This window comes from Flavobacterium sp. ALJ2, from assembly GCF_015594725.1.
In the GTDB taxonomy this organism is placed as follows: domain Bacteria; phylum Bacteroidota; class Bacteroidia; order Flavobacteriales; family Flavobacteriaceae; genus Flavobacterium.
Map to the genome: position 1 here is coordinate 1 of NZ_JADNRC010000021.1, position 48,540 is coordinate 48,540.

Annotated in this window: 36 protein-coding genes and 1 pseudogene; 12 read left to right on the top strand and 25 right to left on the bottom strand. The window is 32.8% G+C overall.

Going from position 1 to position 48,540, the window contains the following annotated elements; all coding sequences use genetic code 11:
- Positions 1-87 precede the first annotated feature (87 nt).
- Together IUY40_RS17800 and IUY40_RS17805 are read right to left on the bottom strand one after the other, a co-directional pair.
- Entirely contained in the window at positions 88-3,387 is a 3,300-nt protein-coding gene (locus tag IUY40_RS17800) for a T9SS type A sorting domain-containing protein (RefSeq protein WP_195738214.1), read from the bottom strand.
- 4 nt (positions 3,388-3,391) lie between these two features.
- Complete coding sequence (locus tag IUY40_RS17805; RefSeq protein ID WP_195738215.1) at positions 3,392-5,458, bottom strand: fibronectin type III; 2,067 nt, start codon at positions 5,456-5,458, stop codon at positions 3,392-3,394.
- A gap of 481 nt (positions 5,459-5,939) precedes the next feature.
- Between IUY40_RS17805 and IUY40_RS17810 the strand changes: the two genes are divergently transcribed.
- Positions 5,940-6,116 (top strand): histone H1, encoded by a 177-nt coding sequence (locus IUY40_RS17810; RefSeq protein ID WP_195738216.1) that lies wholly within the window; start codon positions 5,940-5,942, stop codon positions 6,114-6,116.
- Positions 6,117-6,194: 78 nt separating this feature from the next.
- On the opposite strand, the gene IUY40_RS17815 is transcribed toward IUY40_RS17810, so the two are convergent.
- The 4 genes from IUY40_RS17815 to gcvT all read right to left on the bottom strand — a co-directional run bounded on the left by IUY40_RS17815 (position 6,195) and on the right by gcvT (position 11,548).
- Positions 6,195-6,977: a hypothetical protein gene (locus IUY40_RS17815; RefSeq protein WP_195738217.1), complete on the bottom strand. Its 783-nt coding sequence runs from the start codon at positions 6,975-6,977 to the stop codon at positions 6,195-6,197.
- A gap of 282 nt (positions 6,978-7,259) precedes the next feature.
- On the bottom strand, positions 7,260-7,973 hold the full coding sequence (locus tag IUY40_RS17820) for a YebC/PmpR family DNA-binding transcriptional regulator (protein WP_195738218.1): 714 nt from the start codon (positions 7,971-7,973) through the stop codon (positions 7,260-7,262).
- Between the two features lie 271 nt (positions 7,974-8,244).
- On the bottom strand, positions 8,245-10,275 hold the full coding sequence (locus IUY40_RS17825) for a S41 family peptidase (RefSeq protein WP_195738219.1): 2,031 nt from the start codon (positions 10,273-10,275) through the stop codon (positions 8,245-8,247).
- Positions 10,276-10,465: 190 nt separating this feature from the next.
- Positions 10,466-11,548, bottom strand: a complete 1,083-nt coding sequence (gene gcvT / locus IUY40_RS17830; RefSeq protein WP_195738220.1) for a glycine cleavage system aminomethyltransferase GcvT — start codon at positions 11,546-11,548, stop codon at positions 10,466-10,468.
- A 236-nt stretch (positions 11,549-11,784) separates the two neighbouring features.
- Here gcvT and IUY40_RS17835 point away from each other — a divergent pair, with 236 nt between their 5' ends.
- From IUY40_RS17835 to IUY40_RS17845, 3 genes are all read left to right on the top strand, one after another.
- The gene (locus IUY40_RS17835) at positions 11,785-12,630 is read left to right on the top strand and encodes an NAD(P)H-hydrate dehydratase (protein WP_195738221.1); all 846 of its coding nucleotides are present in this window, start codon (positions 11,785-11,787) and stop codon (positions 12,628-12,630) included.
- A 759-nt stretch (positions 12,631-13,389) separates the two neighbouring features.
- Positions 13,390-14,172, top strand: coding sequence for a HipA family kinase (locus IUY40_RS17840; RefSeq protein WP_195738222.1), 783 nt, complete (start codon positions 13,390-13,392; stop codon positions 14,170-14,172).
- A complete protein-coding gene (locus tag IUY40_RS17845; protein WP_195738223.1) occupies positions 14,162-14,545 on the top strand; it encodes a DUF3037 domain-containing protein in 384 nt (127 codons plus the stop codon). Before IUY40_RS17840 ends, IUY40_RS17845 begins: the two co-directional genes overlap by 11 nt.
- Before the next feature lie 196 nt (positions 14,546-14,741).
- Here IUY40_RS17845 and IUY40_RS17850 read toward each other — a convergent pair whose 3' ends face one another.
- The 3 genes from IUY40_RS17850 to IUY40_RS17860 all read right to left on the bottom strand — a co-directional run bounded on the left by IUY40_RS17850 (position 14,742) and on the right by IUY40_RS17860 (position 16,650).
- Complete coding sequence (locus IUY40_RS17850; protein ID WP_195738224.1) at positions 14,742-15,290, bottom strand: HutD family protein; 549 nt, start codon at positions 15,288-15,290, stop codon at positions 14,742-14,744.
- Between the two features lie 160 nt (positions 15,291-15,450).
- Positions 15,451-15,957, bottom strand: a complete 507-nt coding sequence (locus tag IUY40_RS17855; RefSeq protein ID WP_195738225.1) for a GNAT family N-acetyltransferase — start codon at positions 15,955-15,957, stop codon at positions 15,451-15,453.
- Between the two features lie 183 nt (positions 15,958-16,140).
- Positions 16,141-16,650, bottom strand: coding sequence for a hypothetical protein (locus IUY40_RS17860; protein ID WP_195738226.1), 510 nt, complete (start codon positions 16,648-16,650; stop codon positions 16,141-16,143).
- Between the two features lie 290 nt (positions 16,651-16,940).
- On the opposite strand from IUY40_RS17860, the gene IUY40_RS17865 reads away from it, so the two are divergent.
- Positions 16,941-17,624 (top strand): hypothetical protein, encoded by a 684-nt coding sequence (locus tag IUY40_RS17865; protein ID WP_195738227.1) that lies wholly within the window; start codon positions 16,941-16,943, stop codon positions 17,622-17,624.
- Positions 17,625-17,703: 79 nt separating this feature from the next.
- Here the strand turns inward: IUY40_RS17865 and thrC are convergent, their stop codons facing one another.
- From thrC to thrA, 3 genes are all read right to left on the bottom strand, one after another.
- Complete coding sequence (thrC, locus tag IUY40_RS17870) at positions 17,704-18,993, bottom strand: threonine synthase (protein ID WP_195738228.1); 1,290 nt, start codon at positions 18,991-18,993, stop codon at positions 17,704-17,706.
- 331 nt (positions 18,994-19,324) lie between these two features.
- Positions 19,325-20,245, bottom strand: coding sequence for a homoserine kinase (locus tag IUY40_RS17875; protein WP_195738229.1), 921 nt, complete (start codon positions 20,243-20,245; stop codon positions 19,325-19,327).
- Between the two features lie 74 nt (positions 20,246-20,319).
- A complete protein-coding gene (gene thrA, locus IUY40_RS17880) occupies positions 20,320-22,767 on the bottom strand; it encodes a bifunctional aspartate kinase/homoserine dehydrogenase I (protein WP_195738230.1) in 2,448 nt (815 codons plus the stop codon).
- 689 nt (positions 22,768-23,456) lie between these two features.
- Here thrA and hutH point away from each other — a divergent pair.
- From hutH to IUY40_RS17900, 4 genes are all read left to right on the top strand, one after another.
- Entirely contained in the window at positions 23,457-24,971 is a 1,515-nt protein-coding gene (gene hutH / locus IUY40_RS17885) for a histidine ammonia-lyase (RefSeq protein WP_195738231.1), read from the top strand.
- A gap of 48 nt (positions 24,972-25,019) precedes the next feature.
- The gene (locus IUY40_RS17890) at positions 25,020-25,664 is read left to right on the top strand and encodes a DUF47 family protein (RefSeq protein WP_195738232.1); all 645 of its coding nucleotides are present in this window, start codon (positions 25,020-25,022) and stop codon (positions 25,662-25,664) included.
- A gap of 34 nt (positions 25,665-25,698) precedes the next feature.
- Positions 25,699-27,039 carry an inorganic phosphate transporter gene (locus IUY40_RS17895; protein WP_195738233.1) on the top strand — a complete coding sequence of 447 codons (1,341 nt, stop codon included), beginning with the start codon at positions 25,699-25,701 and terminating at the stop codon, positions 27,037-27,039.
- A gap of 173 nt (positions 27,040-27,212) precedes the next feature.
- Positions 27,213-28,589, top strand: coding sequence for an SMI1/KNR4 family protein (locus IUY40_RS17900; RefSeq protein WP_195738234.1), 1,377 nt, complete (start codon positions 27,213-27,215; stop codon positions 28,587-28,589).
- 55 nt (positions 28,590-28,644) lie between these two features.
- Here the strand turns inward: IUY40_RS17900 and IUY40_RS17905 are convergent, their stop codons facing one another.
- The 9 genes from IUY40_RS17905 to IUY40_RS17945 all read right to left on the bottom strand — a co-directional run bounded on the left by IUY40_RS17905 (position 28,645) and on the right by IUY40_RS17945 (position 38,651).
- Positions 28,645-30,597 carry a hypothetical protein gene (locus tag IUY40_RS17905; protein ID WP_195738235.1) on the bottom strand — a complete coding sequence of 651 codons (1,953 nt, stop codon included), beginning with the start codon at positions 30,595-30,597 and terminating at the stop codon, positions 28,645-28,647.
- Positions 30,587-31,105, bottom strand: a complete 519-nt coding sequence (locus IUY40_RS17910) for an ABC-three component system middle component 5 (protein ID WP_195738236.1) — start codon at positions 31,103-31,105, stop codon at positions 30,587-30,589. The genes IUY40_RS17905 and IUY40_RS17910 overlap by 11 nt, the downstream gene beginning before the upstream one ends.
- The gene (locus tag IUY40_RS17915; protein WP_195738237.1) at positions 31,092-31,661 is read right to left on the bottom strand and encodes an ABC-three component system protein; all 570 of its coding nucleotides are present in this window, start codon (positions 31,659-31,661) and stop codon (positions 31,092-31,094) included. Before IUY40_RS17915 ends, IUY40_RS17910 begins: the two co-directional genes overlap by 14 nt.
- A 1-nt stretch (position 31,662) precedes the next feature.
- A complete protein-coding gene (locus IUY40_RS17920; RefSeq protein ID WP_195738238.1) occupies positions 31,663-32,010 on the bottom strand; it encodes a hypothetical protein in 348 nt (115 codons plus the stop codon).
- Between the two features lie 181 nt (positions 32,011-32,191).
- Entirely contained in the window at positions 32,192-32,815 is a 624-nt protein-coding gene (locus tag IUY40_RS17925) for a DUF2971 domain-containing protein (RefSeq protein ID WP_195738239.1), read from the bottom strand.
- Positions 32,816-33,119: 304 nt separating this feature from the next.
- Positions 33,120-33,545, bottom strand: coding sequence for a helix-turn-helix domain-containing protein (locus IUY40_RS17930; protein WP_195738240.1), 426 nt, complete (start codon positions 33,543-33,545; stop codon positions 33,120-33,122).
- Between the two features lie 271 nt (positions 33,546-33,816).
- A complete protein-coding gene (locus IUY40_RS17935; protein ID WP_195738241.1) occupies positions 33,817-34,329 on the bottom strand; it encodes a YetF domain-containing protein in 513 nt (170 codons plus the stop codon).
- Between the two features lie 274 nt (positions 34,330-34,603).
- Entirely contained in the window at positions 34,604-35,974 is a 1,371-nt protein-coding gene (rimK, locus tag IUY40_RS17940) for a 30S ribosomal protein S6--L-glutamate ligase (RefSeq protein ID WP_195738242.1), read from the bottom strand.
- 130 nt (positions 35,975-36,104) lie between these two features.
- Positions 36,105-38,651, bottom strand: coding sequence for an ATP-dependent Clp protease ATP-binding subunit (locus IUY40_RS17945; protein ID WP_195738243.1), 2,547 nt, complete (start codon positions 38,649-38,651; stop codon positions 36,105-36,107).
- Positions 38,652-38,909: 258 nt separating this feature from the next.
- Between IUY40_RS17945 and gyrA the strand changes: the two genes are divergently transcribed.
- Positions 38,910-41,555 (top strand): DNA gyrase subunit A, encoded by a 2,646-nt coding sequence (gyrA, locus tag IUY40_RS17950; protein WP_195738244.1) that lies wholly within the window; start codon positions 38,910-38,912, stop codon positions 41,553-41,555.
- Between the two features lie 45 nt (positions 41,556-41,600).
- The gene (locus tag IUY40_RS17955) at positions 41,601-42,869 is read left to right on the top strand and encodes a tetratricopeptide repeat protein (RefSeq protein WP_195738245.1); all 1,269 of its coding nucleotides are present in this window, start codon (positions 41,601-41,603) and stop codon (positions 42,867-42,869) included.
- Positions 42,870-43,000: 131 nt separating this feature from the next.
- Here the strand turns inward: IUY40_RS17955 and IUY40_RS17960 are convergent, their stop codons facing one another.
- The 4 genes and pseudogenes from IUY40_RS17960 to IUY40_RS17975 all read right to left on the bottom strand — a co-directional run.
- A complete protein-coding gene (locus IUY40_RS17960; protein WP_195738246.1) occupies positions 43,001-43,639 on the bottom strand; it encodes an endonuclease III in 639 nt (212 codons plus the stop codon).
- Positions 43,640-43,641: 2 nt separating this feature from the next.
- Positions 43,642-44,034, bottom strand: coding sequence for a peptide-methionine (R)-S-oxide reductase MsrB (msrB, locus tag IUY40_RS17965; RefSeq protein ID WP_195738247.1), 393 nt, complete (start codon positions 44,032-44,034; stop codon positions 43,642-43,644).
- A gap of 43 nt (positions 44,035-44,077) precedes the next feature.
- Positions 44,078-44,944 (bottom strand): alpha/beta hydrolase, encoded by an 867-nt coding sequence (locus IUY40_RS17970; protein WP_195738248.1) that lies wholly within the window; start codon positions 44,942-44,944, stop codon positions 44,078-44,080.
- 148 nt (positions 44,945-45,092) lie between these two features.
- Positions 45,093-45,861 (bottom strand): annotated as a pseudogene (locus IUY40_RS17975) (transposase); the annotation flags it as partial.
- Positions 45,862-46,042: 181 nt separating this feature from the next.
- Here IUY40_RS17975 and IUY40_RS17980 point away from each other — a divergent pair.
- Positions 46,043-48,540, top strand: a 2,498-nt coding sequence (locus tag IUY40_RS17980) for a Calx-beta domain-containing protein (protein WP_229335643.1), incomplete at its 3' end; no start/stop codon positions are given.

Below are 48,540 nucleotides of genomic sequence, written 5' to 3' on the forward strand. Positions count from 1 at the left end.
GGCGTAAGCCCCCGAACCAAATCCGCCTAGCCCCCAAAGCGGGAACAATATGAAAAGCAGAATGTTTTTATAAAGGTTTTTCATTTTTTAATAGATGATGATTTTTTTAACAAGGGTTTGCTGCTCTGTTTCTAACGCCAAAATGTATATTCCTGCTGGAAGATTTGTATTAAAATCGACTTGATAATTTTTCTTACCTGAATCTTTTTTATTGATCGTGGTAAAGTGTCCGGCAGCAGAGAATAATCTTAAATTGACTGCACTGATGTTTTCTAAATTGATGATTGCTTGAAAATTACCGTCATTTGGGTTTGGTGTTACGATAAAATCTATTATAAATTTTGGCGTACTTCCGGCATTAGGTAATGTGCTTCTTTTCTCGGCTGTGATGTTTTTATTGTACACCGCAAAACATTCGCCTTGTGTTTGTTGTAATCCTATGGTATAAACGCCTGTTTCTTTAAATTTTACGGTCACGTGTTTATCTTGCTTGTCTACTACCGTTACATCGTTTGGTAGTATCCATTGCGTACTTTCGCCAAAGGGTTTACTGGTATTCACTAGTATTACTTCTTCGTCTATATAGGCTTGTGAGCTTAATAAATATTCTGAATTAATGACTACTTCATTTGTTTTTATTTCTATTTCGTCTTCGCCTATACAGCCTAAAGAAGAGGTTACTTTTACTAGGTACGTTCCAGCCTCATTCAAAGTTACTTTTGGCTCGCTTGAGGTAAATCCATTTGTCGAGGTCCAGTTGTATTGTGCGTTATTGTCGGCTATTGAAGCGTCTAAATCTAAAACCTGATCGTTACATAAGGTTCTGTCTTTTCCTAGATTGATTACAATAGGGTCAGGGTTTTTTAATTCAAAAGTTCTAATGGTAATACAACTATTGGCATCAGTAAGGGTTAAGGTATAGGTTCCTGCCGCTAGCGTGCTTAAGTTTTGGGTAGTTTCTCCTGTGTTCCAAAGGTATTGGTACGGGGTAACTCCGCCTGTTGGGGCAAGAGTTATTGAACCATCATTTGCCTCAAAACAAATTGGATTCGTGATGGTTTCGTTTACTTCGACTCCGTTGGGTTGCTGAATTAGTATGCTTCCTTGTACGCTACAGCCTTTGGTATCGGTTATTTTTACAAAATAGTTGTTTGTGGTAAGTTCAGTAATGGTTTGCGTGGTTTCACCGTTGCTCCACTCATAGGTATAAGGAGGTGTTCCGCCTGTTACATGGGCAGTTGCCAAGCCGTTGTTGCCTTGGGTACACAAAATGTCTTCTTTGGTAAAGGTTAATTCTAATTTTGGAGGTTCTGCCATAAATCGGGTTACGTCTATTTCTTTGGTCAAGATGTTATTAACATACGTTCCTAATCTAATTCCGTTGGCATCTTCGACATTTAAGGCATAATTTCCATCAGATAAATTCTTTGCTGTTGCATCCTCATCGTTCAAAGTAATCCAATTGCCATTGGCTATTTGCTTTTTCCAAAAATACTTATATGGTAATCCGTTGTTTTCAAAACCATTAAAGGGAACTCCACCTGTTACATGTGCTGTTAAAATTCCGTCTTGCGATTCGTCTCTTTGTCCATCAATAGGATTTTGGTCCGTTTCATCGCCAAATTCGTTACTTACATTACATGAAATGGTTTGTTTTACCTCAAAAATTACGACAATTGGATCTGGCTGGGTGAGTTCGATACTGATAACGGGTATTATGGTACAACCCAAATTGTCTGTGGTTACACTATAATTAGCGTCTCTTATTTGTAAGGTATAGGTGTCGGCAGGAATATCTTGCAAGGTAATGGCATATACACCCGATACAAATTCTGTAGTCGTTTTGTCGTTGCTTATAACCTCATTATTACTATTTCTCCATTTGTACTCATAAGAATTTCCTTCTATAGGTGTTCCGCCTGTTATCGAGGCTATGATTTTTCCGTTAGAACCACCATGAAAAGTTGGTTCTTGTATTGAACTGTGCGACAACGATACTGGTGTAGCTGGCTGTGTAATGACTTTGGGTAGTACTTTTGCTTCACCTAATTCGATATTTCCGTCGACTATTTTTTGCACACGGGCTATACAACCATTCATGTCTTTGACGATGATGTTGTAAGTGTTTGGTGCCAAATTGATAATGGTATGCAGTGCTTGATTAGAGAACGGCACCCAAGTTGTTCCATCGTCTAGCGAATAGTAATCATTGCCTGCTACATCGCGTGTACCGCCAGTTAGGCTTATAGTTATAGTTCCATCTTGACCACCATAACAATTTACATTTGTAGATGATAAAGAAAAATCTACGGGGGATGGAGCGCCTATTTTAAACTGATAAGGAACTCCTCCTAATTCTGTATAAGGTGAATGGGTTGGACTGCCATTATAAAACCCATTTATGGTGATATGATAGTCGCCTCTAGATAGCTTTTCAATAGTGTAGCTATTATCTGAATTTAAAACAATCTCATGATAATTTACTGGAGCTCCTCCTTCAATTGGTTTTGCTAAAGTTACATTTAAAGTCTCTCCTGAAAACAAAGCTCTATCGAATTGTATTTTTACTTTTCCATCTGCACTTTCTGAATCATAACAACTAACATTTGTTGTAGTTGTTGAAGGGAGTATTTTAGGTATATCAATTCTGATAATATAATAAACAGACTCTGAGGTGGTCCCACAAGCTTTTTGTCTAAAATGAATTTGCTGTCCGTGGTAATTAACAGCATTAGCACCTAAAATTGCTGTAGCGTTGGTTGTAATGCTTGATTGACCTTGAAATTGGGGTAAATCTATCCAATCTGGGGAATTTACATCACTATTCGGAATTGATTTTAATGAATATTGCCAATTGTATTCTGAACGCAAAAAACCTGTATTCGATTTTATAGTAATATTACTACTGGTTGGTAAATCATTGTCTACACCAGGGTTTATAACTACAAGTTTAGGAATATTAGTTATGATCAATTCATCATCCCACCATCTTACGATATCAGTATAATTATTTAGACATGAAAAAAATTGTGTACTTTCTCTTTCATCGCCATTAAAAGAACCATTACCTCCACAACCACCAATTTTTCTTTTCCAGTTTCTTGAAGAAGAAACCTGTACTTTAACGGGTTTTCTGGTTGCCAATACTTTAATTATTTTTTCATATGCTGTATATCGATCAGAGGGTATTCCACCTATGTCTTCATTAATAACTGTTATAGTACCGTCATTATAAATTAAGTTGACCTTAACATCATTTCGGCAACTACTACTATAATTTCCAGAGCCGGGTTTTATGTTTAATACAGTTTTTACCTCATAATTGCCAATCTGAGCAAATCCAAATCCTGAAATCAACAAAAAAACAAATAAGTAAATCTTCTTCATACGCTTAATAAACAACGGTTAAAACTTCTTCTTTTACGGGATTGTTACTCTCTAAATTTGGTATTAAATGATACTCGTATTGGGTATTAATTTTTAAGGTTTTGTCTTCTATGGTTAGTATATCTCCGTTGAGTTGTTTCCACAAAGTAGGCGGTGTTCCTTTTATACTTTTGTAAATACTCAAACCTGTAATTTTACCTTTGCTTTTTGTATAATCCCAAGTAAGGGTGACTTTTTTACTTGCTCTATCGGGTACAGCTTCTGAGTAGGTAATTACTTTTAAGGGTGTAAAATCTAATACTTGAACTGTAATAGTAGCGTTTTCTATTGACGACCAAAGATTATTTTTGTCTCTTGCCAGAATAGCATATTGATAGATTTTTTTGTTTTCGACTCTATCGTCTGTAAATTCCTCAATGGTGTCGTTTATTTGTTTGATTTCTTGCCATTTGTTTTGTCCTTTTTCTCTTCTTCTAAGGCTGTAACCCACGACGTCTTCGCTATAACTGCGAATCCATTTTAGGTGTACTTTGCCATCATTGTTGTCATAATCTTTGAAAATAGGAGCCGCTGGCGGAATTTTATCGGGTTTGTCTAAAACTAATATTTCTGATGGATCTGATATATTATAGCGCATGTCTTCGGCAGCAATTCTATAATAGACTTTGCTGTTGGTCATTTTTAAACTCACGCTGTCTTGGTATTCATTCCCAACGTATGATTTATGGTAAATATCTACAAATTCTTCGCCCTTTGCATTGGCTTTCAAAATTCGGTAACCGCGTAAATCTTTTTCCTGATTTGGTTTCCATTTTAATCGAACCACTCCAAGACTATCAATTACACCTTCAAGCCCGATTGGCTTTGCTGGTGGAATAGAATCGACGGGCTGTACCAACATACTTTGCGAGGTCATGCGTTGGTTATTTTTACCAACTGTAGTTATCGTAAAATAATTGGAAGGATATAAATTGTCTTTGTAATTGAGTTTACGGTCACTTGCTGGAATAATTTTGGTAACGGTTTTATAGGGACCTCTATCATTTTCGGCCAGATTGATTTCGTAACCTTGTATAAAATCTTCCGATTCTTTTGGGTATTCCCATTCTAGATTGACGTCGTTGGAATTGAAGATGTTATAATTCGATAATCTTGCGGCTGTTACTACTCCCGAAAGTCCTTTTGCGGTAATAGGTTTTGTTATTTCTCCTTTTTCGCCAAATGAAGTTATACCGTATAATCTATAGTGATACATTTTATCGTTTACACTAAGCGTATCAATATAATACATGGTTTTAGATGGATGTTCGTCTTTATCATTCAGGTTAACTAAAGGTGTAGTTGCTATTGGATTAAAATTGATTCCGTCTTCTGATTTTTCGACCATAAACGAGGTGTAAATTCTTTTAAAGGTTTCGTAATCCCAGGAAAGCAGTACTTTTTTATCATCCGGAATCGCAATAAAATCTGTTGGTGCGGGCAAAATACTAAAGTCTTTTAAACCGATCATGTAAGAGGATTCTTTAACTTTTGGGCTTTCAAAAACACTTACCTGATAAGCATAGACTTCATTGGCTTTAACGTTGGTATCTACAAATCCCCAACCCGCTTTTACTGCACCGGTAAAACTCATATCGGCTGCATATAAAGCAAAAGTATAGCGTTGATCCAGTTCATCAGCCATACTTACTATTTTAGCAAGTTCCCCTTCTTTGGCACTAGTTACTTCAAAACTTTCTCCGTAGATAGACTGTGCAATTATAGCTGCATTATTGTCTTTTTGTGCTAAGTCAAGCCATGAATCCAAAGGTTCAGGAAGAAGTGGTTTTGGTGTAAGTACCATTTTTTCGGGTTTACGTAAAATATTCCCATCTCGAAGTATTGTAGTTCTGGTAATTACAAACCCTTTTTTGTTTGCTTTTTGCCATTCTATTGGGGAATTAATAGCCCAACGGATCAAAATCTTATCTTTTTGAGCCCTGGCATTGACCATCACAGTAGCTTGTTTGTTTTGGCTATAACCTAACGAACACAACATAATTAGTGAAAAAAGTAATTTTATCTTCAACATTCTATGAATTTATTTAAAAAGCTACAAAACTAGCTTTTTAATATTTAATTAATACTATTTTTAGGTTAAAAAACTCTATTTAAGGGGGGGGGGTTAGCTAAGTTGATTATTTAATTGACTTTTCGATTCTAAAATTTCAATAAATTGGATTTCTGTTTATGTAAAAATAATCACATGAATGTATGCAACTTTTTAGCTCTTTGTAATATCCGATTTTAGTGATTTTTTTATCTAGTTTCTCGTAATCTAAATTTTGAGTAATAATAGAGATGCGTAATGATTAATTTTATGATTATTTTGTTTAATTCACGATTATATAATTTCATTATTTATTTTAATAATGTCTGTTATGATGTAATAAGTGGTTTTATATTCGAAAGAAGCATTTTGTTCATTGATTCTTTTTGTAATTTATTCATAAAATTTTTCCTTTTATTAAAGAAACCATTAGTTTTGCGACTTTAATTTAATATAAAATATTATGAGAGATTTAATAGAAAAAATCAACACAGAAATCGAAACGTTTAAAACTGAAGCTGAATCATTAATCGAGAAAGGGATTAAAGCTGCTGGGCCAAGAGCTCGTAAATCAACTTTAGAAATTGAAAAACTTTTGAAAGAGTTTAGAAAAGTTTCTGTAGAGGAATCTAAAAAATAGTTTTAAAAAATAAAAAGCTGACTGAAAAGTAATTTTCGGTCAGCTTCTTTTATAAGGTTGTGTTAAATATCTTTTAGGTTAATAAGTGTATTCAAAAGTTTTGTCACTGCTTTCTTGCTTTATTAAAAAGTCATTGTCATTATAAGTATTCATAAAAGTTGTTATTCTTGTGGTAACTCCTTTTTCCATTTCTACTGTTTTAGTTAAATTGTTATTTGTAGTGATGGCATCTTCATGAAAAATTCCTGATTCTAGTAACAAAGTATATCCTAAAATATTTTTAAAAGGATTGTTTTTTGTGTCGTATTCAACTGAATTGACCTTGTCTTTAAATGCAACTTGAATGTAATTACCTTTAGTATCTGGAGTAAGTACAGTTGATATCAGTATTGTTTCTTTTTGCGTAGTAGGATTAATTGAAACTGTAACGGTTGAAATTGTTCCATCTGTATTATAAGTATAGCTTTTCCTTATACTGTCAGAGTACTCTGACGTTCCAGTTTTAAGATATGATTTTAATTTATTGTTTTCATATGTGAAAGTCGTAGTTGATTTTAGTACCCCATTGTTATAATATTCTGCTTTGGTAATTACATTTCCGGTGTATATAAATGTTGTTTTATTACCCCTATCATAATCAAGGCTTACAATTTTATTTCCATCGTAAGTATAAGTGGCAGTCCTGTTTTTTTCTGGTTCAGATTCAGAAGTGTATTTCTCGGTTTGAGGTAAAATTAAAACAGTATCCTCAGTATCCTCAACATTTTCGACATTTTCAATAATTGGATTGTCATAATCAGAACATGAACAAGAAGCTAGTACTAAACTTATAGCACTAAACAAGCATAAAATTTTTTTCATAAGGATTATAATTTAATAATTTGCAAAAATATAATAAAAATCTCATGATAAAACACTTAGTATTCTATTTATGTAATTGTTAGATTTCAATATATGATTTGCGTATAAAAAGCTACTTTTTAAGGAAAAGATTAAAAAAAAGTAACTGCTATAGCTGTGTATTTGGGGAAGTTATTTTATGAAGAATAATTTATCCAGATGAACTTTTCAATTTTAGCGGATCATTATAGCAAAAAAACTCCAGATTGCTCTGGAGTTTAGTTTATAATATAAAGAAAAAAGTTAATGTTCTTTCATGGTATGATATACATTCATTACGTCATCATCTTCCTCAATTTTTTCGATAAGTTTTTCTACATCGGCAATTTGAGCTTCAGTAAGTTCTTTTGACATTTGTGGAATACGCTCAAATCCAGAAGATAAAATTTCAATACCTCTGTTCTCAAGTTCTTTTTGTAGTGCACCAAAGCTTCCAAAAGGAGCATAGATTAAGATGCCATCTTCATCTTCAAAAACCTCTTCAGCACCAAAATCAATTAGCTCTAATTCCAATTCCTCAGGATCAAGATCACCTTTAGGAATTCGGAAATTACAAGTATGGTCAAACATAAAATCAACAGAACCTTGTGTGCCCATAGTTCCGTTGCATTTATTAAAATAGCTACGAATGTTGGCTACTGTACGATTATTATTATCTGATGCAGTTTCTATTAATATAGCAATTCCGTGAGGAGCATAACCTTCAAATAAAATTTCTTTATAGTTGGCAGTATCTTTATTGCTGGCATTTTTTATTGCACGCTCAACGTTATCTTTCGGCATGTTAGCAGCTTTTGCATTTTGTATAACAGCTCTAAGTCTAGAATTGGCATCTGGATTAGGGCCACCTTCTTTAACAGCCATTACAATATCTTTACCAATTCGGGTAAATGTTTTGGCCATTGCTGACCAACGCTTCATTTTTCGACCTTTTCTAAATTCAAACGCTCTTCCCATTGCTGATTTTTTATTTTGAGTTGCAAAAATACAGTTATTAGTTATTTTATAAAAACAAACACTATGTTTTTTTTGGTGAAATGTAAATCAATGACAGTAAACTGTAAATTGAGATTATATACTACATACTAAGTAGTTTATAGACTCAGAAACTAGCACCAGTTTATAGGTCAGTAGTCAGTACGTAATTTCAGTAAAAAAGAAAGTATACTTCCAAAATCTAATCACAAAGTTTAAACTGAGACTGAATACTGCAAACTGAGACTGATCATTACCTAGCAGCATTAAAACCATTAATAATATTTACAGCTTCATTTAAGTAAGGATTAGTTTTAAGATTATCAATTTGATATTGATTCATGTTTTTTTCAGTAGGATGAATCCCTAAAAGAAATCGGTTTACTGTCGAGTTGTATATATCTAGCGGGTCATTTTTAGCGTTATAAGAATTAATTTCTTCCCACAAACCATTTCTTGTTTTTTTCTGCTTAAAGACCGCATCCAAAGTCATCGGAATCTCAGTTCGAGGAGTGTTAACCAGTTGATCTATTTTCTGGTTTATTGTAATTATATTATTAAAATAATCACTAGCAGCCACTCTGATACTACTATCATTGGCAAGACTGTTTATTAAACTTCTTTTTACGTAAGGTCTAAATTTTAGGACAGGAATAATAGAATCATTTTTGATAGCAGTTGGAAAGTTTTTTTCTTTTGCGATAATATTTTCATAAAATTCAGGAAGAATTACATCAGGAGTTATGCCTATATATTGATGACTTTTTCCTGTTATTCGATAAAATTTATTAATTGTTATTTTTATGAAATCTGTATTTTTATTTTCATCCAATGATTGTATGGTTTGCATAGTTGCTTTTCCTAATGTATTGCTTCCTAATAGTAAAGCGCGATTGTAATCTTGCATAATCGATGCAAAAAACTCACTTGCTGATGCCGTGTTACCATTAACCAGAACAACAACGATTCCTTTGTAAAGCATCCCTTTGTAAGGATCATTAATAACCGACTGTTCATTTTTATTATCTACAACAATCGAGATAGGGCCACTATCGATAAACATTCCGGCTAGTTTTATAGCCTCTTCCATAGATCCTCCACCATTATCGATTAAGTCAATAACGAGTCCTTTAATGTTGTCTTTCTGTAACTTAATAATTTCTTTCGCAGTATCATCCGCACAGCCTTTCCCGCTATTGCCTTCTAAATCGGCATAAAAACTAGGAATTTTTATATAACCAATCTTACTTTTCTTGCCTATTATAAAACTAAAAACAGAGTTTTCTTCATCTTTCATGATTTGTTTTTCGATATTAACATCAAAACTTTTTCCTGAATTTCTTTTAAGAGTAAACGTGATGCTTTTGTTCGATTCGGATAAAAGCATGGTCGAAATAGATTCAAGAGTAGCACACGAAACTTTTAATATTTCTTTTTGGTTAGATATAGAGATAATTTGATCTCCTTTTTTTATTTGACCTGTTTGAAATGCAGGTCCATTTGGATCTAATTTAGTAACAATAATTTCGTTTTTCTCATTCAGATTAACACTTAGTCCCAATGATAAGTGCTCTTTAGATAAAGAAGCAACAAAACTAGATTTAGAGTCATTGCTAAAATAGGCTGTATGAGGATCAAAGTACGTACAGAAATAATCATATAGTTTTTCTTGAGGTTTTTTTTCCGTTTGCAAAAGTGTATTAACTCGGCATATTTCATTATCAAAAACGGCCCTTTTATGAGTAGCTTCAAGAGATTTAAAATTTGCTTTAAGTGAATCCATATTAGAGCTTACCTCCGCTATTTCATCCAGGATTTGGTAGCGCATTTTTTTGCGCCATATTTTCTCAACTTCATTTTCCTTCATATATACAGGAAAAGATTTTTTATAAAACCGAATGGTGTCTTTTACAGAATAATCGATAGGCTCAATTAGTATTTTTTCTAAAGCGATTTTATTACGCATAAGCCCATTTCGGTATTTAGAAATAATATCATTCAAGAAAGTACAATCTTTTTTTAAAATAAGATCGTCAATATTCAAACGATATTTTTTAGCAAGAGCATCATATTCTGATTTCAGAAAGATATTTCTAGAAGGGTCAAGGTCATCAATCAAGTTATCAAAAACAAAAACCGATAGACTATCATCTACCGGTTTAGGTTGAATATGTTCGCTTTGAATAAGCACATTTATTTTAGTTACTATTTCGCATGTAGAATCACTATTTTGACCCAAAAGAGAGAAACTAGCAAGCAGAAAAACCAATGAAATCTTTTTCATAAATAGAGTATCAACATTTAAACTAAAATTACGCTAATTTTTTTGATAAAACCCGTATAGTCTCACTAAAATATTGATATCGAAACAGAATATAACTACAGATTTAATTGATTGCAAAGATAAAACGAAGCTAATCATTTTAGGCTGTGCTACATAAGCAGGATTTCAGTATCGTGTTTTAAAAAATAAATTATTTTTTGTAGAAAGGTAATTTCACCACTTTAGCAGGAACATCATTTTTTCTAATTCTAATAAAGATATTGCTGTCTACAGTACTGTTTGCAATAGTAACGTATCCTAAACCAATACCAATGCTCATAGATGGAGACATAGTTCCAGAAGTTACAATTCCAATTACATTTCCAGAAGCATCTACAATTTCATAACCCTGTCTTGGTACAGCACGTTCCTGCATTTCAAAACCAACAAGCTTTTTGGTAACACCAGCTTCTTTTTGTTTTTTTAGATTTTCAGAGTTCGTAAAATCCTTAGTAAATTTTGTAATCCAACCCAGTCCAGCCTCAAGAGGAGAAATAGTATCATCAATATCATTTCCGTATAAGCAGAAGCCCATTTCTAGACGCAACGTATCACGAGCTGCCAGTCCGATTGGTTTAATACCAAAAGAGGCACCAGCTTCAAACACTTTATTCCAGATATGTTCAACCTCATCATTTTTGCAATAAACCTCAAAACCACCAGAACCTGTATATCCAGTAGCTGAAATAATTACATTTTCAACTCCAGCAAAAGAACCAACTTCAAAATGGTAATATGGAATAGCCGATAAAGCTACAGAGGTTAAACTTTGCATTGCTTCAACAGCTTTAGGACCTTGAATGGCTAACAAAGAGTAATCATCCGAAAGATTTTTCATTTCAGCACCTACATCATTGTGAGAAGAAATCCAATTCCAATCCTTATCAATATTCGAAGCATTTACAACAAGTAAATACTCTTCTTCTTTCATTTTATAAATAATCAAATCATCTACAATTCCGCCATCATTATTAGGTAAGCAAGAATATTGAGCTCTACCAATAGTTAGAGTCGATGCATCGTTCGAAGTTACTTTCTGAATTAAAGTCAAAGCATTTGGACCAGTTAATAAAAACTCCCCCATATGCGAAACATCAAAAACGCCCACGCCAGTACGAACTATTTCGTGTTCAGCATTTACACCTTCGTATAAAATAGGCATATTATAACCAGCAAAAGGCAGCATTTTTGCTCCCAAACCTTCATGTATGTGCGTTAGTGCAGTATTTTTCATTGTGTGTGTGTTTATAAAAGTTAATCGCAAATTTATTCAAAAAATGTTGTAAACAAGTACTCATAATTATAAAAATCGTAAAAATCAGGAGCTGTTTCCTGCTATTCGCTATATCTTTATGTTTTTAAAGGAAAAACATAAAGGATGCCGCTATTATCAGGGCTACGGCATATCAGGTAACATTAAGTTAATTTAGAATCATGGTTTTTTGTAATTTTATTAAAAATACCCACTTCATGAAAATGCCAGTCACAATAACCCAAGCCGAAATTAAAAAGATCTACAAGCCTATAAATCCATATACTCACAAAGGAATACAAGGACATGCAACAATCATTGCAGGAAGTTATGGAAAGATAGGAGCAGCAGTTTTAGCATCCAAGGCCTGTATAAAATCAGGTTGCGGACTCGTAACTACCCTTATTCCAAAATGTGGCTATGAAATTCTCCAATCTACAATTCCCGAAGTAATGGTTGTAACCTCAACCCATGAAGAATACATCTCTGAAATCTTTTTTGAGATTAAGCCACAAGCTATAGGAATTGGCCCTGGAATAGGGCAGGAGCCTAATACACAAAAAGCATTTTATGAGTTTTTAAAAACAAATAAAACACCAGTGGTTATCGATGCCGATGCACTAAATATCCTATCACAAAATAAATCATGGTTTACTTTGTTACAAGCAGATACTGTGCTTACACCACATCCTAAAGAATTAGAACGCTTAATAGGAAATTGGAATTCAGACAACGAAAAATTCGAAAAAGTCATAGAATTCTCCAAAAAATATCGAGTAATCATAGTTATGAAAGGAGCTCCAACACACATAATAAATGGCGCAGCTATTTATCAAAATACCACGGGTAACGCAGCATTGGCAACTGCAGGAAGTGGTGATGTGCTAACAGGAATAATTACAAGTTTACTAGCTCAAGGATATTCAGCAATTCAAGCAGCGCAATTAGGAGTATATCTACATGGATTAACCGCTGATATTGCTCTGCCCGAAACAGGATATCAGTCATTCATTGCATCCAGCATTATTGAGAATCTTGGTAAAGCATTTTTGTCATTAGATTAGTTAGAGAAACAAGACTTAGAGATTCAAGAGTATAGATTCAAGAGTAAAGAAGCAAGAGTAAAGAAGCAAGAGTATAGAAGCAAGACTCAGAGAAGTAAGATTTAAAGATGTTTTTTATTTTAGATTACTCAGTTCGTCCTTCTGAGCGGAGCCGAAGGACAGCTGTTTTGTAGAGACGCACAGCAGTAGATTGCACCGCAAACAGAGAAAAAATCTGTTAAATCTGCAAAATCTGTGTGAACCAAAATTAACGTAACGCTGAAATAAGATTTAAAGAAGAAGATTTTTTAGATTACTGAGTTCGTCCTCCTGAGCATTCTATGATAAAAACAAACAAAATCTTAAAATCAATGCAGAGAAAAAAATCTGCCGAATCTGCAAAATCTGCGTGAACCAAAATTAACGTAACGCTGAAATAAGATTTAAATAAGAAGATTTTTTAGATTACTCAGTTCGTCCTCCTGAGCATTCTATGATAAAAAACAAACAAAACCTTAAAATCAATGCAGAGAAAAAATCTGTGTGAACCAAAATTAGCACAACGTTCTAATATATTGTGGAAGCCGCATTGCGGTGCTTCTTGACAGATATGGTTTAATTATGAATGCGTCTAGATTTTTCAAAACATAGCAAACAACTTCTCCAAGTCTTGTCTCTATACTCTTTCCTATTAAAAAAAACAAGAATTCTAAAAATCTAAGCAATCCAAGAATTCTAAAAATCTAAATTAGTAAGTTTGTATTCCAGTAAAAGCTGACTATGAAAAACAAACTCAATCTAAGAACGGTAAACGTAACGCGATATATAAGTCCGCTGCGTGAAGGTGGTTCGTTACCCGCTTTGGCCGAAGCAGATGACGATTTTAAATACGTCTTAAAATTTAAAGGAGCCGGGCATGGTGTAAAAGCATTAATTGCCGAATTGGTAGGAGGTGCAATTGCTAATGCATTAAAACTTCAAATCCCCGAATTGGTATTTGCTAATCTGGATGAAGTTTTTGGCAGAACCGAAGGCGATGAAGAAATACAGGATTTACTACAAGGAAGCCAAGGACTTAATTTGGCATTACATTTTTTATCAGGAGCAATTACTTTTGATCCAGTTGTAACTGTGGTGGAGCCTAAACTGGCTTCGCAAATTGTTTGGTTAGATGCTTTTATTACCAATGTAGACCGTACATTTAGAAATACCAATATGCTTATATGGCATAAAGAACTCTGGTTAATAGATCACGGAGCTTGTTTGTATTTTCATCATTCATGGAACAACTGGCAACAACATGCCAAAAGCCCATTTGCATTAATAAAAGATCACGTATTGTTGCCACAAGCATCACTTTTAAAAGAAGTCGATTCTGAATATAAAACCATTTTAACTCCCGAATTATTGCAGGAAATCGTAGCGCTTATTCCTGACGAATGGCTTAATTGGGAAGATACTGATGAAACGCCCGAAGGATTGCGAAATGTATATTTGCAGTTTTTGCAAACACGATTAGATCATTCCGAAATTTTTGTAAAACAAGCCGAAAATGCAAGATAGTCACTTATATGAATATGCCGTAATTCGTGTTGTACCAAGAGTCGAGCGCGAAGAATTCCTAAATATAGGTATCATGTTATTTTGTAAAAGAGCCAAATTTATAAAAGTATTGTACCATATAAACGATGCCAAAGTTCAAGCATTTTCAGCCGATTTTGATGTCGAACAATTGCATTGTAATTTAACCTCATTAGAGAAAATTGTCAATGGAGCCAAAGATGGCGGGCCAATTGGGCAAATGGAAATTCCGGAGCGTTTTCGTTGGTTAACAGCCATACGCAGTTCGGCAATTCAAACCTCAAGGCCACATCCGGGATTATGTCAGGACTTGGATAAAACCATTCAGAGATTGTTTGAGGAATTGGTTCTGTAAATAAAGGTTCAAAGGTGCAGAGTTCCGATAGCTATCGGAACAAAGGAACAAAGGTAAATAAAACTGTAGTTTTTTTCTTAGCGACTTAGCGTATTTGCGAGAAATGCTATTGCGTTCTTTGCATATCCCGATAGCTATTGGGATTGTGAACTTTGCGGTTAAATTTTATGCGATAGATTAAAGGATTAACGGTGGATTAAAAATCCAATATTCCGAAGAGGCATTCATTAGAAAAAGAAAGTATTATATTTTCCCTTTTTTGATTTTCAATGACTAATAAATCATAAGGATTTAGATCGTATGGTTTCTCATTAATTTTAATAACGGTTGCATGCAAAGAAAATAAAAATATTATTTGAGCATTACAATTTTGATCGCTATTCGTTATTTCTAGTTTGTGATGGGATGCTTTTTCAGAAATCATCCAATTAAAATCAATGCCTTTCGTATAAGAAGTTACTTCATCATCCGAATTAAATTCCATGATTTGATACTTCTCATACAGTTTTTTTTCTTTGTTAACCTCAACATGCAGGCTGCTATCCAGCATAACCAAGTATCGGTGATAGCCTTTAAATTTGGTAAACTCAGAAGGTTCTTGCTCTATTGTAGCACTGCTTATTCTGAATATAAAATCTCTATCAGCATAATTTGCTGTTTCCGGATATATTATATATTCATAAGTCAATCCACCACTCCAAATAGAGACTGCACTATCTTTTTTAGGAAAAAGGCTTATATTCATTTTTATTGTTTTTAATAAGAAATCAAATGTGATTTTCTAAGGTTCAAAGAAACAAAGTTTTTTTAGCGAGATAACACCAATATCTTAGCGAACTTCGCGTATCTCTTTGTGACCTTTGCGGTTAATTTTTTGAGTTTCTTAAAAATTCGTGGTTAAATAATTAAATTTTTTTCTCCAATACAATAAACTCCAAGGGCTCTTCTACAACAGTAACATGAACATCACTTGCAGGAAAAGGTTCTCTTACGCCCGTATCTACATAACCATTACGTTTGTACCAAGCAACGAGTTCTTCTCTAACAGATATTACGGTCATTACAATTCTAGGCAATCCTAATTCTTTAGCGTGAATTTCGGCTTGATGTAATAATTTTTTACCAATACCGCTATTTTGCAACACAGGCGAAACAGTAAGCATTCCTAAATATAGTTTATCCTCTTTTTCTACCAACAAAACACAGCCAATAATTTGATTGTTTTCTGTGAATTTTAAGATAGTGTTTTTCTTGTCTTCAATAGTTTCGGTTAATTCTTCTTCGGTTGTTCTTTTTCCTTCTAATAAATGAGCTTCGGTAGTCCAGCCTTTTTTTGAAGATTCACCGCGGTAAGCAGAATTTATTAATATGTTTAATGCTGGGATATCTTGTAATGTTGCTTTTGTAATCATGGTAATCTAATTATATTGTAAAATAAATGTTATCTAGTTTTAATTGGATAAAAATATGAATTGCCTACAGCTTTAGCTGGAGAAACAAAATTACATTAGAAAATGGCTTTAGCCTAATCTTTGTTTTTTGGCTAAAGCCGAATTTGTCAATTGATCTTAATTATGGTTCTTTTTTCATTTGAATTAATTCTCGTTATTTTTTAAATTCTCAAAAAAATGTATTGGATCAGTAATAAATTTCATTGAATTTGAACTTTTCAAACTCTCGATAATAATTTTCATTTCAGGTTTAAAGATTTGTCCTTTTAAATCAATCAAAACAAATTGATTTTTTTTGCAGAGATTTAAAATCGATTGAAGAACATTTGTAATATTTGATGTTTTTCTTAAATCAATTCGAAACTGAAATTCTTTAATCTTTTTTTTATCATCATTTAAATAAATATAAGCATCATTATCTTCCTCATTATCTCCATTTCCTTTCCAATTCAAATATGTTTCATTTCCCCAATCAGCTTTCGGAGTAATTTGGTCCATTTCAGAAATTATCAAGGAAATATCGCCATCAAAATTTTCCCAAAAAGAATTTGTATCAGGCAAAAAATCTGATCCGTTATTTTTAAAAATACATTGATAATTGCTTTGAATTGAGTTTTCAGGAACAACCATTAAAAGATATTGCCAAACTGCCATGTTTTACTTTAGGTTAAATTGTAATTAAATAGATTGATAACTTTTATCTAAATATAATAATTTTCATCTATAAATTAAGTCACAAATAACAAGAATAAATCCTATAAGCGGTGGATTTAAAATTGTATAATCAGAAGAAAATCATCTCAAAATACATCTTCAATTCTTTATAAGTAGCAATCTTAGTACTCTTCTGCTAGCGCAAGCGTCTCCTCATGCTCATTTTTTTGCATTGTTTTATTAAGTCTTTAAAAGTTATCTTTGTAAGATTTTAAATGCAATGTATTGTTATGGGAATATCAGGTGAAATATGTTTTTTAGGAAATCCTTATCCAAACGGTCATAAATTAATTGAGTTTGTATGGAGTGGACGAGTTGAAGAAGATGAGTCTTTATGGTTTGATTTTCATCTAAAAACTGACAGCTATTATGCAGATGACAATAAAAATGAACAGGAAGAAGAGAGAAGCGACTGGAACTCAAAAGTTGTATGGGAAAACTATCAGAATTGCATTATTTCATCTACTTACTGGGGTTCCGATGGGATTAAAATAAATAAATCATCACAAAAAGCAGTTTTTAATGATTTTATTAATCAGACTTTAATTGTTGATTCGTTACCCTTTAATGATGATTTTGAATATGATAGACTTGCCTTCGAAATATTTTTGTTAGGACATGACACTTGTGCAGATCATAAATTAGAAATTAGCCTTAATACGGAGAATAATTATGATATTGAATGGTCTGGGAAAATTGCATTAAGTTATTTGGGAGATGATAAATTCAATCATGATTTTGTTCTTAAAGTTCAAAATATTGCGTTCAATGGTTTTTATTACCCTAAATCATGGTCTTTAGAAAAAGCAGATATTTTTTTTAAAAATAATTTTGAAGATTATAAAGATTATCAATTTGTCGATCTTAATCCTAAAAGCAATAAACGAGAATATAAATTTAAAAAGATTAATTAAGAATTTTAAATATAAAACCACAAATTGCAAGAAATTAATCCCGTAATCTATGGTTTTAAAATTTTATATGTATGGCGATTTACCCCAAGAAACTTTTCAACTCCTCATAAGTCTTAATCTTAACACTCACTTTCACCTCATTAATAACGCTTTCAATTTGAGCAGGAATCGGAAGTGTAATCCCTAAAGCAGGTTCAACAACATCTAGGAATTTAATAGGATGAGCCGTTTCTAAGAAAATACCAATCGCGTTTTCGTGTTTTTGTAATTCTTTCTTCAAACCTAAGTAGCCAACAGCGCCATGCGGTTCAGCAATATAACCGTTAGCTTTATAAATATGTTTCATTGCTTCCAATGTTTCTTCATCAGTATAACTGTAGGATGAAAAGTCTTTTTCGAACGCTTTTAAATCATTTTGGTACATTTCCTGAATTCTAATAAAATTACTCGGATTCCCAACATCCATTGCGTTAGAGATAGTCGCTTTAGATGGTTTAGGATCGTATTTTCCGTTTTCTAAGAACCTTGGTACCGTGTCGTTTACGTTTGTAGACGCAACAAAATGTTCAATAGGTAAACCTAATTTCTTTGCCATGATTCCAGCGCATATATTTCCAAAATTCCCACTAGGACAAGAAAAAACCAAAGGTTTGTTTTGACTTTTCAAGGTTTTGTAAGCAAAAAAGAAATAGAACATTTGCGGTAACCAACGTGCAATATTGATAGAATTTGCTGAGGTAAGGTTTTTATGTGTTAGAGAAGCATCCAGAAAGGCTTTTTTTACCATATCCTGACAATCATCAAAAACACCATCGACTTCCAGTGCTTTGATATTTTGACCTAATGTTGTCAGTTGTTTTTCCTGAATGTCACTTACTTTTCCTGATGGATATAAAATCACAACTTCTACTCCGTCAACACCAAGAAAACCGCTTGCAACAGCACCACCGGTATCACCCGATGTTGCTACAAGAACGGTATTTTTACTTTCTGCTTTGTCTTTATTAAAATACGCCAGACAACGTGACATAAATCGCGCGCCAACATCTTTAAAAGCCATTGTAGGGCCATGGAATAATTCTAATGAATAAATTCCTTTTTCGACTTCGACAACAGGGAAATCAAAACATAAAGTTTCTGCAATGATTTCTTTTAAAACGGTTTCTGGAATTTCATCGCCAACAAATTGTTTGATAGCTTCAAAAGCAATTTCTTCGTTGCTTAGATTTTCGATTAACTCAAAAAAGGAAGCATTTAATGGCGTGATTGTTTCTGGAAAATATAATCCTTTATCACTTGCTAATCCTTGTATTACAGCTTCCTGAAAAGAAACTTTTGGGGCATTATGGTTTAAACTATAGTATTTCATTGGTTGTTTTTATTTAACCGCAAAGAGTGCAAGGAAATTGTTTCTTTTGAAAACGTTATGTTCGCAAAGCTTTGTGGTACTATTTTTTATTTCAATAATTATCTTCAATTTTTGTCATTTCGAGGAACGAGAAATCGCACTTGAAACGCGATAACAATGCGTCCTTACTTGTGTGATTTCTCCTTTAAGCCGAAATGACAAACTGGGCATGTTGTACTTTGTGTCTTTACTTTGCGTGGACTTCGACTCCGCTCAGCCTGACAATCTATGTCTTAATGCTTGATTATTCTTATTTAATGCATCTCACATTTCACAAACAACATTTCACATTTTATATAATTCTTACTCCCTCAGGATTAATCTGTGAGATATGAATTTCGTATGGTAAACCCATAGTATCATAAACTTCACTCATAGCTTTGGCTATTTTTCCGGCAGTTTCTTTTCCTCTGCTTAAAGCAAAAATAGAAGGGCCAGAACCCGAAATTCCCGAACCCAATGCACCATTTTCGAGAGCTGTTTGTTTGATTAAATCAAAACCAGGAATCAAGACACTTCGTAAAGGTTCTACAATTTCGTCATGAAGAGATCTTCCGATTAAATCGTAATCTTTGGTATATAAACCTGCGATTAAACCACCCACATTACCCCATTGCATAATAGCGCTTTTAAGAGAAACATTTTGTTTTAATACCGAGCGAGCATCTGATGTTTTTAATTCAATTTGAGGATGAACTACCGTAGCATATAATTCTTCGGGACTGTCAATTTTTATAATATCCAGCGGATTGTAGCTTCTTACCAAAGTAAAACCTCCCAAAAGGGCAGGAGCAACGTTGTCGGCATGGGCATTTCCGCTAGCTAATTTTTCGCCTTGCATGGCAAATTGTACCAATTCTTTTCTTGTAAAAGGCCTTCCTAATAATTCGTTTATACCAAATACGGCACCTGCAGAACTTGCGGCACTACTACCGATTCCGCTTCCGGCTTTGATGTTTTTGTAAATTTCGATTTCAAAGCCGAAGTCAGTTTCTATAGTTTCGAGCATTGCCAATGCAGCAACTCCAGCAACATTTTTTTCTGTTTCTAGAGGCAAATCGGCACCAACAATTTTTGTGATGCGAACACCTTTCTGATCTGATTTACGAACAATCATTTCATCGCCCGCAGTTTCTAAACAAAGCCCGAGAACATCAAATCCACACGAGAGATTGGCAATTGTTGCCGGACAAAATAGTTTTATTTCTTTCATTTTTTTTTATTTCTAGTTTCGGGTTTCAAGTTTTATAGGATGTGCTACAAAAACTTGAAACTTGAAACAAAATTTTACACGTTTCCAATTCGAATTACATCTGCAAAAATTCCTGAAGCAGTAACAGCTGCACCTGCTCCGGCACCTTTTATAAGCAAAGGTTGATCTACGTAGCGATCGGTGTAAAACAATACGATATTATCTTTTCCTTCCAGATTATAGAACGGATGGTCTTTTGGAATAAATTGTAATCCTACACTAGCTTTTCCGTTTTCAAATTGCGCTACATATTTTAATCTGGAGTCTTTACTCAATGCTTCATCATAAATCGCTTTAAAATGAGGCGCATGTTTTGTTAGCGAAGCAAAAAAGTCTTCATTGTTAGTTGTTTCCAGCGATTCGGCAGGCATGAAAGATTCATTTGCAATAGCATCAATATCCATTTCATAACCACTTTCTCTGATTAGGATTAAAATTTTTCGGGCAACATCTATTCCACTTAAGTCAATTTTAGGGTCAGGCTCAGTAAATCCTTGAACTCCGGCTTCTTTTACCACATCGTGGAAAGAGTTGTTCTCATCAAAATTATTAAAGATAAAATTTAAACTTCCAGATAAAACAGCTTGAATTTTGTGTACTTTATCACCAGAAGCAATTAAGTTTTTTACAGTATCTATAATTGGTAATCCAGCACCAACATTAGTTTCGAATAAAAACGGAGCGTTAAACTGACGTGATAAATTTTTCAGTTTTTTATAATTGTCATATTCAGACGAACAAGCAATTTTATTACAAGTAACCACAGCAATACTTTGTTTCAAGAACTCTTCGTAAGTTTCAGAAACACTTGCATTTGCAGTAATATCAACAAAAATACTGTTACGTAAATTCAGTTCTTTTGCACGTGCTATAAAAGTATCTTTATTAGCAGTTTCTCCATTTTTAAGAGCCGATTGCCACTCTTTAAGTGAAATGCCATCTTCGTCGAAAATCATTTTTCTAGAATTGGATAAAGCAATAACGCGAACATTTATCTTTAGATTTTCTTTAAGGAACTTTCTTTGGTTGTGAATTTGCTCGATGAATTTTTCGCCTACGTTACCAACTCCCATTACAAATAAGTTAAGTTGTTTGGTATTCTCTTCAAAGAAGTTTTCGTGCAATGTATTCAATGCTTTTTTTACATCACGCTCATTAATTACAACCGAGATATTTCTCTCGGATGCACCTTGAGCGATAGCGCGAATGTTTACGTTGTTTTTACCTAGAGTGCTAAACATTCTTCCGCTTAAACCTTGGTGATTTTTCATGTTTTCGCCAACCAAAGCAATAATGCAAAGATTTTTCTCAACGATACAAGGATCAACTTTGTTTTGAGTGATTTCTACTTCAAAAGCGCCGTTAATTGCTTGCTCGGCATTCTCGGCATCGGAATTTAAAATACCAATACAAATAGAATGCTCAGATGAGGCTTGAGTTATAAAAATAACATTGATACTTTCATTAGATAAAACTTCAAAAAGACGTTTTGATGAACCCGAAACGCCAATCATTCCTGAACCTTCAAGAGTTATTAATGTAATATTATCGATATGGCTAATTCCTTTTACAATAGTATCTTTTGATGAAACATGATTCGAAATATAAGTTCCTTCCGATTCTGGTTCAAAAGTATTCTTGATTACAATAGGGATATTTTTTCTTAATACAGGCTGAATCGTTGGCGGATATAAGACCTTGGCACCAAAATGAGATAATTCCATCGCTTCCTGATAAGAAATAGTTGCAATAGGATGCGCTTGTTTTACAATTTTAGGATTGGCAGTGTACATTCCGTTTACGTCAGTCCATATTTCCAGTGCTTTGGCATCAAGCGCGCCAGCCAGAATTGCAGCAGTATAATCAGATCCACCACGACCTAATGTTGTAATGATTCCATCTAAAGATGAAGCAATAAAACCTGGCATGATTACTATCTGAGATTCATTTGTAGCAAAATAATCACGGATTAATTGATTCGTAACTTCAAAGTTTACAGCAGCTTTCCCGAAATGGTTATTGGTTTTTATAAGTTCACGGCTGTCTTTATAACCACTATTTTTATTAGTTTGCTTTAAAGCTTCGGCAATAATATATGACGAAAGCAATTCTCCAAAACTAAGAATAGTATCAGCAGTTCTATTAGATAATTCACCCAATAAGAAACAACCATCAAGTAACGTCTCAAGATGGTTTATGATTCTTTTTACGTGGCTTAATAAACTACTTTGTTCGCTAACTGGAATCAGTGCTTTTAAAGTATCTAAATGTTTTTTCTCTATTTCGGCAACTATGTCTTTATAACTTTCGTCATTAGAGGCGGCTTTTGCGGCAGCAGCCTGAAGTAAATCAGTTACTTTACTTAAAGCCGAAACGACAACTACTAATTGACCTTGTTCTGATTTTTGGTTTACAATTTCTAAAACTCGTTTTATATTTTCTGCATTGGCGACCGAACTTCCACCAAATTTTAATATTTTCATTGTGTGTATTTTATTTTATAAATGCAAGCAAGTGTTTATATGTATTCAATGCCTCTCTTCTTTCAAGAAAAAAAGTATGGATAACCTGGATTATATGTAAAAATGTATACCCCTAAGGGGTAGTTGTAATTGTAGAAGTTGTTGTAGCAGTAATTGCAACCCAGTTTTGAGTTGTTATCGAAGAGTGATATTTTATACTGTTACCTTTCATTTTTGATTTTCCAAATGTACAGGTTTTTATAATGAGCAAAAAATTTAATCGGATTTTTACGAATATTTGAATATTCTGTATGACAATATTCAATTTCTGATTATTTAATAAAATTTAAAGCCTCAAAATGGGTTATTCATATGTTTGTCTCAGATTAAGAGAGTTGTTTTCCTAAAATAAGAATAGGTTTTTATATAATTGAGAGATAAATTGCACTGACTTGTTATTAATGATGATTTTTCGAACAAACTTTAGATGAATTGTTTTTTATGTTCTAGAGGTTGCCTTTTCGACGTTAAATATAATTATCCTCATCTGTTACTACTATTAGATAGCATATTTGAGTGATGGATATTGATTTTTGAATATCAAATTTGTGCTCAAAGCAGCATATTTAGATCTTATTTTTAATTATTAGCTAAAAAGGTTGCTTTTTAATATTGATTTGTTCAATTTTGTCCTTCTAATACTACACAAAATGAGCAACATCCATTATATCAGTACGGAGTTACTGAATTTAGAGCAATTACAAGAAATTATTGTAGAGCAAAAAACATTAGAACTGTCTGAAGAGGCTAAAGTTAATGTTCAGAAATGCAGAGATTATTTAGATAAAAAAATGGCATCACATTCAGAACCAATTTACGGTATTAATACTGGATTTGGATCGCTTTGTAATGTCAAAATATCCAACGAAAACTTATCTAAACTTCAGGAGAACCTTGTAAAATCGCATGCTTGCGGAACAGGTGATGAGGTGCCACAAGAAATTGTAAAATTAATGTTATTGCTTAAAATACAATCATTAAGCTACGGACATTCGGCTATACAATTGATAACATTAGAGCGTTTAGTTTCATTTTATAACAATGATGTTTTGCCAGTTGTATATACACAAGGATCACTTGGAGCATCTGGAGATTTAGCACCATTAGCGCACTTGTCATTGCCTTTATTAGGAGAAGGTGAAGTGTATTTTGAAGGAAAAAAAGTGCATTCAAGCGAAGTTTTAAAGCATTTTAGCTGGGAGCCAATTATTTTAAAATCAAAAGAAGGACTTGCATTATTAAACGGAACACAGTTTATGAGTGCTTATGGAGCCCATATTTTAATGAAAGCGTATAAGTTTTCTTATTTAGCCGATTTGATAGGAGCTATTTCTCTGGAAGGATTTGATGGAAGAATCGAACCTTTTAACGAGCTAATTCATTTTATACGTCCTCATAAAGGACAAATTGTTACTGCACAACGTATTAAGGATTTGTTAGAAGGAAGTGAAATCATAGATCAGGTAAAAACACATGTTCAGGATCCATATTCATTCCGTTGTATGCCACAAGTTCATGGAGCTTCAAAGGATGCAATAGATTATGTGAGAAAGGTTTTTAAAACCGAAATAAATTCTGTTACAGATAATCCGAATATATTTATAGAAAGCGATCAGATTATTTCAGGAGGAAATTTCCACGGACAGCCTTTGGCATTAGCCTTAGATTTTATGGCAATCGCTTTGGCAGAACTAGGAAGTATTTCTGAAAGAAGAACCTATCAGTTAATTTCGGGATTACGTAATCTTCCTGCATTTTTGGTAGATAATCCAGGATTAAATTCAGGATTAATGATTCCTCAATATACTGCAGCAAGTATTGCAAGTCAAAACAAGCAATTGGCAACGCCAGCTAGTGTAGATAGTATTGTTTCAAGTAATGGGCAAGAAGATCATGTTAGTATGGGAGCTAATGCAGCTACAAAGGCATTGCGTGTTATGGATAATTTAGAGCGTATTTTGGCTATCGAATTATTAAATGCTTCACAGGCAATTGCTTATAGAAAACCATTGAAATCTAGTGATTTTATAGAGATGTTTTTAAGTAGCTACCGTGAGGTAGTACCATTGGTTACTGAGGATAGAATCCTACATTATGATATCGAAAAAACAATTTCATTTTTGAATAGTTTCCAAATTGAAAATGATTTGTTAACAATGGCTTAACATAACGAAAGAATAATGAAGTAATTTTGCAGTATTAAAAATATAAAAATGTCAATAAACAGTATTTTCCAATTTTTAGTGCCGAAAGACAAGAAATTCTTTCCACTTTTTGAAGAAGCATCAAGCAATCTAATTGAATTAGCTTCTAACTTACACGAAGCAGTAAATCTTCCTTTGAAAGAGAGAGAAGTGCTTTTTCAGAAGATAGATGAATTGGAACAAAAAGGCGAGGACATCACTCGTCAGACAAATCTTGAGTTGAGCAGAAACTTCATTACTCCATTCGATAGAGAGGATATTCATACATTGATTACGTCTATTGATAACGTAGCTGATTATTTGCATGGCGCCGCAAGCAGAATGAGATTGTATCAAGTTGATAAGATTACAAAATCGATCAGAAAAATGACCGAAATCAATCTTGAAGCATGCCAGAATATTGATAGTGCAGTAAAAGAATTGAGAAATTTGAATAATTTCAAAATCATTAAAGACGCATGTGCTAGAATTAATAAACTAGAGAACAAGTCGGATAATGTTTATAACAAGGCAGTTTTTGAAATTTTTGAAAATGAAACAGACGCTAAAAATATTATTAAATATAAAGAAGTGTTATCTGTTTTAGAATCTGCTACAGATAAATGTAAGAGTGTGGCAAACATACTGGAATCTATTTCTGTAAAACATTCTTAAATTCAATTCAATTTCATTCTGAAGTTATAATTTTATGACGCTACTTATAATTATTATAGTATTAGCTTTAATTTTTGATTACATCAACGGTTTTCATGATGCAGCAAATGCTATAGCGACAGTTGTTGCTACAAAGGTGTTAACGCCTTTTCAGGCCGTTCTTTGGGCAGCATTTTTTAATTTTTTGGCCTATTGGGTTTTTGGTTTTGGTGTAGCAGATACTGTTGCCAAAACGGCAAATACCATGCAAATTGATCTTGTTGTTATTCTAGCAGGGGTTATCGCTGCTATTTGTTGGAACTTATTGACATGGTGGTTCGGGATCCCTTCAAGTTCATCACATACATTAATTGGAGGTTTTGCTGGTGCTGCTATTGCGCATGCAATTGCTGTACATGGTTTCTCAGGTTATGTAGGAGAAGATGGTACTACACAATATTGGTATCAAATTGTCAGTTGGTATAAGGCAGGAAAAGATGGAGGAATGCCCTCGGGAGTCCTTATCATTGTTGCTTTTATTGTTTTGGCACCGCTATTAGGTGCATTGGCTTCGTATTTGATTTCTATTTGGTTATTAAATGCTTCTAAGAAAAGTATTTTACCAAAGTTATTTACAATTGCTTTAATGATCTTTACAGGTGTTTTCATATACTATCAAATGATACCTTATGATACGATTGTAGCAAATGGAGGACAACCACGTTTTGAATCTTCTGTTTTTTGGAGCGTAGTATTAGAATCGCATAATATAAAATGGTTTTTAGTAGGGTTTATTATCTACTCAATCTCAGCATTTGCTTTGATATTTAGTAGCTTAAACCTTCACCAGGCAGATAGCGCATTGAAAAAAATGCAATTGCTATCATCTGCGGCTTTTAGTTTAGGTCATGGTGGTAACGATTCACAAAAAGTAATGGGTATTATTGCAGCAGCAGTTGCAGTTTATATTCATACAAATCCAGGTATTCATATGGATGAATGGTTAGATGTTGTTCTTCCGTCAGATGATGGAGCGTTCAAAATGCCAGCTTGGATTCCTTTAGCTTGTTATTCTGCAATTGCTGCAGGAACATTAAGCGGAGGTTGGAAAATTGTGAAAACAATGGGATCTAAAATTACTAAAGTAACCTCATTTGAAGGTGTAGCTGCAGAAACTGCAGGAGCATTAACATTGTATTTTACAGAACATTTTAAAGTACCAGTAAGTACAACACATACCATTACAGGTTCTATCATCGGTGTTGGATTAACAAAACGTGTATCAGCAGTTCGTTGGGGAGTAACAGTAAGTTTATTGTGGGCTTGGGTATTAACAATTCCGGTTTCGGCTCTTTTGGCAGCAATAATATACTATACACTTAGTATTTTTCTATAAAACTAAAAAGACATTTATAAAATGTGAGATTTAAAATCACATTTTAAAATCATATAAAAAGCTAGTTTCTTTATTGAAACTAGCTTTTTTGTTTGTTGTAATGAATTTGCGTTAAAAATAAAATAGAGTACATTTATTCTATTCTAAAAAAGCAAGAAAGAATAAGGATTAAAATGGAAGAATCGAATAATAAGTTCGCAGCAGAGCAAATAGAAAGAATTAAGAGCAAGCTAGTTGAAGCTAAAGCCATAGATAAAGATTTAAAAGTATTTGGCGCATCGGATCATGAGTATGTTTTGGGAGAAGTGGCAAGTAGCGAAGTTATTTTAAAATTTGAAAGCGAATACAAGGTAGCACTCCCTAATTGTTATAAAGCATTTTTAATGAATATTGGAAATGGGGGAATATCATTCTCATCTTCGGCAGCAGGGCCTTTTTATGGAATATATCCGTTAGGCGAAAATGTAAATGAATTAATCTATGAAAATACTAAGGAATACTTAAAAGGAGATTGTGTATTGTATCCCAAAATGTCAGAAGAACACTGGGAGGATCTTACTGAAAAGATTGAAGAGGACACAATTTCTGATGTGGATTACGAAAAGGAATTAGGAAAAATATACGGAGGGATATTACCAATAGGTACACAAGGTTGCTCAAGCTATCATGCGCTAGTTTTAAATGGAGAATTTAAAGGAAGAGTGGTAAATATTAATAGCGAAAGATATAATCCTCAATTTACTTTTGAGTTGAATTTTTTAGATTGGTATGAAAGATGGCTTGACGAAGTAATTTCGGGTGATTTAATGCAGGATAATGCAGGATGGTTTGGGTATCGAATAGGAGGTACTACACAGGATATTCTAAAAACGTACTTCTCGACTGATGATAATGAGGTTAAAAGCGATTGTTTGACAGGAATTTTAATCAAGCAAAAGATAGATGCTGAAACATTAGATGTAATTGAAGAAGAATATAAAAGTAGTAATGACGAGATTCAAAAAGAGTTACTTCAGATACTTACAAAATTTGATTATGAGCGGGCATATCCTTATTTAGTAGATTTTGCAGATAAGAGTTTATTGCATGTTTTTCAATTTGTATTTTGGTACGCAAAAAAGAATAGCGCAGATTGGTTGGGCATTATTGAGTCGAATATAGACAGGATAAATGATGACGAAACTTTTAGTTTTTGTGTGTATCTACTAAAAGAAATGAATATCGATTATGGGTATCTTGTAGTTCCTTTTACTCAAAATAAGGATCAGAGCATACGAGTTACCGCATATTATATGCTTGGACAATTAAGTAATAAAAACAGCTATCTGGATGTTTTTATTGTTGGTTTGAATGATGGTGCAAATAGAGTTGTTCATACAGCTCTGCAGGCTTTGGATGGAGTAGAGGATAAAAGACTGTTGAAACATTACAAAAGTATTGCAGAACGATTTCCTGTAGAAGAAGATTATATTTTGGTGAATTTAAATCACAGACTTAAGCCATTTGGATTGTCAAATACAACGATTAAAGATTTGGCTCTAGATGCTTAAAATAATTTTATAAAAAAAAGAGAGGATAATTTTCATTGAAAATATCCTCTCTTTTTTACTTCTTTATGTTTTTTAAGCTAGGTTTTTCTATTGTATAAAATTCTCCAACACAATAAGGGCTATGTCTCAATTCGTCTGAAATAAAGGAAGTTGTATAAATCATTTGATAAGAATTTGAGTCAAATTGTGTAACTCTATCAATTAGTATTTTTTGTAAATTTTGTGCTCGATTTACCTCGATACCTTTATCTTCCATATTGTCAGCAAAAATAAATCTTGGGTATCGCATGCCGTTTACTGATAGCGAAGCAAGAAAAATTGCAAACCTTCCAGATACTTTTAAGAAAAAGTTTGAACTTGCTGAAAACTTATGATACTCTTTTGCTAGCTTAGAATTTTTACTTGTCAAATACACAAGATTATTAGAAAAGTCAATATAAAAATCATTAGCATTTTTAAATTCATCTTGTCTTTTGAGGTCATTGCTTAATAAATAAATGCCTTCCTTTTTAATTTGCAACAAGACTTCTTCCTTTAATTTTCTCTGTTTATTTTCTGTAAATATCTTAAAGGAATATAATTTATTTATTTCGCTTTCAAGTTCTCCTTTTTTCTCTAATAGTTTTTCATATAATTCAGCTTGTTCTAGTAAAGTTCTATATTGTAAAATTTCACCATCAATGAAGCCTTTCGATGTATACAATTTATCCAATTCTTCTTCATTGAAGGATTTTACATCTTTTAATGCTATATTAACTTGGTTTTGTAATTGTTGTAGCTTAATTATTTCTGAATGGTATTTTGTGGTAGTCTCTAATAGGTTTCTTTTGTTCCTTTCAAGTAAAATATTTGATTCATTTATTTGAAAGCTTATTTCTTGTTCCATTCGTCTTGCTTGAACAACACCAAAACTTTCGTCAACATTTTCTTTGCAAAGTTTACAACTAGAATGATTTTCTTGAAGACTGATTTTTGTCAAACATTCTGGGCAGTATTCAAGTGGAAAAGTTCCTAAAAAACAGCGTGTTTGAATTGAATTTTTTAAAGCCTTTACCTTATCTTTTAAGGTCTCAATAAAATAAGTTGAATCTTCAATTTCGTAAGTTAAACTTTTAATACTTTCTTCTAAATTTAAAACTTTACTTCTTTGGTTAATTGACAATTCTGATAATTTTTGAAATTCAAGTTTTGATTTGTCATCATACTCAATTTCAATTTTCTTATTTCTTATGTTTATTATTTTTTCCTCTATATCAAATATATCCTTTTGCTTATCTTTAATTGTATTTTTTAAATGTTCAGTATTTAATAAGAAATCATTTGAGAAGAATTGCTTTGTTATTTTTATTTCACTTTTAACATTATCAAGCTCTTTTGAAGCAATATCTAATCTTTTTTTACTATCATATAATTTTTGATTATAAACTCCTAACAATAAGTCTGAAACAGTTTCTCTTGTTAATTGGCTATCAAATTGTTCATAATAAAACAAAGAACTTGTCGGTGAATCTTGGTCAATATAAAGTAATCTTAGAATTTGATGAAAAGTAATATTACTATCTCCTTTTACAATTGGAATATCTAGATTGTCAAAAATTACATTTGAAAAACTTTTTTTATTGGGTAATGTATTAAATTCAAATTTTTGCCAGTGTTTGTCATTTGGTGGATTTAAACTTTCGTCTAAATTTCCCCAAAAGAAGTTTAGAGCAATTTGAGAATTAATTTTATTCGTTTTTATATTAATTTTAATGTTTCTTTTTATAGTGAAAATAGCTCCATTCATTTCAACTTCGGCGTAAACACTTTGGCACTGTCTTGCTTCTGGAACAAAATCGTTAAAGCTACCACCTAAAACAAAAAAGATAAAATGGGTTATCGTAGATTTACCGCTACTATTATCACCTCTAATGATATTTACGCCTTTATGAAATGTTTCATCATAAGCAATCTTGCCTTCATTTGTATAAATGAGAAGCCTATTTAAAAACAAATTATTATGCATCATATTTACTCTCTATAAGATTTGTTCTTGCCTTTAGTCCATCTTTTCCTGGCATTTTTATGTTATAAAAGTCAGAAATTAGTATTGTAATAATATTTTTTTCCCTCGGTGATAATTCTTCAAATTTATTAGCATAGTCTTTTAAAATTTCTCTTGAAATTATTGAAACCCTATTTAATAATAATAATTCTTTATCAATTATACCATAAGAAGCTAAGCAATGTAAGGCTGATGTTTGATATGGTTTTATTTTTTCAAATACTTTTCTATCATTATATACTTTTTCGTATGGATTATCTTTTTTTACAGTGAATTGTTTTAGTCTAGCTTTAAAATCCTTCTCATTTCGTTTGGGCTTTAAATCGTAAATTTTACTTGGGAATAGTAAATAGAAATCCCAGATTCTTAATCTGTCTAATTCAACATACTCGCTTTTATCAAAATTTGTCAAAAGCTGCAACATACGATAGACAGCGTGGTATAGGTCAAAAGCTTGATTATATATTATCATAATTTTTCCAATTTAAGTGACATTTACCTGTTAAAAAATAAACCATACCTAAAATATCATCAGCAGAATAATTTAAAAATACATCATCTTTTCCCTCTTCATTTAAAATTTGTAAAATTGGTTTTATAACCTTTTCATTTAGTTCAGTTTTTATTTGACTTTTTTGGGTATTACTTTCTACTAAAGGTTCAATATATGTTTCAAAATTTAATCTTATAAAAGCGAATAATTCAACATCAATTTTTTGTTCTGTCTCATACAATTGCCTTGAAACTAATTTTTTCGCATATTTCTCTTTTCTTATTGTTGCATGTAAAATTTCGGTATCATTAAATCCTCCATCTTTTAGTTTTTCAGGCATACTTTTGCCATCTAGTAAAGTGTTATAGAGTTTAAAGTCGTCAATAAATGTATCAAATCGTATGTCGTTTTCAATTTCTTCTTTAAGTTTTTGAAATTTAGATGCCCAACGAGTTTGATTATTAAAATAAACATTACCTGTAGTATTAACCTGCCTTTCTATATTTCCATTATTATTCACATTTTGGTCTATCATTCTACAAATTTATATTACCAGTTATGTTTCCAATATTAACTTGTTTTTCTATATTTCCATTATTATAGATATTTTGTTGTGTATAATTTGATAATTCTTTTTGAGATTTCTCAATTAATGTAAATAGCTCATTTTTAAAACCTAAATCTTCGTTCAATTTGGTAACTAATTCAGTTTTAAAATCCTCTTGATTTTCAATTAATTTTGATTCATCTACATCTTTTATAAATGGCTTCTTTATTAAATTCCAAATGTCTTCACCAACTTTTCGTGATACACCTTCGCCAATTTTGTTTAAAAATGGTTGTGTTAATGCTAATGCAGTTGTTGCTAATGTAATTATATCCATTTTTTTCTTGTTTTATATTTTGATTACTGTTGATAAAATAGCTAATAACGTTTTAAGTATCAGTGTTCTGACGGAAAATTGAAGCACAAAAAAATATTATTAAGGGTTGATAGAATTACTACAGTTAAATTTTGAACATTTACCCACTTTCTGTAAAAAAACCTTGTTACCTGTCTGTTTGTTATTTTTGAAAGTGCGAAATCCAATTGCTATTTTCGTAAAGGGTGGAATGATTTATTTTACCTTTTAATTGTGGAGCAATTTTTAGTAACATAATTTTATTGCTTTCATATACTTTTTTTGGCATTTTATTGCTTAAAGTTATATGTCTAATTATTTCAAGATCTATATCTATTTCAAAAATTGACTTTTGTTCTTTTTCAGAAGTTACAATAATTCGGTATTCGTTTTCTGCTTTGAATGGATGACGCTTTATATATGGTAGCTGTTCAGTAGATATTTTTAATTTTATTAAATCTTTAATTCGAATATATTCTGTTTTTTTGTGAGATATGTTTTCTTTTTCAAGAATTGCAATCAGTTTGTTTGGGCTAAATTCAATACAACAACCACTAGTGCCATTTGCAAAAGCATTCCAATGATGAATTGTTTCATTCTCACACGTGAGGCACAAAGCGTAAATGCTTTTTGCCTTTGTTTTTTTACGATATGTCTCCATAGTTTCTCTATCATTGTAATCTTCCCAATAATTTGGATTTAACAATGTAAGTGTTTTACTGTTTAACATATCGATTAAAAAAGGAAGAGTTGTAAATCTATTGAATTTTCTTATTTCTATTTCCATGTTTATTCATTCTTTTAAAATAACTGCTAACTTCTTTTCTACAAAACTTTTTCACACTTCTTATCACATAAAAAAAACGGCAGGAATATTTCGTAAAAATAGGTTTACAAACATATTGGAAACTTTGTTGATGTGAATACGGGATTCCGTAAACGCAATAATATTTTTGGAGAATGGTTTTATTTATTAACAGAAATAGAAGTAACAAAGGATAAGCTATAACTCATCAATAACAACAATAACTTTAGCCCACAAAAAAAGCCTAACCAAGGGTTAAGCTTTTATATACTATTTGTAATGTTGTCTATTTGTTTTGAATCAATTTCTCTAGCCTCAACATCATTTCGTCTTTTTCTTTAAGCATGCGCTCATAAAGGACGATTTTCTCTTCATGAAGTTCGATGATTTTGTCGATTGGGTTTACGTTGAAAACTGGAGTATGTCCTGTATTTAAAAAAGCTCCCTCATTAAAAGTATTGGAAATAATATTTACTGCTTGTTCTTCATCAAAGTTTTCAATAGCTTCTATAGGTATTTTAAGTATTTGAGATACTTGTTGTAATATATTGGTTTCTATAGCTTCTTTTTGTTCTAGTAGAGATATTTTCTTTTGGTTCCAGTCTTCGCCAAGTTCAAATGCAAGTACTTCTTGCTTTATTCCTAACATTTCACGGAAACGTTTTATATTTCTGCCTTGGTGTATTTTTTGGTTGCTATTGGTGTGTGTCATGGTTTCAAAATTAATATAATCTAATGAGCTAAAGATAGCAAAATACTTGTAAAAAACAGAATCTGCACTGCAAAATACAATTTTTGGATGTTTTATACAGCGTTACAAATGTCTTTTTTATACTTAAATGTAAAAAATGAGGAGGATGAAAAAGGGGAGGGGAATCGTATAACTAAAATGAGCAATATGTTGATTTTTAGTTGTTTTAATGAATGTTAATCCTTTTGGTTTTAAGATTTTTTAACTTTTAAACTTTCGACTTGTCAAATAACTACTTCTGAAAATTTTTGTGATTGTGTTTTCGTTTGTAAATCGTTTGCTTTAAATGCTCGTTATTTTGCGAAATAATACTAATTGTGCCATCTATTTCTAACATGGCTAATTTTACGTCTTTATAGTATTCTACGCCATGTTCGCGCATAGCTTCTTCAAGTTCATCCGAAGAGATATTTAGTTTGCCAATTGATTTAAAATCGATATGTCCGTTATGAATCAGTACTTCTGGTTTTTCTAATAAAAGATTATGTAATCCTTTAAATCTGTATGTGAGTTTTTTCAGGACGTAATTAATAATAAACAATACAGCAGCAGCTGCAATTCCGCCCAAGAGGCTCGTGTCGCTACCAACCATGGCGTTCTGAACGGCATTACTAATTAATAAAATCAGGATTACATCGGCAGTATTAAGCTGGGATAATTCTTTTTTACCAAAAACCCGTAATGCAATCACCATAAAAAAGTAAACCGAAGCACTTCTGATAACAATATCAAGATATGGATTCATATTTTTTTGTTTAATGATTTAATCGAATATACGATTAATAGAGCATTATTTTAACTCGTTAAGTGCTATTACTGTGTCTGTTTGCTTTGTAAAAATGGTATTCAAAACATAGAAACATAGTCCTGATTGGTATCAGAATAGAATTGATAATCAAAGAGGATTCAATAAAAATATATTTTTCACATAGTCTTATGTGATTTATTTTAAGTGAAACATCTTTTCTAGGCTTTGTAACTCTATGTTTCTATGTGTTGAAATAATTACATCTAGCGGGTTATTTAAGTTTAAAATTCTTCTCAATAGCTTTTATCATTTCTCCCGCAACATCTTTATTAGTCGCGCCTTCAATTCCTTCTAATCCTGGAGATGAGTTTACTTCTAGTAATAAAGGACCTTTGGATGAACGGATAATATCAACCCCTGCAACTTTTAAATCCATTGCTTTGGCTGCTTTTATGGCGATTCTTTTTTCTTCGCTAGTAATTTTTAGTATCGATGCAGTTCCACCTAAATGAATATTTGCTCTAAATTCACCCGGCATAGCTTCGCGCTGTATGGCAGCAACTACTTTTCCGTCGATTACAAAACAACGGATGTCTTTACCGTTTGCTTCTTTAATGAACTCTTGTACCAGAATGTTGGCATTTAAGCTTTTAAAAGCGTTTATCACACTCTCAGCAGCCTTTTTGGTCTCTGCTAGTACAACGCCTTTTCCTTGAGTTCCTTCTAGTAGCTTTACGATTAAAGGTGAACCTCCAACCATTTTTATTAAATCATCGGTATCTAATGGTGAATTGGCAAAACCAGTTGTCGGAATATCTATTCCGCTATGTAATAATAATTGTAAAGAATACAGTTTATCACGTGATTGGGTTATTGCAGAAGCAGAATTTAAACAAAAAACCTTCATAGCTTCAAACTGGCGTGTTAGTGCACAACCGTAAAAAGTAATACTAGGGCGTATGCGCGGAATAATAGCGTCAAATTCATTTAAAATTTTTCCTCCACGATAATGAATTTCAGGCGTTTTGGCGTCAAGCTTCATATAGCATTCTTTGATATTCAAAAATTGCATGTCATGACCTCGCATTTCACCAGCTTCCATGATTCTTTTATTGCTGTATAACTCAGGATTACTGGCTAAAACCCCAATTCGTAATCCAGAACTTGCTTTTTCAGAATTTTGATATAGTTCTTTTAATGTGTCAGAAGTAGGTTGACCTAAAAGGTATTTTTCTTCTGGATCTACAAGTACTCTGCCGCTCATGGCTTCGCGACCTAAAAGCATTCTGAAACCCATCGAATCTCGATTGGTTAAAGTCATTTCTATAGGCCATTTTGCATCGCCAATTTTTAGGCTTGTTTGTATAACATAGCGTTGTTCTCTAAAACCACTAGAACTTTTTACAACCCTTTTATCTACCAAAGGAGCTTCGCAGTGTATTATAGTTTTGGTGTTGTTTTGTATCGGATTAATATCAAATTTAACCCAACTGGCATCATTTTTTATAAAAGGAGCTATGTTTATGGCATGCATTGCCGAGGTTTTTGCACCTGAATCGACACGTGCTTTAATTGTAGGGATCCCTAATTCGGGAAAAGAACACCATTCTTCGCTACCTAAGATGACTTTATTTTGAAGCATAATTTGATTTATTTGACTTATCAAAAGTAAATATTTGTTTTTAATAATTAACTGATTTGATATAAAGAATAAACCCGTTATGTTATAAAAAACGTAACGGGTTTATTTTTGTTATAAAAAAGAAACTATATTATTGATTTTTTGGCTCTTCGGCTTTATGTACATCAACAGTAAGCTCTTGTGATTCTTCATTTAAATCAATCAAAATTTCATCGCCTGAAGCAATTTTAGAAGTAATTATTTCTTCTGCTAATATATCTTCAACGTATTTTTGAATGGCTCTTTTTAATGGTCTTGCTCCAAATTGCTTATCGAAACCTTTATCTGCAATAAATGCTTTTGCTTTATCAGTAAGGTTTAGTTTGTATCCTAATTCTTCTACTCGTAAGTATAGTTTCTTAAGTTCAATTTCGATAATTAAATCAATATCGCTTTTCTCTAAGCTGTTGAATACAATAACATCATCAATTCTGTTTAAGAATTCTGGTGCAAATGTTTTTTTCAATGCATTTTCGATAATGCTTTTCGAATTATCATCGGCTTGGGCAATTTTAGCAGCAGTTCCAAATCCAACTCCTTGACCAAAATCTTTTAATTGTCTTGCTCCAACATTTGAAGTCATGATAATTATAGTGTTTTTAAAGTCAATTTTTCGACCTAAACTATCTGTTAAATATCCATCATCTAATACCTGAAGCATCATATTGAATACATCTGGATGTGCTTTTTCGATTTCATCTAAAAGTACTACGCAGTAAGGTTTTCTACGAACTTTTTCGGTTAATTGTCCACCTTCTTCGTAGCCAACATATCCCGGAGGTGCTCCAACTAAGCGAGAAATAGCAAATTTTTCCATGTATTCACTCATGTCAATACGAACCAAGGCATCTTCAGAATCGAATAATTCTTTTGCCAGAACTTTTGCTAGTTGTGTTTTACCAACACCAGTTTGTCCTAAGAAAATGAATGATCCAATAGGTCTGTTTGGGTCTTTAAGACCTGCTCTGTTACGTTGTATAGAGCGGGCAATTTTTAAAACTGCTTCGTTTTGACCTATTACTTTATTCTGAATCAGTTCAGGTAATTTAGCCAATTTGTTGCTTTCTGTTTGTGCAATTCTGTTTACAGGAATTCCTGTCATCATCGATACTACATCGGCAACGTTATCTTCGGTTACAAGGATTCTATTGCTTTTTGAATCTTCTTCCCATTGTTCTTGAGCAACAGCAAGTTCTTTTTCAATGCGTTTTTCGTCATCGCGAAGTTTGGCTGCTTCCTCATATTTTTGTTTTTTGACAACCACATTTTTGTTTTCACGTACTTCTTCTAGTTGACGTTCTAAATCCAAAATTTGTTTTGGAACATCAATATTGGTGATGTGTACACGAGATCCAGCCTCATCAAGAGCATCAATAGCTTTGTCTGGCAAGAAACGCTCTGACATATATCGGCTTGTTAATTTTACACAAGCTTCAATTGCTTCTGGCGTATAAGTTACATTGTGGTGATCTTCGTATTTGTCTTTAATGTTATTCAGGATCTCAATTGTTTCTTCAATCGAAGTTGGTTCTACAATTACTTTCTGGAAACGTCTTTCTAGCGCACCATCTTTTTCTATATATTGTCTGTACTCGTCAAGTGTAGTGGCTCCAATACATTGGATTTCTCCTCTTGATAAGGCAGGTTTAAACATATTAGAAGCATCTAGAGATCCAGTTGCACCTCCAGCACCAACAATGGTATGAATTTCATCGATAAAAAGGATGATATCATCATTTTTTTCTAATTCATTCATTACTGCTTTCATGCGTTCTTCAAACTGACCACGATATTTTGTTCCTGCTACAAGGCTTGCTAAGTCTAAGGTTACCACACGTTTGTGAAATAAGATACGGGATACTTTTTTCTGAACAATACGTAAGGCAAGTCCTTCGGCAATAGCAGATTTTCCTACTCCAGGTTCACCAATTAATAAAGGGTTGTTCTTTTTTCTACGGCTTAAAATTTGTGAAACGCGTTCAATTTCTTTCTCACGTCCTACAACAGGGTCTAATTTTCCTTCTTCGGCCATTTCTGTTAAATCTCTCCCAAAATTATCCAAAACTGGTGTTTTAGATTTTTTATTGGACTTATTGGCTGGATTATTAAAACTTCCTTCTTTAAGACTGTCATCTTGTCCTGAATCATCATTATATGATTCGTTTCTTGGCAAGTTTTCTAAAAATTCTTCTTCGTTTGGAGTCATATTTAAGTATTGTTCTTTAGCTATATCATAATCTATTTTTAGTTTATTTAATAGCTTGGTTGTTGGATCGTTTTCGTTTCGTAAGATACATAAAAGCAAGTGTGCAGTGCTAATAGATGAACTCTGGAATACTTTGGCCTCTAGGAATGTAGTTTTTAATGCTCTCTCAGCCTGACGGGTGAGGTGCAGATTCTTTTTTTCTACATTGATTTCGGCACTAGGATTGGCAGGGCTCAGTATTTCGACCTTCCTACGTAAATGTTCTAAATCGACAGCTAGGTTATTCAATATATGAATGGCTTTTCCGTTTCCATCCCTTAAAATGCCTAGCATCAAATGTTCAGTACCAATAAAGTCATGGCCTAGTCTTAAGGCTTCTTCTTTACTGTAGGTAATAACATCTTTTACTCTTGGTGAAAAATTATCATCCATAATATTTAATTAGTATTGTAAATTTAGTGAATTAGTGTGTTAAAAACAAAAACCATACCCATTAGAAATGTCATGTCAGCTAAGAGACGAAAATAATAATAATAAATGAGTTAAATACGATTTAAATTATTAACTATAGTGCTAAATAAAGTTGTTAATAAATCATTGAAATAAGTAGCGTAAAATGCCTTCAAAAATTTCAAAAAGGCGTATATTGGCACGTTTTGAAACTAATATAATTTTTTAATATAACAACTTATGTCTGAAGGAGAAAAGTTAATTCCTATTAACATAGAGGATGAAATGAAATCAGCTTACATCGATTACTCGATGTCAGTAATTGTATCGAGAGCGCTTCCTGATGTTAGAGATGGCTTGAAACCAGTGCATCGAAGAGTTCTTTACGGAATGTATGATTTAGGTGTAACTTCAAAATCTGCCCATAAAAAATCCGCAAGAATTGTCGGGGAAGTTTTAGGTAAGTATCACCCACACGGAGATACTTCAGTTTACGATGCCATGGTACGTATGGCTCAAGAATGGAGTTTGCGTTATTTATTAGTGGATGGCCAAGGTAACTTTGGTTCTGTAGATGGAGATAGCCCAGCAGCAATGCGTTATACGGAGGCTAGAATGCGTAAGATTTCGGAAGAAATAATGGCTGATATCGAAAAAGAAACAGTTGATTTTCAATTGAACTTTGATGATACGTTATATGAGCCTAAGGTAATGCCTACGAGAGTTCCTACCTTATTAATAAATGGAGCAACTGGTATTGCAGTAGGTATGGCAACTAATATGCCACCTCATAACCTTACAGAAGTTATCAACGGTACGTTAGCTTATCTTGATAATAACGATATTGAAATAGACGAATTAATAACGTATATCAAAGCTCCCGATTTTCCAACAGGAGGTATAATATATGGTTATGAAGGTGTTCGTGAAGCATTTAAAACGGGAAGAGGGCGTATTGTAATGCGTGCCAAAGTTGGTTTTGAAGAAATAGATGGTAGAGAATGTATCATTGTAACCGAAATTCCATATCAGGTCAATAAGGCAGAAATGATCAAGCGTACTGCTGATTTGGTAAATGATAAAAAAATTGATGGAATTGCAAACATCCGCGATGAGTCTGATAGAAATGGTATGCGTATCGTTTATATCCTTAAGCGTGATGCAACTCCAAACGTAGTTTTAAATACATTATATAAGTATACACAATTACAATCATCATTTAGTGTAAATAATATTGCATTAGTAAAAGGCCGCCCACAAATGTTGAATCTAAAAGATATGATTCATTATTTTATTGAGCACCGTCATGATGTTGTAGTTCGTAGAACTAGATTTGAATTACGTAAAGCCGAAGAAAGAGCCCATATCTTAGAGGGTTTAATTATTGCATCAGATAATATTGATGAAGTAATTGCTTTAATAAGAGGTTCGAAAAATACGGAGGAAGCTCGCGAAAAATTAATCGAAAGATTTAAATTATCAGATATTCAAGCACGTGCTATTGTCGAGATGCGTTTGCGTCAATTAACAGGACTGGAACAAGACAAGTTAAGAGACGAGTATGAAGAATTGATGAAATTAATCGAACATTTGAAAGCGTTATTAGCAGATGTAGATTTAAGAACTAATTTAATTAAAGAAGAACTTATCGAGATCCGTGATAAATATGGTGATGCGCGTCGTTCTTTAATTGAATATTCAGGTGGAGACGTAAGTATCGAAGATTTAATTGCAGATGAGAATGTAGTTATTACAATTTCGCATGCAGGTTATATCAAGCGTACAAATCTTACGGAGTACAAAACACAAAATAGAGGAGGAGTTGGGCAAAAAAGTGCAGGAACAAGAGATCAGGATTTCCTTGAGCATATGTTCGTTGCAACCAATCACCAATATATGATGTTCTTTACCCAAAAAGGGAAATGTTTCTGGATGCGTGTGTACGAAATTCCTGAAGGAAGTAAAACTGCCAAAGGTAGAGCTATCCAAAACTTAGTTAATATAGAAAGCGACGATAAAGTTAAAGCGTTTATCTGTACTCAGGATTTAAAAGACAAAGACTACATCAACAGTCATAACTTAGTTATGGTAACCAAAAAAGGTCAGGTTAAGAAAACTTCTTTAGAGAAATATTCTAAACCTAGAGTAAATGGTGTTGCTGCAATTACTATTAAAGAAGGAGACGAATTATTAGAAGCTAAATTAACTAATGGTGAAAGTCAGATTATTTTGGCTGTTAAATCGGGTAAATTAGTTCGTTTTGAAGAAACTAAAACCCGTCCGATGGGAAGAACAGCTTCAGGAGTTCGTGGAATTACTTTAAAAGATGATACTGATGAAGTAATTGGTATGGTTACGGTTGATAAAGAGAATGTTAACGATTCACAAATTTTAGTTGTAACTGAAAATGGATACGGAAAACGTACCAAATTAGTCGATGATGATGGTGAAGATGTTTATAGAATTACCAATCGTGGAGGAAAAGGAGTGAAAACTCTAAATATTACTGAAAAAACCGGAAAACTTATTTCGATTAGTGCAGTAACAGATGCTGATGATTTAATGATTATCAATAAGTCTGGACTGACAATTAGAATGGCTATTGAAGATTTACGTGTAATGGGTCGTGCGACTCAGGGAGTTAGATTAATTAATCTAAAAGGTAAAGATTCTATTGCTGCTGTTACTAAAGTAATGAAAGATGATGTTGCAGAAGTTGTTGTTGATGAGGACGGAAATGTTATCGAAAGCGTTATCGAAAGAGTAAAACCAGACTTAGAAGTTCTAGAAGATGATGGTGTTATTGAAGACGAGGACGAGGATGATGATGTTGAAGACGAAGATGTAGAAGATGATTCGGAAGAAGAAGAGGAATCTGAAGAATAATTAATAGAAATCGTACAAACAATTTAAACAAACAAATAGAACATTATGAAAAGTAAATATGTAATACTAGCGTCAGCATTATTGATATCAGTAGCTACTTTTGCTCAAAAAGATCAAATTAAAAATGCTGAAAAAGCATTGAAAAATGGCGATGCTAAATCGGCTATTTCTATTCTTGATGCAGCAGATTATCTGATTACAAATGCAAAAGATACTGAGCAATCTCAATATTACTTTGTAAAAGGAAATGCTTATTTAGATATAGCAAAAAAAGGAGAAGAAGAAGGTAAAAACCTTTCACTTGCTGCAGAGGCTTATAAAAAGTTAATTGAAACTGAAAAAACATCAGGAAAAACTAAATATTCAACACAGGCTGCTGCTTCAATCACTGATATAAAAGGAAGATTGATTAATGGGGCTATTGCTGATTCAAAAGTTAGTAAACATGCTGATGGTGCAAAAAAGATCTACGATGCTTATTTGCTAGATAAAAAAGATACTATTAACTTGTATTATGCAGCTTCGACTTATGTAAATGCTGGAGATTTTACTGCTGCTTTGCCTCTTTATGAAGAATTAAAAAGACTTAACTATTCAGGAAAAGGGACTGCTTACTTAGCTACAAATAAACTTTCAGGAGAAGATAATGCTTTTGCTACTGCAAATGAAAGAGATTTAGCGGTTAAGATTGGAACTCATGAAAAACCTAGAGCAGAAGTTTCTCCTTCTAAAAGAGGTGAGATTTATAAAAACATCTCTCTTATCTTAGTTCAAAATGGCAAAACAGAAGAAGCTAAAAAAGCTATAGCAGATGCTAGAGCTGCAAATCCAGAAGATTCTTCTTTGATTTTAACAGAAGCAAATTTATATTTGGAAACTAAAGATTATGAAACTTATAAAAAACTAATCGGTGAAGTTTTGAAAAATAATCCAAACGATCCTGATTTGCTTTTTAATCTAGGAGTACTTAGCGGAAATGCTAAAAACACTGCTGATGCTGAGAAATATTACACTAAAGTAATCGAAATCAAACCAGATTATACTAATGCTTATATTAACCTAGCTGCATTAAAATTAGAGGACGAAAAACCTATAATTGATGAGATGAACAAGCTTGGAACATCTGCAAAAGAAATGAAGCGTTATGATGAATTGAAAGCGAAAAGAAATAATCTTTTTAAAAGTACAATTCCATACCTTAAAAAAGCTTCTGAGTTAGATCCTAAAAATGAGGATATTTCTAAGACTCTTTTAAATGTTTACAGCGCACTTGAAATGACTGCTGAATACAAAGCATTAAAAGCAAAAATGTAAAATTATTTTGCAAGCATAAAAAAACCGAGATCAAAATCTCGGTTTTTTTATGCTTTGTATTTAGATTAAAAGAAGTCTGTTATTTAAGCAATTATAAGTTTTTTAAATGTAAACAGAGTAAATAATACTCTTTAAATATTTAAATAATAATTACAATACAGATTAATTAAGCATTCATTGCATTTTGGTTTAGGTCGGCAAGTTTCTCTTCCTAAAAAAGAAATAGCCATTCCTATTTCACCCCAAATGTCTTTTGGCAGCACCAGTATCAATTCTTTTTCTACTTTATTACCATCTTTAGACTCTTTTATGAGTCCGATTCTTGGAGCGACACGTATAACATGTAAATCTGCAATAATCCCTTCTGCTGGTTTATTTGATTCCTTTAGGATTACATTCGCCGATTTTCTGCCAATACCTTTTAAAGCTACCAAATCTTTCATGGTCATCGGGATATTTTTATCCTTTTTAATTGTATTTGCAATTTCGATTAGCCATTCGGCTTTAGTTCTGTAGTTTCTAACACTACTAATATAGGTAAACAGTTCTTCAGTATTAGTTGCAACAAGGCTTTCTATGTTTGGATATTTAGCAAAGAAAGTAGGGGCAATCGAATTGATATTTGCATCAGAATCCTGAGCTGATAGTACTACCATTACTAGTAATTGATAGGTGTTTTGATATTCTAACGGATGTTTTCTGCCTTTGTACTTTGTTAGAATTGGTTCTAGAATTACTTTCCAATCTGGAGATTCACCAAATAAATTCATGACTATTTGTCTTTAAAATCTATCGATAAAGAGTTTACACAATAACGCTGTTTTGTTTCAGTTGGGCCATCATCAAATACATGACCTAAGTGACTCCCACAATTGGCACATAAAATTTCTGTTCGTTTCATGCCATGACTCGTATCAGTAATATATTCAACTTTCCCAGGAATCGATTCGTCAAATGAAGGCCAGCCACAATGAGCATCAAATTTTGAATTGCTTTCAAATAATGGTTCGTTACAAGCTCCACAGCAATAAACACCTTTTTCAAAATGAAGATTGTATGCTCCAGTATGAGGGCGTTCTGTTCCTTTTTGGCGAAGTACTTGATAACGTTCATTACCAAGTTGTTCTCTCCATTCTTGTTCTGTTTTTTCGATTGGATATTTCATTGTTTTTTATTTTTTTGTAAAAAAGTAAGACTAACAAAATTAATTACTTATGTTCAATAAATTGCACCGTTTTATTAATAACATTTGCATTGCCCAAAATTTTACGATGTCCTAATCCTTCAGTTAATACTAATGTGCCATTCTTTAAATGGTCATTAATGTGAATTCCTGCTTTTACGGCAACTTCTGGGTCGTCTTTATCGTGGATGACTAAAACGGGAATAGTTACATCTGCGGCAGCTACATAGGCTGAAAAGTCATTCATTTTTACGTTGTGTTTGTTTTCAAAATACTTACGTAAACGAATACTAATAGCTGGTTTTAATTCTAGTTTAGAAACAAAATCATCAATAATATCCTGAACAATATCGCCACTACCTATAATAACTGCGTGATTAATATTTAAACCTTGTTTAATAGCATTTAATACAGACATACCTCCTAATGAATGTCCGATAGCCGCTTCAAAAGGGCCATATTGTTTTTCAATTTCTAAAATTGAAGCAATAAAATCAACCATATGCGTAGTCTTACCTGGAGATTTTCCGTGTGCAGGAGCATCAAAACTAATGGTTTCATAACCGTGTTTTAATAGTTCGTCGGCAATCTTAAATAATTGTGTGCCACGCCCTGACCAACCATGAACCAATAGGACTTTTTTATCGCTTTTTCCAAATTTATAAACAACAATTTCGCTGTTAATCGCAGGTATTTTTATAGTGTTTTGTATGCTTTTTTTGTCCATCTCGAGTTCTCTTTTAGGAACTTTATGTTTTATTGGAGTTGTAAAAAGTTTGGTTGCATATGAAGTAGCTAGTTTAGGTGAAATAAAAGAAAGAAGTTTACCCGTTGTAATAATAAATCGAGGAACTTTTAATGCTTCTGTGGGACTAGATGTTTTTTTAGACATTATAATACGTTTTATAGTGCTTTTGTTTTGTATAGATTTAAAAATATAAAAGTAAGACAATTAATAAAGACCTGAACTCGATTAATAATTTAGGTTTAAAAAAAGGTAGAAAAGATAGAATTTAGTATGTTTAATTCGTTGGGTATAATTAAATCATTTGATTTTTTATATCGTTTGTTAGTCTGTCAAAGATGAACTTAATGCTATATTGAACTAATGCTAATGCTGTTGTTTTTGCTAAAATCCTTGTTTTAAAACCTTCAAAAGTTTTAGCATAATTGTTTCTAATTCTGAACTGGTTGTGTAATTGTGAAAATAACATTTCAATTCTTTTTCTTAATTTTCTAAATATATAAGGCTCTGGTTTATCGTTTTTTTTGTATTCCTAATTTGATGTTTACTGTTTTAAACAAATCTAATTGAATGCTTTGAGATAAGCAACCCATATCAGTAAGTAGTTTATGATTAAATATATAGTATTTTTTTAAATGAATGTCATGAACTTCTAATTTTGTACAATTTAAAGAATGTAAAACTCCATTTATAGAACAAAATCCTTGCAATATATATTCGTAAAAGGTAATTGTTTTGAGAAATACTATAGTCTTTTGAAGAAGTTGTTTAAAAAACTCATTTTCGTAGATTTTAATTCGTCTATGACGTGCAAATTAGCAAATCTCCAACGGCATATTATCTTCAAAATCTTAAAACGGAGAGGCTAATTTTGTTTTTACTTTTTCTAAAAATAAAAACAATTTTTGTCTTTTTTAATTGAACTGACTTGGTTCAATTAAAGAAGGGATTTGTTGTTTGTTGATCTTGTTTAATTACGGTTTCTCATTTTCAAGAGAGATATATTAAGCTGTTAGGTTTAACCTTGCCAATAGTACTGTTTTGTTACTATTTTTTTGTTTTTTAACTTATATATCTTTTGTAATATAAATATGGTTATTAAAAAGCTTATCGTGTTATTTTTTTACCGTATTATAGCTTTTTATATGTTTTATTTTGTATTATAATAATTTGCTATAAAAGGACATGTTGTTTTCCCAAAGTAATGCTAAAGCACATGTGTTTATTTAATTTAAAATAATAATAATGAAACAAAAACTACTATTAATTCATCTATTTTTATTGCTCTTTAGTATTTCAGGATTTACTCAAACGGGTCCTGGAGGAGTGACTGATGGGCTGCGTATTTGGTTAAGACCCGAAATAGGAATTACGACTTCGGGTAGTAATGTAATCAGTTGGGCAGATCAATCCGGAGTAGCAATTCCGAATGATTTTGATCAAACAAATGCTTCGGTACAGCCTACTATTGCTCCGGCAGAAGTGATGTATAATTTTCATCCTGCTGTTAATTTTAATGGTAGTAATTTTATGCGTAGTAAGGTAGCAGAAGCAGCTCCTTTTACTAAAGACGTTGGAAATGGAACTTTGTATGTGGTACACAATTGGAGATCTGATGCAGGAACTTCTCTAACGACACCAGTATTTGGTCTTGGTGATGCTCCAATGGGGATTGATCCAGGTTATAGTGCAACGAGACCTCTTATAGGGATGGAGGGGTCATATATTTTATCGCTTAAAGCTGAAAGTTTGGTGATGCGTTCTGATAGTCGTTTTACAGCCCCTGTAAGAAAATCCTTTATACAAGGTACTGCTTGGTCTAATGAAGAGGGCGCTACAAAGATCCGATTTAATAATAGCGGACTATATAGTGAGGCAAATTACCCGGGTAGGCTATCTACTTTTGGTGGTGCTGATGGTGCGATATTAGGTTTACAAAAAAAACCAAATGGTTCATATAAAGGTTATATACAGGAAGTTATTGCTTATCAAAAACAGCTATCATTAGCGGAAATGTTGCGAATAGATTCTTATTTAATGATTAAATACGGGATTAGTGGTAATGCTATTAATGATGGAAGGATAAGTTATCTTTTGGATTCAGGATCTAATAAAATATGGACATGGGCCGCTACTGCTAGTAATGGTGGTAGTAGATACTATTATAATGTAGCTGCTATTGGCAGGGATGATTCGAGCGCTTTGAATCAGAAACAGAGCCAATCTGTTGAAGATAATTTTCAGATAACAATAGGATTAAAAACAATAGAGCCAACCAATTCAGAAAATTTTGCTGCTTTTGAGCAAGATAAGAGTTTTATGTTTTGGGCAGATAACAATGGTGAGACTGATTTTACGCGGCTCATATCTGGTCATACTCCAAGCATGCGTTTTGCAAGAGTTTGGAAAATTCAGGAAACAGGTAAAGTTGGCACTGTAAAATTTGCTGTTCCTTTTGCAATAGGAAAAGAAACAAGTAGATTCTTTTTGGTACGCTCTACTGATGAGACTTTTGATAAATCAGATGAATATATCCCTCTGAAGAAGTTTACTTCGGGTACAACGACTTATTGGGCCTGCGATGTAGATTTCAACGACAAAGATTATTTTACATTGGCTGTTGATGACAATCCGGAGTCGATTGCTTTGAGTTTTACTCCTGATGATAGCACAGTAACAAAAGTGGCAGAGGGAAAAGAACAAATGGTTACAGTAGGATTTCCTCCAGGTGTTACTTTGGATACTGATACGGTTGCTAATTTTTCTATAACAGGAACAGCCATAAATGGTACAGATTATACGACTATTGAGAATTCTGTAATGATTCCGGCAGGTCAAAATTCAGTAACTATTAATATACAAGCACTATCGGATTTTATTATAGAAACAGATGAGACTGTTATATTAACAGGGACATCCGTTACATCTGCAAGTGGTGCAACATGGTCTACTGGTAAAGGCAAGAAGATAGCCATGGTAACGATAACAGATTCCAATCCGTTATCGGATAGGGTATTGTGTTTTAGTCCAACAACAGAAAATGTAGCAGAGGGCAGCTCGACAACGTTAAAAGTAAGTTTGTCAGAGGGGATTACAGCGGTGAATGATATTACATTCAGCTATAGAGTTAGTGGTACAGCAATTAGTGGTAAAGACTATGTAGCATTGAGTGGAACAGGAACGATAAAAGCAGGTGAAAACTTTGCAGCCATTGTTATAGATGCATTAACAGATACTATTATAGAGTTTGACGAAACTGTAATCATAGACGGAATAGGTACTATAGCAGCAGGTCCATTAACTGGATTTACATGGGATGACACAGCCAATATGGCTACAGTTACCATTGCGGATGTAACTGTTGCGGAAAATAAAGTATTGAACTTTTCTCCAACTAACGCAGCTGTTGCAGAAGGATCAAGTATTAGTATGAGAGTGAGTTTGCCAGCAGGAGTTACTCTGGTGTATCCACAGATTGTAAACTATACGGTATCAGGAACAGCAATAAATGGTACGGACTATACCGCTTTAACAGGTTCGGTAACGATTCCTGCGGGTTCCAGTTATGCAACGATAGAAATAGCTGCTCTAACAGATAATTTGATAGAACTAGACGAAACAGTAGTTATAACAGGAGGCGATACAGAAGGATTTACCTGGGGAGGCGACAATGTAGCTACAATTATTATTAATGATGTAACTAGTCCTGCAAAGAAAGTATTGAGTATTTCTCCACTTACAAA

What these genes read in the sequence shown, in the direction of transcription:
- IUY40_RS17845 (WP_195738223.1), top strand. Translation starts at nt 14,162, where the DNA reads ATGCAAGATAGTCACTTATATGAATATGCCGTAATTCGTGTTGTACCA.
- IUY40_RS17805 (WP_195738215.1), bottom strand. Translation starts at nt 5,458, where the DNA reads ATGTTGAAGATAAAATTACTTTTTTCACTAATTATGTTGTGTTCGTTA.
- IUY40_RS17865 (WP_195738227.1), top strand. Translation starts at nt 16,941, where the DNA reads ATGGGAATATCAGGTGAAATATGTTTTTTAGGAAATCCTTATCCAAAC.
- IUY40_RS17945 (WP_195738243.1), bottom strand. Translation starts at nt 38,651, where the DNA reads ATGGATGATAATTTTTCACCAAGAGTAAAAGATGTTATTACCTACAGT.
- IUY40_RS17930 (WP_195738240.1), bottom strand. Translation starts at nt 33,545, where the DNA reads ATGACACACACCAATAGCAACCAAAAAATACACCAAGGCAGAAATATA.
- thrC (WP_195738228.1), bottom strand. Translation starts at nt 18,993, where the DNA reads ATGAAATACTATAGTTTAAACCATAATGCCCCAAAAGTTTCTTTTCAG.
- IUY40_RS17915 (WP_195738237.1), bottom strand. Translation starts at nt 31,661, where the DNA reads ATGATAGACCAAAATGTGAATAATAATGGAAATATAGAAAGGCAGGTT.
- IUY40_RS17850 (WP_195738224.1), bottom strand. Translation starts at nt 15,290, where the DNA reads ATGAATATAAGCCTTTTTCCTAAAAAAGATAGTGCAGTCTCTATTTGG.
- IUY40_RS17910 (WP_195738236.1), bottom strand. Translation starts at nt 31,105, where the DNA reads ATGATAATATATAATCAAGCTTTTGACCTATACCACGCTGTCTATCGT.
- thrA (WP_195738230.1), bottom strand. Translation starts at nt 22,767, where the DNA reads ATGAAAATATTAAAATTTGGTGGAAGTTCGGTCGCCAATGCAGAAAAT.
- gcvT (WP_195738220.1), bottom strand. Translation starts at nt 11,548, where the DNA reads ATGAAAAATACTGCACTAACGCACATACATGAAGGTTTGGGAGCAAAA.
- IUY40_RS17800 (WP_195738214.1), bottom strand. Translation starts at nt 3,387, where the DNA reads ATGAAGAAGATTTACTTATTTGTTTTTTTGTTGATTTCAGGATTTGGA.
- IUY40_RS17955 (WP_195738245.1), top strand. Translation starts at nt 41,601, where the DNA reads ATGAAAAGTAAATATGTAATACTAGCGTCAGCATTATTGATATCAGTA.
- IUY40_RS17905 (WP_195738235.1), bottom strand. Translation starts at nt 30,597, where the DNA reads ATGATGCATAATAATTTGTTTTTAAATAGGCTTCTCATTTATACAAAT.
- IUY40_RS17820 (WP_195738218.1), bottom strand. Translation starts at nt 7,973, where the DNA reads ATGGGAAGAGCGTTTGAATTTAGAAAAGGTCGAAAAATGAAGCGTTGG.
- IUY40_RS17960 (WP_195738246.1), bottom strand. Translation starts at nt 43,639, where the DNA reads ATGAATTTATTTGGTGAATCTCCAGATTGGAAAGTAATTCTAGAACCA.
- hutH (WP_195738231.1), top strand. Translation starts at nt 23,457, where the DNA reads ATGAGCAACATCCATTATATCAGTACGGAGTTACTGAATTTAGAGCAA.
- IUY40_RS17875 (WP_195738229.1), bottom strand. Translation starts at nt 20,245, where the DNA reads ATGAAAGAAATAAAACTATTTTGTCCGGCAACAATTGCCAATCTCTCG.
- IUY40_RS17890 (WP_195738232.1), top strand. Translation starts at nt 25,020, where the DNA reads ATGTCAATAAACAGTATTTTCCAATTTTTAGTGCCGAAAGACAAGAAA.
- IUY40_RS17970 (WP_195738248.1), bottom strand. Translation starts at nt 44,944, where the DNA reads ATGTCTAAAAAAACATCTAGTCCCACAGAAGCATTAAAAGTTCCTCGA.
- IUY40_RS17895 (WP_195738233.1), top strand. Translation starts at nt 25,699, where the DNA reads ATGACGCTACTTATAATTATTATAGTATTAGCTTTAATTTTTGATTAC.
- IUY40_RS17925 (WP_195738239.1), bottom strand. Translation starts at nt 32,815, where the DNA reads ATGGAAATAGAAATAAGAAAATTCAATAGATTTACAACTCTTCCTTTT.
- IUY40_RS17815 (WP_195738217.1), bottom strand. Translation starts at nt 6,977, where the DNA reads ATGAAAAAAATTTTATGCTTGTTTAGTGCTATAAGTTTAGTACTAGCT.
- IUY40_RS17840 (WP_195738222.1), top strand. Translation starts at nt 13,390, where the DNA reads ATGAAAAACAAACTCAATCTAAGAACGGTAAACGTAACGCGATATATA.
- IUY40_RS17855 (WP_195738225.1), bottom strand. Translation starts at nt 15,957, where the DNA reads ATGATTACAAAAGCAACATTACAAGATATCCCAGCATTAAACATATTA.
- IUY40_RS17860 (WP_195738226.1), bottom strand. Translation starts at nt 16,650, where the DNA reads ATGGCAGTTTGGCAATATCTTTTAATGGTTGTTCCTGAAAACTCAATT.
- IUY40_RS17810 (WP_195738216.1), top strand. Translation starts at nt 5,940, where the DNA reads ATGAGAGATTTAATAGAAAAAATCAACACAGAAATCGAAACGTTTAAA.
- rimK (WP_195738242.1), bottom strand. Translation starts at nt 35,974, where the DNA reads ATGCTTCAAAATAAAGTCATCTTAGGTAGCGAAGAATGGTGTTCTTTT.
- msrB (WP_195738247.1), bottom strand. Translation starts at nt 44,034, where the DNA reads ATGAAATATCCAATCGAAAAAACAGAACAAGAATGGAGAGAACAACTT.
- IUY40_RS17920 (WP_195738238.1), bottom strand. Translation starts at nt 32,010, where the DNA reads ATGGATATAATTACATTAGCAACAACTGCATTAGCATTAACACAACCA.
- IUY40_RS17835 (WP_195738221.1), top strand. Translation starts at nt 11,785, where the DNA reads ATGAAAATGCCAGTCACAATAACCCAAGCCGAAATTAAAAAGATCTAC.
- gyrA (WP_195738244.1), top strand. Translation starts at nt 38,910, where the DNA reads ATGTCTGAAGGAGAAAAGTTAATTCCTATTAACATAGAGGATGAAATG.
- IUY40_RS17900 (WP_195738234.1), top strand. Translation starts at nt 27,213, where the DNA reads ATGGAAGAATCGAATAATAAGTTCGCAGCAGAGCAAATAGAAAGAATT.
- IUY40_RS17935 (WP_195738241.1), bottom strand. Translation starts at nt 34,329, where the DNA reads ATGAATCCATATCTTGATATTGTTATCAGAAGTGCTTCGGTTTACTTT.
- IUY40_RS17825 (WP_195738219.1), bottom strand. Translation starts at nt 10,275, where the DNA reads ATGAAAAAGATTTCATTGGTTTTTCTGCTTGCTAGTTTCTCTCTTTTG.